Below are 57,671 nucleotides of genomic sequence, written 5' to 3'. Positions count from 1 at the left end.
TATTGGAAGAGGTCGAGTGGGACAACTACGGCACCCAAAGCGGCAACCCCAAGTGCGCCAACTGCATGGTCCATAGCGGTTACGAACCGAGCGCCGTCGATGCAACTTTCTCTTCACTGAGCGGACTGGTGAAAACGGCCAGGCTGACTCTGTTTGGGGCACCCAAGCAGAACCGCCCTCTCGGCGACTTGGATACAGATCAGCGTTTCGACGAAGCAGAGACGCCGCAGCGGCCTGAACGCAAACCCAACGAATTGCCGGTGCTGCAGTAAGGCTGCCTACGACGAGTACGCAAAGCCAAGCCCCGCAAGGCTCGCCCAGTTTTCAGTAACATCTTTCTGCCAAACTGCTATCACCATTTGACCTTTGCCCGCGTTCCGCTAGAAAGTAGGACTCTGTGGTAGTTTTCTTCGTAGGGCATTCCTAGTTGCGGCATCGGAACTCCCATTTTGTGAACCGGCATACGGCCCGTCCTTGGGGTCCAGGCACTTCTTGCGCAAGCAGTTCTGGAAATGCTCGCAAGATTCTTACCCGAGTTTACCGAAGAAAACGGCAACGACAGCCGAAAAAGGCCAAAGGTCCGGTTGTACGGAACCGTCGGATGCAGCGGTTAGAGACCATTTTGTTCCTTGCCAAACAACCGCTAACTTCCCGTAAATTGGCCCAGCTTGCCAACTTGGCGGATGGAACCGAAGCCCGTACACTAGTGCGTTCCCTGAATAAGCTTTACGACGCGGCTAACCGAGCGTTCCGCGTGGAAGAGCTGGCTGGCGGTTACCAACTGCTGACTCGGGGAAAATTTGCCGACTGGGTTCGGCGAGTCGTTGGCGGAGACGACCCCACGCGGTTATCGACGCCGGCCATGGAAACGCTAGCGATCATCGCTTACCGACAACCGGTCCTGCGGGCCGACGTCGAGGCGATTCGCGGAGTAAACTGCGGCGAAATAATTCGTCAGTTAATGGATCGGGATTTAGTCCAGATCAAAGGAAGAAGCGAGGAACTGGGACGACCTTTCCTGTATGCGACTTCGCCCGCCTTCCTGCGAACGTTCGGATTTCGGTCCCTGGAAGATTTGCCCCGAAAAGATGAGTTTCGACGATTCGAAGCCGAGACCGACACGTCTGCGGCCAGTCAGGTTGACGATCAAAAGGAGACATCGGTGACGATCACACTTGCCCCACAAAGCCCTGCCATCGATAACGACGACCTGGTCGCCGAGGGAGCCGCCACGGCCCTCTTGAGCCCGGCACAGCCGTCGGCCCAAGCCCCTCCGATCGAAGACGAAGAAGACGAACTCTACGAAGACGACGACGGCTACGACGACGAAGTCCCCGATGAAGATGAAGACGAGGATGACGACGAAGAAGACGATTACGATGAGGACTGGGACGAAGACTTCGAAGACGATGAAGAGTTCGAAGACGAAGACGACCTTGACGAGTCGGACGACGAAGAGAACGACTGGGAAGAAGTCGAAGACGACGACGATTGGGAAGACGAAGACGACGAAGAAGACGACTTCGACGACGACGATGAAGAAGACGACTGGGGCGACGACGAAGAGGAGTAATCTCCCGTTGTCCTGGGGGCTTCTTCCCCCTGACCAAAGCTTATAGGGGATTCGCACTGCGAGTCCCTTTTTTATGGTCAGCTGGCGGCGTTATTCTTCCAGGAATTGAAAATGGTAGAAGCCAACCATTTCAATCTTGTTTTCCTTGAGGACCTCACCAACTGCGGCCAGCAGGGCCTCTCGCAATTGGGCCAGGTCGGGATCGTTGAGTGTGGGACGATCGAACTTTCGTACCCGCAATAAAACGTCATGCCGAAAGCGACTCTGATGCGACTCTAGGAGTGGCTCGAGTTCCTGAGATTTATACCTCGGCATCTTGGCGAATGCGTGGAAGTCGATCTGGATGGTGCTGTTCGTCTTGTCATTGGGGATGGTGCACTCAAATTTCCCCAGGTCGACCTCAACGGGTACCAAAGCGTCGGGCATGTCCTTGGCGGCCCGTTCTTTCTGAGGATAAGGCGTGCCGCAGCCGACCAGGAAAACAAACGCTGCCAGCGCAGCAATTCGCACCCAGGTAGCCTTGAACCAAGGGGAGAGTCGCGCTGCGAGCGAATTGCGAATCTGAGACATAACGTGCGGCTCTTTTCGAATAAATCGACGTACACTCAAGTCTAGGTCGCAATTCCGGCCTCTCACGCTACCTCATAACTCCTTCACCCTAATAGACTTGCGACACAATCCGTACGAACCGCAAGGTAAGTCCTGCGGAAATGTGCGAATTCATGTGTTTCCGTTCGACGATTCGACGACATGGCCTATCTTTTCGAACGTGCACGAAACCTTTTTCCCGGTAACGAGTTACGCTTCGATGCAAGCCGCTTTCCACTGGACCAATTCGATCGACCAAAAAGCCTGGGCCCTGCTGCTGATCCTTTTGGGCAGCATTGCCATCTTCGGGTGCGAGAAGTCGGCGTCGGCCGACGAGGAACTGTTGCTCTCGCTGGAAAAGCGAGACTGGGTCGAAATCGATCTGGGGTATTTCACGATCACGGTTCTGATCGCCGACGATCCGAGCAGGCACCCAGACTTCGATACGTACCAGGAGAGCGTCGCGCTGCATTACCAGTTGCACTGCCTGGTGGCGAAGGAACATGAGCAGCGTGTCCGGACCTACCTGGAAGAGCGTAAAGGAGAACTCTCCGACGAGATCATCCGCACGTGTCGTCATGCAAACCTGATCGACTTGGCCGATCCAGAGCTTCAACTAATCCGTTCGCAACTGCGTGACTACACCGAAGAAACGATTGGCCGGGGCGCGATCAAGCGATTCGTATTCTCGGACGTCACCTTGGAGCGATTTTAATGGTACGCCTTGCCTTGGCCAGCTCGGTCGTTCTATTGCTGATTGCCGGTTGCAGCAGCTCCGAGATGGACGCGGCGGCTCAGAATGAAGAGAAACCGGCTCTTCCACCGCAAGAGATTGCGATCGGCGATTATGCGTTTCGCGCCTACGATCCCGCCGCGAACACGCAAACGCGTTTTGACTTCTCGTTGGCCGGCCTGGTCGAGCCAAACGACCTGGCAGGGCTTCAAGCGGAGTTGGAAAAGAAGAAGATCCGGATTCGCGATCGCGTGATGATCGTCTCCCGTGAATCGACCATCGAAGAACTCGAAGACCCCGACTTGATCATGTTCCGTCGACGCCTGCTCATGGAAATGAATCGCCTGATCGAGGATGGTCAATTGAGCGATATCTACGTGAGCCACTTCCGGGTCAAGACGCGGTAGCTCGAATGATGCCTCTTAGCGAATTTCACTACGCCGCGAAGCGAATCGGCCCCTTGGGACTTCGCAGGTCAAACAGCCCGAAGATTTCGTCTTTCGAGAAGCCCACTTTGGCAGGCTCACCCGTCTCGCTGAACAAGCTGTTGAACAGTTCTCTCTTTTCTTCCAGTACCTTGTTGATGCGATCTTCGATCGTTCCTACGGCCAGATAGCGGCTGATGGTGACGGCGCCGGCGGCTCCGATGCGATGAGCCCGATTAATGGCCTGATCTTCAATCGCCGGGTTCCACCAGCGATCGAACAGAAACACGTACTCGCAGAACTGCAGGTTCAAACCCACGCTGCCGGCCCCGTAGCTCATCAAGATGACGTGCTTGGAAGGATCGTGCTTGAACTGATCGATCACCCCTTCCCGCTGTTTGTGCGGGACCTTGCCGTGGTACTCGAGCGGGCCGAACGGCTCGACGTGCTTGCGGATCTCTTGGATCGTACGCGTCCACTGGCTGAACAGGATGGCCTTCTTACCGCTGGCGGCGACTTCCTCCAGATCTGCTTTCAATTGATCCATCTTAGCGCTTTCGCCCGTCAGCGGATCGAAATTGCAGATCTGCTTGAGCCGCAAAACTAATTCGAAGACGTGCTGCACGGTCAGTTCCTGCCCCATGTCTTCCAGACGAACGATGCCTTCCTTCTCGGCGATTTCGTACGCTTCCTGCTGAGCCGGCGAAAGATAGAGTTCCGCATCGCGATAGAGCCGCGGCGGCATGTCGGTCATTACCAGATCTTTGGTGCGGCGAATGATGTACTCGCCGGCCGTGGAACTCATGGCCTTGATGTTCATCCCCTTGGTCAGCAGCCCTGGGGCGAGGAACTCGAACACACCCACCAGGTCGTCCGTGCTGTTTTCGATCGGCGTCCCGGTCAGGGCCCAGCTTCGTGTGCGGGGAATCCCTTTGGCGATCTCGGCCGTCGTGCTGCTGGTGTTCTTGATGCGTTGGGCTTCGTCCAGCACGACCAGGTCGAAGTGGAGCCCCCCTTCTTCGCTGACCAGTTCCTGATCGCGCATCAGCAGCTCGTAGTTGGCGATCTTCACCGGGGTTTGATTGTCTCGCCAAAGCCAGCTTCGCTTGGCCGAGTCCCCTTCAATCACGCTGATCGGAATCTCAGGTGCCCACAGGTTGAACTCGCGTTTCCAGTTGGATACCAGCGGTTTGGGACAGACCAACAGCACACTGCGAATCTCTCCCGCGCGAAGCAGCATTCGCATCGTGCTGATCGATTGCATCGTCTTGCCGAGCCCCATCTCGTCGGCCATGACGGCCGCATGCCGCGGATAGAGAAACGCGATCCCCTCGAATTGGTACGGAAACGGCTCGAACGGAAACTCCATCGCGCCGCTTGATACCAACGATTCGAGCGACGGCTGAAGCAGATAGTACAGCCGGTCCTCAAGCTTGATGACATCCCCAGGCGGGCGAATATGAGTTACCCGCTTGGCCTTCGGCTTGCGTGGCGATTCCCCTTCGGCGGTTGACTCATTAGCGGCTTCCTTCTTGGGAGGCGACTTCTTCTCGAGTGCCTGGAGCCATGCCGGGGCCTCGGGAAAGACGAAGCTCTTCACGCCGATCCTAGGTCCGCCACACGTAAGCGAAACCACTTTGGGACGCTGCGACTTGAAGTTCTCGGACGTGATCGCGACTTGCGGGGCGCGAGAGAGCGCGGCTGTCCAGCCGAGCGGGATGACCTCGGTCTTGATGTTGAGATCGTGCGAGGTCGTTTCGAGGGAGTCCGTCAATTTCTTAGCCTCAGTTTGGTTCCATTTGCCTGGGGAGCGTCGCCGGTGCGTGTTACTTTCCCACTCCGTGCGCTTCTTCGATCGCTTCGCGGATACGCGTGAAAGGCTCGTTCAGATCCAGATCGATCGACTTCTCTTGCCACATGCTCTCCAGCGTAACGCGGTCCGCCTCGTGCTGGGCACGGACAGCGACTTCGTAGCTTCCCAGTTGAAAGGAGCGAATGTGGGGGGGAGCCACGGCCAGTTGAGCGGTCTCGTTTGGATATTCAGGGGAAGATTCCGTAGCTACCGCGTCTTCGACACAGCTTGGGGGAACCAAGGCAACCGGGATGTCGATGTGATCGCGAAGTGACAGAACATGCTCGCTGTCGGTGCAGACCGCCAGGGTCGGCGATTTGAGCTTCGCCAGCAGAGCACCACCAATCTGCTCGCCAAAGAGGTACGGCTTCAGCGTAGGACCATAAAGAATCTCCTGAGCACGGTTCGCCTTTACCGGTGCTGTGCAGTGGAATTCCAATGGACGTCCTGCCAAATTCAAGACTAAGAGTCCACCAAATAAACCACCAGTGGTATGCTCCACCACGGTAAGGAAACCTAAGGTGGGCACTGATTTTTCGTTCCGATTCGACATAGGCACTCCATCTCGCCCATTTGCATTTCATGACAGCATATCGTGTTGGGGCAGCTTGGGCGCGCGGCCCAATCTTGAGAATCGGTGTTTCAGAAAGGTGGACTTTAACAATCGTAACGGCGGATATCCCGCCGCTAGCGTAGCCAGCATTGAAACGAAATGCTCGACAGTCTATGGGGCCGGTGAGTATACTGAGAAACTTGACCCACCAGGAGAACCACAAACCTATGTCGCTCGACCCGAAAGATCTTTCTACCCTATTCACCCACGTCGACGTCTCCTCCAACCCATCTCCCATGCAGCAAACCATTCACACGGAAGAAACGAATGCCCTGCTCAAGCGGATGATTGAGCTTCAGGAACGTCAGACGCTGTTGATGGAAGAGATGCTCCAGCAGCAGGTCCATACGCAGAAACAGCGTACGGCAGAGCTCAATGCATGGCGTAAAGCCCATCCCGAGTTGGCCGAGAAGTGCCGTCTGGCGGCGGAAGCACTCAGTAAGGTTCACGCCGACTTCCTCGGTACGCTGGCCAACGAAGTTGACGACTCGGCCGACGACATGATCGATAGCGAATTCATGCTCAATGAGTTCGTCGATCGGTTCGGTCCCCGCATCGCCCACCTGAACGGCGTTCTCCAGATGCTCGCCCAACTGGGGGCTCCGGTTCAAGCGACCAAGACGAATACTTGATAAAACTTTGCACCCTAAACGCGTGCGAAGCTTCCTGATCCAGAAGAAAAAACCTGTCGATTTGCAGGTTTTTTTGTTGCGCGAAAATAATACTCGGGCAACCAAAGGTTGTCAGAACAAGTTTTTCTCGGTACCATCCGTAGAGTCACATCCCTCTGCTCGATCCGCCGGTCGAAGCGTCGTCCGCGGCGAGTCCCTTCTATCCTTCCCTTGTTGGCTTGAATTGGAATCATGGCAAGCGACACGCTAACCCCAGAAGTTGAAGCGGCGGTCAAGTCCGCCAAGGACAAGCTCGACGCTCACACCTACGAGATCGTCCAGTGGCATTTTCACGAGTCGACCGGTTGCCCGTTCTGGCTCGAAAAGAAGAAAGAGTTCAACTTCGATCCGCTGACCGAAGTGAAAGGTTACGACGACCTGAAGAAGTTCCCACTGTTCGAGGACGAATGGCTTCGCGGTGGTCCGGTTCGTCGCTGGGTTCCCCAGGCCTATGCCGACAAGCCGATCTACGTTTTCGAAACCGGCGGCACCACTGGCATCCCCAAGAGCCGGATCGCCATCGACGACTTCCGCACCGACTATTCCCTCTTCAGCGAAACGCTGCCAGACAAGTATTTTCCTAAAGGCTCGAACTGGTTGATGCTTGGCCCTTCCGGCCCGCGTCGCTTGCGTCTGGCGGTCGAACACCTAGCCCAGGTACGCGGCGGCATTAGCTTCTGCATCGACTTGGATCCACGCTGGGTGGTCAAGCTCATCAAGCGCGGCAAGATGGACGAACTGGAAGCGTACAAGAAACACTGCATCGATCAGGCGATCACGGTCCTCACCGCCGGTCACGACGTGAAGTGCATGTTTGGCACTCCCAAGCTGATCGAATCGCTGTGCCTGGGCCTCGAAGACAAAGGCACCACCCTGGCCGACGTCGGCATCACCGGCATCTTCAGCGGCGGTACCGAGTTTACGCCACAGTGGACCCGCTACTGCATCGAAGAACTCTTCGGTGGTGGTCCGGAAGAAAGCGGCATCTACATGACCCCCACCTACGGCAACACGCTGATGGGTCTGGCATGCAGCAAGCCGGTCACGCCCGAAGATGGCTATAAGATCTCGTACTACGCTCCGCAGCCGCGGGCCGTAACGGAAGTCGTTTCGTTCGACGACCCCTACCAGTCCGTTCCTTACGGCGAGACAGGTCGCGTCAAACTGACGACGCTGACCAAAGAGTTCTTCGTCCCCGGTTTCCTGGAACGAGACGAAGGGGAACGCGAGATGCCTTATCTCACCTACCCGTGGGAAGGCGTCAGCGGCGTACGACCATTCCACGGCTTCGCCAGCAGCACCACCGTTGGTGTGTACTAACGAATAGAAAAAGACACTAGCCACAGAGAACACAAAGGTCACAGAGAGAAGAGTTTTTTTTGACCACGGATTACACGGATGAGCATGGATAAGAAATAGAGATTTGCTTTCAGCAAATCGATCATTATCAGTGTCTATCCGTGAAATCCGTGGTCCCCCTTCTTTTTCTGCTCTGTGACCTCTGTGTTCTCTGTGGCAAAAAGACGAAAATAAAATCACACAACTGAATTAACGGACGCCAATCATGCTGAACATTCCTGCTATCCGTTGGGGCAAGCCCTACGACTCGCTCGAAAAAGAAGACGTCGTCCACTTCCGTACCGGCGAGCCCATCGCACAGCTGAGCCAGGTCGGTGGGGGCATCCTCAAGCGAGACATGCGTAAAGCCCAGTCCGCTCGCGATGCTCTTCTGCAATTCAGCCCGGAAGAGATTCTGGAGAAGCTGGCTGTCGCCGGCAAGCTTTACTTGGAAGCCGATCTGCCCATCGGTGATGGTTCGCAGACGCCTGAAGCATTTGTGCATGCTCAAAGCGCCACGACCGGCCTGCCAGAACACATGTGCCGCTCGAACATGCAGAAGAATGCCTTCGTGCTGCAGAACATGCCTAAAATTCTCGACTCGCTCACCCGCGGGCTCGATCTCAACATCCTGGCTCGTGGCTACGGGAAAGAACCCGGCCGCGACGTCATGCTCAGCTATCAAGTTCAAAGTCCGGTACTCGGCGCCGTGTTGCCTTCCAATTCACCCGGGGTGCATACCCTGTGGCTTCCGGCCGTCGCGCTTCAACTTGGTCTGGTACTCAAGCCAGGTGGAAAGGAGCCATGGACGCCGTACCGGATTTTCTCTGCCATGGTCGAAGCAGGCTTGCCTGCCGAAGCATTCAGCTTGTATCCCGGTGCCGGTGGCGACGTGGGTGCTTCGCTGCTCTCGTCAGTCGATCGAGCGATGGTCTTCGGCGGCCAGCAGACGATCGATCAGTACGCCGGTAACCCCAAGGTTCAGCCGCACGGCCCAGGCTTCAGCAAGATCCTGCTGGCCGATGACGTGGTTGACGATTGGCCGCAGTACTTGGACCTGATGGTACAAAGCGTTTTCGCCAACAGCGGACGAAGCTGCATCAATGCCTCAGGCATTTGGGCTTCGCGTCACACCAGGGAAATCGCTCAAGCGATTGCTGAGAAGATCGGCCCGACCGAGATTAAAGACCCAACCGACGACCAGGCCGCACTGGCAGCGTTCACCATGCCTGGCATGGCTCCGGCGGTATGGGGCATGATTGAGTCCGACCTGGCCGAAGATGGCGTAACCGACTACACCGCATCGTACGGCGATCGCCTGGTTCAGATGGAACGCTGCGACTATCTCAAGCCGATGGTCGTTCACGCGGAGAATCCAGAGAAACAAGTCGCCAGCAAAGAGTACATGTTCCCGTTCGTCTCCGTGGTCGAGTGCCCTCAGGAAGAGATGATCCAGAAGATCGGTTACTCACTGATTTGCACGGCCATCACTGGCAACGAGGAGTTTGCTCGCCAACTAGTTAACGCGACGCACATCGACCGCTTGAACATCGGTCCGATTCCGACGCACAAGGTTGATTGGCTGCAGCCGCACGAAGGGAACATCATCGAGTTCCTCTTCCGCAGCCGAGCCTATCAATCGGCTCCGGTTCAGGTCGCGGCTTCGTAGTATTCAACAGAGCTTGCCTCTTGCTCAAGTCCCCTCGCCCCTTTGGGGAGAGGGCTAGGGTGAGGGGCGATGCGGGTACACCGTTTGCCCCTCACCCCAACCCTTTCCCCGGCAGACGGTGGCAAGGGAACCGGAATGAAACAGGATCCCGAGGCATGATTCCATTCGACTTCCAGCCACGCACACGGATTGTGTTTGGTCCGGATAGCCTTCAGCGGCTCGGCGAACTAGCCTTAGAGCTCGGCGCGAAGCGAGCGCTGCTGGTCAGCGATCCTGGAGTTATTAAAGCTGGTCATACCCAGCGGGGAATCGATTGTCTGGAATCGGCCGGCGTCCAGGCTTTTCTGTTCGACGGCGTGCAAGAGAACCCCTCGACCGTCAACGTCGCCCATGGCGTTGAGTTCGCAAAGCAGCACGAGCCTGAGTTGATCGTCGGTCTGGGTGGCGGCAGCGCGATGGACTGTGCCAAGGGGATCAATTTCCTGCTAACCAACGGCGGTGAAATGAAGGACTATTGGGGCGTCGGCAAGGCAACCCAGGAGATGCTTCCGATGATCGCCGTTCCGACCACAGCCGGAACAGGAAGCGAAGCCCAATCGTTCGCCTTGATCACCGACGCCGAAACGCACGTCAAAATGGCCTGCGGTGATAAGAAAGCGGCCTGCCGTATTGCCCTGCTCGATCCCAAGCTAACCGTAACCCAGCCGCAAAAGGTTACGGCCCTGACCGGTATCGACGCGATCAGTCATGCGTTGGAAACGTTCGTCACGAAGAAGCGTAACGAAGTGAGCCTGAGCTTCAGCCGTGAAGCGTGGCGTCTGCTGGCAGGCAACTTCACCAAGGTGCTCGCCAGCCCGGAAGACGTCGAGGCCCGCGGAGCGATGCAATTGGGTGCCTGCTTCGCCGGATTAGCCATTGAGAATTCGATGCTCGGCGCCGCGCACGCGTTGGCCAATCCTTTGACGGCTCACTACGGCGTGGTGCATGGCCAGGCCGTAGGTGTGATGCTTCCGTCGGTGATTCGCTACAACGGCAAAGCATTTAACGAGCTTTACCAAGACTTGCTTATGATCCCGGTCGATTTGCCCAACTATCCCCAACCAGAACAAGGCGCCGAGGGATTAGCCAACCTGGTGCAAAGCTGGGTCGATACGGCGGGGCTTGCGACCAACTTGAATCAACTGTCGATCAACGGTGAAAAGCTCGAGACCCTTTCCGCCGACGCGGCCAAGCAATGGACCGGGAACTTTAATCCTCGAGATGTTGATGCCGGCGAATTCTCGAAGCTTTACCGATCGGCCATGCAGTAACTGCCTGCGATGTGCCTTGGCCCTGGCCTTGGAGTAAAATGAAGGGACTTCGTTCCAACGGCCCCTTTTTCAAGGATTCCGCCATGAAATCGAAACTGACGATCCCTCTGACCGCGATCCTTTTCGCAATCGCAGCCGTCGCTCAGCTGCGCGCGGACTGGCCCCTGTATCGTGGTAACGCCCTCGCTCAAGGTGTTTCCGACGAGACTCTTTCGGACAACCTGGACGTCCGATGGAAGCTTGAAATCGAGAACGGCGCCTTCGAGGCAACCCCGATCGTCGTGGATGGGATCGTCTACATCGGCGACCTCGACGGGCGCGTCTACGCCGTGAAGCTCGAAGATGGCTCGAAGGTTTGGACCTACGAAGGGAACGTCGATCAGCTTTCTGGGTTCATGGGTTCGCCTGCCTATCGCGAAGGGCGAATCTACGTCGGTGACATCGACGGCGTGCTGCACTGCCTGAATGCGGAAGACGGTAAGCTCATCTGGAAGTTTGAAGCCGGCCTGGAAATCAACGGCAGCGTCAACTTCTACCAAGATAAAATTTTGATCGGATCGCAAGACGCTCACCTCTATTGCCTGGACAAAGAGGATGGCAAGCTGGTCTGGAAAGTGGAGATCGACGATCAAATCCGCTGCATGCCGACGGTCGTTTCCAATCGTGGATTCGTCGCCGGTTGCGACAGCAAGCTGCACGTGATTGACCTGGACAAGGGGGAACCAATCGGCACGGTACCAATCGACGGCCCAACCGGTTCAGCCCCTGCGGTGCGTGACGATGTGGCGTACTTCGGTACGGAAGCCGGATCGTTTTTCGCCATCAACTGGAAAGACCTGAAGGTCGTCTGGCAGTATCAAGACGAGCGCAACCGACAGCAGATTCGCGCGAGTGCCGCGGTGCTTCCCGATCGGGTGTTGTTCGGTTCGTTCAGCAAGAACCTCGTTTCACTGGATCTTGCAACGGGAAAAGAACAATGGACCTTTAAAGCCCGAGGCAAAATCAATAGTTCACCGATCGTAGCTGGCACTCGCGTTTACTTTGGTTCCGCCGACAGTCGCGTTCGTGCTGTCGACCTGAGTACCGGCAAGGAAGTTTGGCAATTTGAGGCCAAGAGCGGTTTCCCCGCTGGCCCGGCCGTCTCGAACGGCTGCCTGCTGATTGCCACCGAGCGAGGCGTGTTGTACTGCTTCGCCGAGAAGAAATAACATCATGTCCCCTCTCCCTTTCCAAGGGAGAGGGCTAGGGTGAGGGTTGATGAAGCTGGTTTTCGCTTCGCCCCCTCACCCTAACCCTCTCCCCCGCAGACGGGGGCGAGGGGACAAGAGTTTGATAATTAACCAAAACACCCTTTCGCTAACGCCAGCTATTGGCAAGTTCACCTTAGCAGAAAGCAAGATTGATTCATGGCCACCGATTCCACCAAGACCGAAGTCGGTAGTTACTTCATTTCCAACTACCCGCCGTTCTCGCAGTGGAGCGAAGCGTACGCCGACGACCTCAACACGGCGATGCATTCCCCTCCGCGCGAAGGCGTGCCGCTGGGTTTGTATTTGCATGTCCCTTTTTGCCGCAAGCGCTGCAAGTTCTGTTACTTCCGCGTCTACACCGACAAGAACGCCCAGGAAGTCGAAACGTACGTTTCGGCCTTGGTAAAGGAAATCGAACTGGTCAGCCAGACCGAAGCAATGGGAGGGCGACCGTTCCGCTTTGTTTACTTTGGCGGTGGTACCCCGTCGTTCCTGAGCCCGAAACAACTAAAGCGCCTGGAAGACCGCCTGCGTACGAGCATCAGTTGGGATCAGGCCGAAGAAGTGACCTTCGAGTGCGAGCCTGGCACCCTTCGCGAATCGAAGGTGAAAGCCCTGCGTGACATGGGCGTTACCCGGCTGAGCCTGGGCGTCGAGAACTTCTTCGACCACATCCTGGAAGAGAACGGCCGGGCTCACCTTTCCAAGGAGGTTTACACCGCTTGGGAATGGATCGAGGCCGCCAAGTTTCCCAACGTGAATATCGACCTGATCGCCGGTATGGTCGGCGAGACGTGGGACACGTGGAAAGAGAACATCAGGAAGGTCCTCGAGTTCTCGCCTGAGAGCGTGACCATCTACCAGATGGAGTTGCCGTTTAATACGGTCTACTCGCAGGACATCCTGGGGAACAAGATCGAAACGCCGGTTGCCGACTGGCCTATGAAGCGAGCCTGGGTCAGCTATGCGTTCGATGAACTGGCCAAAGCGGGCTACAGCGTCAGCAGCGCCTACACGATGGTCAAAGACCCCAGCAAAGTGAATTTCAGTTACCGCGACAACCTGTTCGGCGGCAGTGATCTTCTGGCCACCGGCGTGGCGAGCTTTGGTCATATCAGCGGCATTCACTACCAGAACAAGACCGAGTGGGCCGACTACACCGGCACGCTGCTCGACAAGGGAGAACTCCCCCTCAAGCGAGCCTATCGTCCGACGCCGGAACAACTACTCATCCGGGAAACGATCTTGCTGCTCAAGCGGGGTTACCTCGATGCCGACTACTTCCGCCAGAAGTTTGGAGTCGAGATCCTCGAGAAATGGTCCGATATCTGGAAACAGTACCAAGAAGAAGGCTTCGTCACGATCAACGGAGATCGCATCGAACTGACTCGGGACGGTTTGCTGCGGGCCGATGGCCTGCTGCCGCCGTTCTTTGAACCGCAGTTCCAGGGAGTGCGGTACACCTAATGAGCGACGAGTTGGTCTTCATGATGGGGAAATTCGAGGCCCGCTTCCCCACCGACCGGCAATACGCCAAAAACCACTGCTGGGCGACCCGAAGCGGAGATGCCTACCGATTCGGGTTTTCTGCTTACGCGGTGCGTCTGCTCCAGGATGTCTATTTCCTGGAGTGGCAGGTTGACGAAGGTGCTAAAATTGTCGAAGGTCAAGAGATCGGCTTTATTGAAAGCAGCAAAGCTGAAAGCGAACTCTATCCCCCCATTCCCGGTGTTCTGGCGCGGTTGAACCCCGAGTTGATGAGCGACCCTTCGAGGATTAACGTCGATATGTACGGAGAAGGATGGCTCTACGAAATTAACGGCAGCGGCGAAACGCTGCTCGACCCGCACCAATATATCGAGCACCTTGCGTCGGTCTGGGAAATCACCCAGCGGACCATCAAGGGACAACTGAACGAGTAACTCCATGCCCAAACGTTTGACGGTCGTCGTCAGCCAAGGCCAAAGCAACAATCCAGCCAAACGCAAGCTGGAAGAAGATATCGTTGCGTCGCTGCTGTTCGAGCCTGGCATCGAGGTCACGATCGTTCCCCACTTATACGACCTGAAAGCCGACGGTCCTGGGATCATGGGCCTGCAAGCGATTACGACCGACTTCGTGGTTATCTCGTGGCTGTACGAACGAGCTACCCGCTGGACGCTCGACAGGAATAACATCCGCGGCCAGGAAGGAACGACCTTGCTGGTTCACGAAACGGATGAAGACGAAGACGATTTACTGGATGACGAACCGGCCGACGAAGACAAGCTGCGCGTCATCGAGAACCGCCCTCTTCCCAATCGCTTGATCTACTGCATCGACCTCCGCGTGTCGAACCAGGTCGCAGACTACGTGGACGAGGTCAAACGCATTCAGAAGGAGATCTCGACCCAGGTCGTTCAGTTGGGTGGACTCGGTGCGGCTCCTTCTCCTACGCCGCAACAACTGGAACGTGTTGCCAACCCGACAAACGACACTGCCTTGAAAGAAGGTGGCGAGCTTGAAAAGCCGGCGGTCATCGAGCCCTTCCGCATCGAAGAAGATGCCACGCGCCGCTGGTACCCAGTGATCGATTACAGCCGATGCACCAACTGCATGGAGTGCATCGACTTCTGCCTGTTCGGTGTGTACGGCGTCGACGGGGCCGAGACCATTCTGGTCGAAATGCCGGACAATTGCCGCAAGGGGTGCCCCGCTTGCAGCCGCGTCTGTCCGGAAAACGCGATCATCTTCCCACAGCACAAGACGCCCACGATCGCAGGCAGCGATGAGGTGGCCGGCGGCGGCTTGAAGATCGATCTCTCGCAGCTGTTCGGTAAGCCCAAGGAAGACGAAAAGTCGCTCGATACGGCGGTTCGGGAACGGGACGAACAGCTTCTATTGGCAGGCCGTGAAGCGGTCGGGGAAGCCGTCGGCGTACCCAAACGTCAAGCCCAGAAAGACGACCGCGCCAAAGACGAACTCGACGACCTGATCGATGCAGTCGACGATTTGGACATCTAAAGCAGACCAGTCCCGGCACTTAGCTCGGTTGGGGATCGCCGTATGTGCAAGCCCCCCAAATGAGTTTGCCTCACGAAAGTGGTTCGACTATACTCGCTCTGAAATTCCGTTCTTATTACTTCACTTTTCTATTCGTCGACCACAAATGACTCGGTCGAAGCCCATAAGGCAGGGAGAAGTCGTCATGCCGCTGAAAGCATCCATGTCGCTGACCGCCGTACTTCTATTGTTGGTCGCATCCATTGCCTCGGCACGCACCTGGAAAAGTGCGGACGGCGGTTACAGCGTCGAAGCCGAATTGGTCAAGGTCGACGGCGACAAAGTCGCACTCAAGCGAGCCGACGGCCAGGTCATCACGGTTCCCTTGAATCGACTCAGCACCGAAGATCAGCAGTTCATCAAATCGCAAGACATGCCAGAGGCCGAAGGCGCCATGGAAGGTGATCCCCGCAAGGCGCTCGAAGCGAAAGGCCTGCGTGCGCTGAGCCGCGGTTTGATCCTCGACGACGAAACAAAGTTCAGCAAGGACGAACGCGATTCGAGCAAGCTGAAGCGTGTCCTTTTCACCAAGGATAAAGAACTGGCCACGATCAAAAAGCAGGAAGAGATGATTCGGGCCCGCATGACGCAGATGACCCAGGCCAACGTCCAGTTCAACGCCCAATTGACTCAACTCGGTCCCAACGACATCACCTTGAACAACCGCCTGGTGGGTGCCATCAATGCCAACGTCGCTCAAATTCGTTTGATGGAGCAGCAGTTGGAAGGAATCGAAAAGGCGACCAAAGCCGCGCGGGCGGAAGCCAGCAAAGCGCGCGAGGACTACATCGAACACATCCTTGCTCTGAGAAAACAGGCCGATGCGATCAACAATCGCTACGCGGAACTCGCCGCTGACCCGGACGTCAAGAAAACCGTCAGCCAACTCAACAGCGACCCGGACAACTCGTACGAGCTAGGCGCATCGACCGCATTCAAGAGCGCGCTCATCCGGCTGAAGTCGATGGAAGATTCCATTCTCTCGGAAGAGATTCCGTTGCGGGACGATGGTGGGAACGCAATGATGGTCTCGGTGGTCCTCAACGGAGAACACAACGTCGAAATGCACGTCGACTCGGGTGCCAGCCTGATCAGCCTTCCCTATACCATGGCAGCCAAATGCGGAATTGAAGTGACCTCGGAAGATCCCGAGATCATTCTCGAATTGGCCGACGGCAGTCAGATCAAAGCCAACCTGAAAACCATTCCCATGGTTCGCGTGGGCAAGTTCACCGTGAAAGACGTCGAGTGCGCCGTGCTCAGTCCTACGGCCGTTAACGCCGCTCCCCTGCTGGGCATGAGCTTCCTGGGGCAGTTCAAGTTTGAACTCGACGCCCAGAAGGGTGTCCTGAACATGGTCAAAATCGAGACCGAAAGTTCCTCGAGCCGATCTCGCTAAACCAACCTTGTCCGCACAGCGGACCCTGCGTTAGTCGCGGTAATCGCTATGACAGGCCGAACAGGAAGCCTTGACCGCTTTAAGCGTCTTCGAGGCTTCTAACGTTTGCCCCTCTTCAATCTGTAGCTTCAGCTTCTTACTCAGCGTTTCGGTTTCGGTCAGCATCTGGCGGAACTTCGCGTCGTACTGATCATCCATCAATAAACGTCCCGTTTCATGCAGGCCTTCCTGCATCAGCAAGGCCTGCTGGGCTGGGTCGAGGTCGGCATGTTCAGGCGGGGCTTTCCAAGCGGCCTTTTCGCACAGCACGAGATGATCGTAGATGCGATCAATCTTCGCCATTGCCGCGGCAATCGATTCGACTTCGGCCACTTCAACCAGCATCGGAAGCTCGGTGGTGATCGGAATGGGTTTGAACTCGGTGATCTCTTTCCACAGTCCCGCGTAGTCAGAACTGGTGCCGGCGCTGCGCATGAAGTCGAGGGCCTGGTTCTCCGTCAGATCGCCGGATTCGTAACAAGCAACTGCAGCGGCAGCCGGACCGCGATGCTTGCCGTGATGGCAATGGAAGAAGATCTTATCCTGCTTGAAATCCTTCATGACGCGTTTAAGCGTGGCCTGGGCTTCGTCCGAGATGCCATCGTAGCCGATCGGCACGTGAACATAGCGCATGCCATACTTGCGGGCATTTTCGACGTCCGGCGTGGCCCCGTCGACCGAGACAATCACATCGATGCCCAACTCCTTAAGCGTCTTAAAACCCTCTTCGCTATGCGGCTGGCTCCCGCTGACGACATGCGGGGTTACCTTCAAAACGTTATCAACCCCTGGCAGATGCTCTCCGTGGGGAAGCTTCGATGGATCTTGCCCCAGGGAGGTTGATCCCAGGGAAAGAAGCAGTAGGCAGGCAACGATGCGCATGAAGATTTCCGAAGGCTGGAGAAGAGGTCGGGGCAATCGCTGAAAACAACTGGCTAAGCCTGCCGGCCAGACAACAGCTTTAGTTTAGTGAGAATCGAAACGGCGTTCAACGAATTCACGCCTTGCTGGACGAATCGACTTGCAGCTGAACCAGGTTATCAGGAGCTGCCGTCGAGGACGTTCCTCCTTGATGAATCGTCGGCTGCCAGTTCTCGATATTGAAGTTCTTCTTGTATGCCCCATAGTCATGGAACGCATACTTCTTCAACAACCAGTAGACCCAGCTTTTCTCCGGAATTTCATTCCCCGGATTGTATTGCGAGGGATTCGACTTGAGCACGTCGAGTTCCTGATACGCCTCGCCTCGCACGGTCGTGTCTTTCGCTTCATGCTCCCGGGCAAAGTCCCCCAGCAGATCCGGTCGTTCCAGGATGATGCAGCCGCGGGTGTTCTTCGCGGCCAGTTCGCGGAAGTCACGCAGGTACTCCGACTCATTGAATACCTGACGCAGCGGACGTTCGTCGTGAATCGATTCCTTCGCGAACTGAATCACCGGGCACGGCTCGATATCACCATAGGGGCTGATGTGATGCGTGAACCCGGTCGCCGCCGGGCAGAGTGCGTTACCGTCGGCATCGTGGTAGGCGTCGATGATGGCGATCGGCTTTTTCGTGCGCATCTCGACGACGAACTTCCGCACTGCCAGTTGCTGCTCTGGCGTGAGCGCGAGATCGGGATTCGGCACCGGCCCGACCACGCGGTAGCCGTGATACCAACAGTAGAACACCCCCATCTCAATCAGCCGATCGATCCACTCTTCTCGCAGCAGATCGTCATAGTTCGACTGACACAAACTGGTGCACACGCCGGTTAGCAGCTTGTTGTTGATGCAGTTGTGAATCCCTTCCATCGACTTGCTGTACACGCCGCCGCGACCGCGACGCACGTCACTGATGATCTCGGTCCCTTCGATGCTGATCAGTGGGGTAACGTTCCCCAGCTTGCGTAGTTCCTTGGCGACTTCGTCAGTAATGAAGTGCCCATTGGTGAAGACCTGGAAGTAAGCGTCTTGATGCCGGCGAAAGATCTCCAGGATGTCGGCGTGCATGAACGGTTCGCCGCCGAGGATTCCAAAAAAGGCGTTCCCCATCGCTTTGGCTTCGCCCAGCATCCGATCCATCGCATCGAGATCGAGCTTCGACTGCTTGGCCGAAACGTCGACCCAGCACCCCTGGCAACGCAGGTTGCAGCTGTTAATGACCGAGATGTACAGAAACGGCGGAAAGAACTCACCCCGTTTAAGACGAGCTTTGTGCTTCTGAACGCTGCGCAGCCCCTTATAGCCCATCAGCCACAGGAACTTGGCAACGAGACGTTTGTCCGTTTCCAGAAGAGCGCGTTTCGCCAGACGGAAATACATGCAGATACCTTGGAGGGATCGAGGGGGAGACGTGCAGCCACTTATTCTAACCCAATAGGCGGCAAAAGTCAGTGGAAACCACGCCGACGATGGACACGTTTTGCCAAGCCATTTACGATGCAAGGACCTTTGTCCGCTTGCCCATCTGCCTGTTTGTGCCTGCATGATCGACCCTGCCCGAGTTCGCTTCTGTTACGAAATCGCCAAACAAGATCTCCTCAACGAGCGAGACCCATCCGGGCACTGGATCGGCGAGCTTTCCACGTCGGCCTTATCGACCGCCACCGCCGTCAGCGCTTTGCAACTGTCTTTGCGAAATGGCTCACAATCCAGCGATGCCGATATGTCGCTCATACGTGGGGGTGTCCAGTATCTGCTCGATCATCAAAACGCCGACGGTGGGTGGGGCGATACCGAACTGAGTTACTCCAACATCGCAACCACCATGCTAGCCGTCGCGGCTTTGACACTCACGGGCGATGCCGAGAAAAACCCAAGTGTCCTGTCGGCGGCAAATGACTACATCAAAAAGAAAGGGGGAATCGACGGACTGCGTGCTCGTTACGGCAAGGACAAAACGTTTGCGGTTCCGATCCTCACGAACTACGCGCTCGCCGGACTAGTCTCTTGGAAAGAGGTCGCTCCCCTTCCCTTCGAGGCAGCTGTCCTGCCGCAGTCGTTTTACAAGTTCATTCAACTGCCGGTCGTCAGCTATGCGATCCCGGCACTTGTCGCGATTGGCCAGGCGAAGTACTACCACGACAAACCATGGAACCCGGTCATGCGAATGATCCGCGGTGCCACCTTCAATTCCGCGGCCAATGTCCTCACGAAGATGCAGCCGGAAAGTGGCGGCTACCTGGAAGCGATCCCTTTGACAAGCTTTGTCGTAATGAGCCTGGCGTCGACCGGCAGGGCCAACAGTCAGGTCGCCCAGAACGGCCTGCGGTTCATCCGCGAGAGCGTTCGCTCGGACGGCAGCTGGCCCATCGATACCAACCTGGCAACGTGGGTCACCACGCTTTCGATCAATGCGCTTTCGGTGCTTGAAGACGACAACTCGCACCTCACGCCGGAATGCCTGGAGTGGCTGTTGGACTGTCAAACCAAGGAGATTCATCCCTTTACCGGAGCAGCCCCTGGCGGTTGGGGATGGACGGACTTAAGTGGTAGTGTGCCGGATGCAGACGATACGCCGGGGGCACTTTTGGCCTTGCGATACTTCTACGATCGCGGCAACTTCGACCAGGCCACACAAGAGCGAATCCGAACCGCGGCCGATAACGGTTGCACCTGGTTAGTCGACCTGCAGAACCGAGATTATGGCTGGCCAACGTTCTGTCGAGGCTGGGGAACTCAACCCTTTGATCGGAGTGGATGCGACATAACGGCGCACGCATTGCGAGGATTATTTGCCTGGTTTTCCTGCGAATTGTGGGAACGGGGAAACGTCCGCTACGGGCCGCTCTATTTTCTGAGCCAACAGCAAAACGACCACTGGTTACCCCTTTGGTTTGGCAATCAAGATCGCCCCGAGGAAGACAATCCAATCTATGGAACCGTAAAGGTCTTGAACTATTACCGGGATGTCTACTTTCCCACCTCTGGGGAAGTCGCTCCAGAAGAACTCGGTTTCACCGATTTCGAGCCCGCCAAGTATCCCGCAAGAGCCCTCGCCTGGCTTGCGAATCAACAGAATGAAGACGGCGGTTTCGGCGGCGGTCAGGCCGTGAAAGATGCCACCAATGGACGATATGAAAGCAGCGTCGAGGAGACTTCGCTGGCCATTGAGGGGTTACTCTGCGACAATAAGGGCATAGAAAACTACCCAGGCCTGGACAAAGCCATCGATTGGTTATGCCGCCGGGTCGAAGAAAATTCTCATATCGAATGTTCGCCAATCGGTTTTTACTTCTCTAAGCTGTGGTATTATGAAAAGCTCTACCCGCGGATCATGACGGTCAGTGCGCTGGCCCATGTGTGCCGGGCGCTACAAGCCAATGAGCGCGGCGATGCCTTTAGCGGAAGTGGAACGAGAGAATCGAGTTAAGCAACCTTGCCTATGCCTTCCCCCTCCCAGCCTGAATCGAACGGTGGTGCCAAGAAGCGGGTTTCCCGCCGCCGCAAGACTGCCCACCTGAAGCAAGTCCCTGATCGCTTGGCCCTGCGCGAAGAGATTCGGGATCGTTGTTATCAGATCTGCGAGAAGCTCGACAAGTCGCGTCCTCTCTCCAAAGACGAAATGGAGAAAATCACCCGTGCTCTACTCGACGACATGAACCTGCCTGAGGCGTACGTCGGCTGGACCCTGGTGATGATGACCTCCGCTTTTTGGCGCGATCAGGTCTCGGCCATTCCACCCGAGCGACGCCTCTTCCTGTTGCCGCACTGCCTGAAGCATGCTGAAGGCTGCCCGGCCGACTACGATCAGTTCGGCCTCGACTGCAAAACCTGCGGAGCATGCAGCATCGCCGACTATCGCACCCAAGCCGAAGAACTCGGCTACCGGGTCCTGGTCGCTGAGGGGTCGCCGATCGTGATGAAGATTCTGGTGAGCGGATACGTCGATGCGGTCGTGGGCGTTGCCTGCTTGAACGTACTGGAAAAGGCGTTCGATAAGATCCTGCTCGCCGGCATTCCTTGCATGGCCGTGCCGCTGCATTCGAGCGACTGCCGAAACACGTCGGTCGACGAACAGTGGGTCTTCGACATGATCCACCTTCCTCATCGCGAACCGCAGCAGAAGACCGCAACCTACGTCCACCTGATGCGTGCCGCTCAGGAGATGTTCGATCGCCAAGAGCTGACCCGCCTGATCGCCCCGCAGCGACAAACGGCCGAGACACTCAGCGCCGAGCTGCGCGATCTACCCAACCTCGATCCCATCGCGGCAACCGAACGTCTGGCCATCGACTTCATCGGCCGTGGCGGAAAGTACTCGCGTCCGTTCACGACGCTCGCCGTTTACGATTCACTCACCGGTGGCCAGGGAACGCTCCCCGATGGTGCCGCCCACGTGGCCGGCTATAACGACGCGGTCAAGCGAAGTGCGCTCGCCATTGAAACGTTCCATAAAGCGTCACTCGTGCACGACGACATTGAAGACGACGACGAGTTCCGCTACGGCGAACCGACCGTCCATCGTCAGTTCGGCATTTCGACCGGGATCAACCTGGGCGACTACATGATCGGGCTCGGCTACCGATTGGTCAGCCGCGAGGTAAAGACGCTTGGTGCTGAAGTGGTCGCCAAGATTCTCGATCAATTGGCCGAAGCCCACATGCGTCTGTCGGAAGGTCAAGGGGCCGAGTTGATGTGGCGCGATTCGGCCAGCAAAGAGTTGACTCCGATCGACGCGTTGAAAATTTACGCGTTGAAAACCTCCCCAGCGTTCGAGGCTGCCCTGCACTGCGGGATTGCCTTGGCCAAAACGAGGGAAGACTATCGCGACCAAATGCGAAAGTTTGCCCGGCATGTCGGCGTCGCTTTCCAGATCTTGAACGACCTGAAGGACTGGCTCGGCGATTCGGATAACAAACTTTCCGCCGGAAACGACATCATCGGCGGTCGTCCGACGGTGCTGTGGGCGCTGGCCTTGCAAAACCTGAAGGAAGATCGCAAGAACGAACTCATCCGAATTGCGAATGATCCCGATTTGACCGCCGCAGCGAAGATTCAGCGCGTACGAAGCCTTTACCTCGAAGGAGGCGTTTTCGACGACGCACAGCAGCTGGTCGAAAAATATCGAGCAAAAGCGGAAGAAATCGCTGATGAAATCGACCCTGAACCCTTCCGACGATTGTTGTATTATCTAGTCGATTCGATTTTGGAAACGACGGAAGAACACAAACCGACGATCGTCATCCCAACCACCCAACTCGAATTCCCCTTGGCCGCGCCCACCTCATAGCCCCACCCTGATCGATCCCGTTGGCCAACTCAAGTTTCGTTTCCCTTTGCAGCAAAAGGAACCGACGTGAAACCGTCTCGCCATACGATGCCTGAGCTTAGCCAGCTGATCGCCCTCTTTTACGACAAGCCCGAGGAACTGGGACAGTTCGAAGAAGTCTCGGCCCAGCAAACTCCAGCGCCGTTCCATCAACTGCTCGCCCACAACGAGCACATGACCGTTACCGTCGAGAAGTTCCACGGCTGTAGCGTTGACGTGAAGGTTCTCCAGAAGCGAACCGAAGGGCAGTATTACTCGCGTAAGATCCTGTTGACTCGGCAAAGTGACGGGAAGGTCGTGCAGTACGGAATCGTCCGTTTGAATTGCGACTTCCTGGACGAAGAGCCGGCCAACGAAATCAAAAGCGAACGCATTCCGCTGGGCAGAGTCCTCATCGAGCACAACGTTCTGCGGGAAGTTCAACTGACGTGCTTGTGGCACATTCAACCGGCCCGCGAACTTCGCGAGCTGATGGGACTTGAGCCGAACGAAACGGTCTACGGACGTACGGCTCTCATCTATTGCAATGGCGAACCTGCCGTCGAACTGCTGGAAATCGTAACCCGCGATTAAGCCACCGGCTTACGCAATTCCGCCAACTGCTTGGAAATAGGTTTCCAAGCGACGTCCTGCGGCAAGCAGCCTTCTTTCGCCGCCAGCGCCGAAGTCACCCCGGCCGCCTCGCCCATTGCCACGGCATTGCCAGTCACGCGGTAGCTGGCATGGGCGAAGAAATCGCCGCTGATGCAGCGGCCTGCCATCATCAGACCGTCCACATCAGACGCGATCAGCGCCCGTAGCGGAATGTCGAACGGCTTGGCCTTAACGCCTTGGCCGCTGTAGGCTGCCTTCTTGTTTTCCTCTCGCGTCGCCGCGTGGATGTCGACGCTGAACTCGCTGCGACAGATGGCGTCTTCATGCCGGGCCCCTTCGCGGACGTCATCCACGGTGACGAAATAGCGTCCCTTGATGCGTCGTCCGTCGCGAACGCCGATTTGCTCGGCCGTCGTCACCAGGCGGCAGTCACTCCAAGCTCCGCCTAGCCCCTTCAATCCGCGGCAAATGTCGTACAACTCGCGGCGGGCACGAATGGTCGCCTCGGTCACGGCCCCCGCGTCGAACGGACGCACGCCGTACTCGTGATTCATCATCACCGCGGCAACACTGCCACCCATGTACCAGAGCGTTGGCTTGGCGTACGACGGATCGATACCTGCCGTCTGAATGAATGCTCGAAATTCGTCCTTCGTCTGGCCACCCTTCAACCGATCGAACTGCTGAAGCGCTTCCGGGCTCGCCGTGATGATTCCCATCAACGACATTGGCTGACAGGGGCAATCCTCTTCGCGGCCAAACTCCCACTTGCAGCCGGCCAATGCCCCCACGTCCCCATCGCCGGTCGTATCGACCACCGTGTTGGCTCGCCAGGCCTGGCGTCCCGACTTCGATTCTGTGATCACGCCACGCACGCGGTTGGCGGCATCTTTCTCGACGGCCACGATCCGCGTGTGGTACTGCACTTTGATGTCGTTCTCGTCACACAGCTCTTCCAATAGGACCTTCATGCTTTCGACGTCGTAGATGTAATTCTTCGGACCGCTGTGACGAACGGCGTCCATCTGCTCGAGTCGACGAGGTAGCTCGGCATTGAGCCCCGGCTTTTCGGCATCCATCACATACGAGAGCATGCCGCTGGTCCAAACGCCCCCTAAGCAGCCGTGAGCTTCCAGAATTCGCACCGAGGCCCCAGTTCGTGCGGCACTAATTGCCGTGGCAATGCCTGCCGGTCCACCGCCGCATACCAATACGTCGGTTGTATCGGCTACGGGAATGGTTCGTTGGGGCTCGGTTAGCTGGTTGGGCGAATCGCTGGCCGAATCGGCACCTTGCAAAGCGGCTGGCAGAAGAACACTGGAGACCGAAGCGGCAAGAATCTGACGACGAGAGAGGGAATGGGTCATGAAGAAATCTCACGCGAGAAGGTGGCAGGAAGCGTCATCCCAGGGCGGGAATCGGGCCGGATGACGCATTTCAGTCTACCAGCCTTCCCGGTAAATCTCCAATGCAAAACGATCTTCCCCAACCGCCTGAACTCCGAGGAAAAGTGACCAACTCGGTCTGGCATCGCGCTGCGGGGGCGTTTAGAATGTGCCGATAGTTGTTTAACCAACTGTCTTCTCAACGTGTTTTGCCCGCCCCACTCCACCATGAAGGCCGCATACCCATGAGATACGTGGTATGGCTACTGGTCGTAGCCCTCATCATCCTCCATCAAGATCTTTGGTACTGGGACGATCGTACCTTGGTTGGTGGCTTCATGCCGATCACGCTCCTGTGGCAAGCTGGTATCTCGGTCGGAGCAGGCCTCGTGTGGTTTCTCGCCACCATCTTTGCCTGGCCGTCCGATCTGATTGAAGAAGCCCAGCAAGAATCGGAAGGGGGCGAATAATGGTACCGTTGATTGTCATCTGCGTTTATCTCGTCTTGCTGTTGGCCTTGGGCATCTTCGCCAGCATGCTGTTTCGCGGCTCCAGCAAAGACTACATGTTGGCCAGCCATTCGATTGGTCCGTTCTTGCTTTTGATGAGCCTGTTCGGCACCACGATGACCGCGTTCGCGCTGGTCGGTTCGACCGGCGAAGCCTATGCCGAAGGGGTCGGCGTGTATGGTTTGCTGGCGTCCTCTAGCGGAATCATCCACTCGCTCTGCTTCTTCGTCCTGGGGATCAAGCTGTGGTCGCTGGGCAAGAAGTATGGCTACACGACGCAAATCCAGTTCTTCCGCGACCGCCTGCAAAGCGACAAGATCGGCATCTTGCTGTTCCCGATCCTGGTCGGGCTGGTCATTCCTTACCTGCTGATTGGCGTGATGGCCTCGGGAACCGTGGTGAGCGCGGTGAGCGAAGGTGCTTTCACGAACATGTTTGCCGAATACGACTACGGCGTTCCGAATTGGCTGGGCAGCCTGGTCATTTCGATCGTCGTGCTGATCTACGTGTTCTTCGGCGGCATGCGTGGTACGGCGTGGGCAAATGCCTTTCAGACGATCGTGTTCATGATCTTGGGGATCATCACCTTCTGGGTCATTTCCGATAACCTGGGAGGCGTCCAAGCAGCGTCCGAAGCCGTCGAAAAACGCAACCCATCCAAGCTGATGCGATCGGTCGCCGAGTCGGACGAACAGAAATACGAGAAAGCGTTCGCCACGTGGCAGTCGCTGGCCGAGTACAACTATGCCAACAAGAAGGCTAACGGCGAACTGCTGACGCCTGAACAAAAAGAAAAGGCGATCGCGGATTACAAAGGCCCGCCAATCGGCAACTGGAAAGCCCGAGCCGAAGCCAACTTTGCCGTGGCCAGCAACTTGATCGACCTTTCCATCGCCGAAAAAAACGATGCCTACATCGAGCAAGACGACCGCATCATGCCGAAAGAAAAACCCCAGTGGTGGGACAAGGAGGTCATGACAGGTCACGAACTGAACGAGTATCAACGTAACGAAGATGCCGTTCTGGCCGCCTACACCGATCCCATCTACAACAAAAACATGGGTCACCCCAACGACTTGATCAATCCCGACAAGCCAGAACTGGGAACCAAATGGACCCGTAAGCGAACCGCCGGCGTCTACCGGGCAACCAAGTGGTCGCCTGAAGAACCGCGTGCGATGTCGATGCTGGTGTTCATTACGTACATGTTCATTCCGCTCTCGGTCGGCATGTTTCCCCACTTGTTCCAGCACTGGCTAACGGCCAAGAACGCCCAGAGCTTTAAGCTCCCTGTGGTGGCTCACCCGCTGTTCATTGCCATCGTTTGGATTCCGTGTGTGCTGGTCGGCGTTTGGGCGACGTCCGCAGTCGTGCCTGGCACGGAGCGGGCATTGATTCCGCCCCACTTCAACCCCAACGCGGTGCTGCCGTTCATGGTGGCGAACATGAGCGGTCCGTTCCTGAGCGGTCTGCTCACCGCAGGCGTTCTGGCGGCGATCATGTCTTCGCTCGACAGCCAGTTCCTTTGCATCGGCACGATGTTCACCGAGGACATCGTCGTCCATTACGGCGGCAAGAAACGTTTCACCGACAAACAGGTTCTGATCATCGCACGCTGCTTCATCATCGCGATCGTGGCGGTCACCTACATCCTCAGCCTGTACGAACCGCGACGCGTGTTCACACTGGGCGTGTGGACCTTCAGCGGATTCTCAAGCTTGTTCCCGTTGGTCTTCGCCGCTCTGTACTGGAAGCGTCTCACCAAGGCGGGTGCTTATGCCTGCGTGATTACGGCGATCAGTCTGTGGTGTTTGTTCTTCTACATGAGCGACATGGCGTTGAATCCCCACTTCACCGTCTTCGGCATGATGCCGGTGGCGACGATGGTCCCGGCGGCGGCAGTCGCGATGATCGTCGTATCGCTGATGACGCAACCACCTAGCGAAGAACACTTGGAACGGTTTTTCCCGAAGAAGAGTTCTTCGTAGACGTCCGCCATGACGGACAACAGAATGGAAACCCAACATCATCGGGAGGTCATCGGCCTCCCGTTTTTTTTGACAACGCCACGACCCCAGCGCGATCACACGTCGATATTGACTTCCAGGTGGTACAGCGTCTGCTTCGATCCAATCTTCAAGTGGAACTGACGCAAATATCGAGCAAAGTTGATGTGGGACATCATGGTCATCTCCAGGACCGATTCCCCCATGAACGAATCGGTCGTTCCTTTCTCGGGAATCAGCGCCAACAAGTAAGGCAGCTTCTTCAGGTCTTCGTCGGTGTTGATCCGGTAGCCTCCTTCGAAGTCGCCGGTCAAGCTGACGGCCATGTCATTAAACAAGAGCCCCTCGGCGGCCAGGATGCGATTGATTTTCAAGATATTGTCGGCGATCAATTGCCCCGCTGCCGAACCGAGCCCTTGCAGCGGCTTCGAGACGATGTCGGCCACCGTCACCACGCTGCCCGCGCTGGCACTGACCAGCAGTTTGACCCCTTGCTTGGCGACTTGCTTAACCACCGCCTTCGCGGCGACTTCTTTGGCTTTACTCTCGAGTTTTGGATCTCCCTCGAACCAACCGCTGTAAGTCCGAGCATAATTCAGCTTTTGGCATCGGGCCGTTATTTCGTAACCAATCACGGTAAATCTTCCCCCGTTTATAAAGCGTGTGACAAGAGTGTTCCTTCATCGACAAGTAGATGGGATGAGGTCATCTCCAGGACGACCAGCGAGTCGCTCCGATTCTGGCGACCCATTGCTAAGAAATGACCATCGCCGTGATTCGAAATTCGCCTCGACAACTTGGTTGTCACGCATACCGAGCCAGCGTTGCCATTTATTTCGCAAATTGGCTCCAAATGCTCAGGATTAAACGATATCAGGCGTTGAATCCCCAGAAGACTGGTGATCTATTCAGACCCGGCTCACCGTCAGATTGTCGCGATGAATGATCTCATCGTACGGGTGATGCCCTAGAATCCCTTCGATCTGGTCGGTTCGCTTGCCCAGGATCTTGGCGATCTCTTCCGAGGTATAGTTCGTCAGGCCGCGGGCAATTTCCTGGTCTTGCCCATTGCAGACACGAACGACGTCCCCTTTCTGAAACGTTCCGCGAACTTCGGTAACACCAATCGGCAGAAGACTTTTCCCCTTCTCTCCCAGTGCTTTGACCGCCCCGTCATCGACCACCAGTTCGCCGCGTGGTTGCACCGAATACCCGATCCAGCGTTTGCGTGGCGTGACCGCTTTGCCTTGAGCGAGAAAGAGCGTGCCCAGATCTTCACCGGCCAGAAGGCGCGGCAGCACGTCAGGCTGGCGTCCCGAGGCGATGATCATGTTCTCGCCGGTCGAGGTCACCATTCGGGCAGCTTCCAGTTTGCTGGCCATGCCCCCTTTGGAATGCCCCGTCTTCTTATCACGGGCAAAGCCCATGACCTCTTCATCCAGCTTGGGCACGACCGACAACAGCTTCGACTCCGGCAGTTCCGGCGATCCGTTGTAGAGCCCCTGAACATCAGAAAGCAGGACCAACAGCGGGGCCCGCAGCAGATTGGTCACCCGAGCCGCCAGGCGATCGTTATCACCAAACGTGAGCATCAGCTCTTCGACCGCGACGGTATCGTTCTCGTTGATGATCGGGATCGCGCCGAAATCGAGCACGCTCAGCAGCGTGTTGCGGATGTTGAGGTAACGCGTCCGGTCGTCGAGATCTTCCGCCGTGAGTAGTACCTGGGCGGCATGGCAGCCGTTATCTCGCAGCACGCGGTCGTATAGCTCAATCAGCTTGGCCTGTCCCACGGCCGCCACGGCTTGCAGCTTAGCCAGGTCGGTCGGACGCTGCGTCAAACCGAGCTGACTCATTCCAGCTCCGACCGCACCACTGGACACCAACACCATGCGTCGCCCTGACGCGGCCAACTGAGCGAGCTGCCTCCCCAGTTGGGTGATCTGCTGCTCACTAAGTACACCTTGGTCGGTCGTAAGAACGCGCGTCCCTACTTTCACGACGATCGTGTGGGCCGAGGTAGCGATTTCCTGCCGCAGCAAGTCGGTCATGGTGGCAAGGTTTCAAGAAGGCACTAAGTAGGTTGGTAACGATATCTTAGAGCCTGACGAGCCACTTGCCATGGGGGTTCACGCTTTCAGGAACTGTCCCACCTTGGAATCGATCCCCCGAGTCGAATCCCCCATTGAATCGGCTTTATGCAAGGATAGTCCGCCCTGCCGGAAATGCTTCCCACCCAGTTGCCTAAAAGGATTGGGGGAATCCGAGAGTTCGTGTCGGCGACGGTTGAGGATTCGCATCTTCGCCCCTAGAATGATTGCGTGCTTGCTATTTCCGGCCCACGCCCCCATACACGGCGACCTAGCTACAGCGATTCTCGTAGTGATCCCGCTACGGTGATCTCTGTAAACTCGGCAGGATCGAACTGAAATTCTATGAGTGAACTCTTCCACGAATGTGGTATCGCGGCGATTTATCACCTCCCCAGCGACGAAGAAAGCCCTCTCTGTCCTGATCAAGGCCCCAATGAAGTCTCGCGGATCATGCCGCGAATGCTGCTCGATATCCAGAATCGAGGTCAACTGGCTGCTGGGTTCACCACCTTTCACCCTAACCGTAACCAACTGATCGATACGCACCGCGACATCGGGACCGTCCAGGAAGTCTTCCGCCTGTCGCACCGCGGCAAGAGCGAATCGCTCATGAAGGAATACGCCGGCCGCGCGGCGATCGGTCACGTTCGCTATGCAACCTGTGGGCAAGACGACCGCAGCTACGCCCAGCCGTTCGAGCGACACCACCTGGTGAAGCACAAGTGGTTCAGCTTTGCCTTCAATGGGCAGCTTTCTAATTACAGCGAACTCCGCGACCGACTGCTGGCCGACGACGATCACCATCTCAGCCGCGAGACCGACACCGAAATCATCATGCACGAGCTAAGCCGTGAGATGACCGGTGAAAAGCGGATCACCATGTTCGAAGCCCTCAAACGCGCGGCACCGCGTTTTGATGGGGCGTACAGCATGGTCATGCTCAATGCCTACGGCGAAATGCTCGTGGCCCGCGATCCTTACGGCATCAAGCCGCTTTGTTATGCAGTATCCGGACCTCTGTTCGCCGCGGCGAGCGAAAGTGTCGCGTTGATCAACATCGGCTTCGAAGAGGACGAAATCCGCAACGTCGAGCCAGGTCAGGCCGTCACGATCACCGATGGCAAGATCGAGGTCAAACAGTTCATCGAATCGAAGCGGACGGCACATTGCTTCTTCGAGTGGATCTATTTCGCGAACGTGGCCAGTACGCTGGACAATCAAAGCGTCTACGTCAGCCGCACGAACCTGGGGGAAGAACTCGCCGCCATCGAGCGCGAGCGAAACGACATCCCACTGGACGACGGCAACACGATCGTGGTTCCCGTGCCTGATACCAGCAAGGCCGCGGCCGACGCGATGGCCTTCAAGCTTGGCATTCCTTCCCGAGAGGGTCTGATCCGCAACCGGTATTCGGGTCGAACGTTCATTGAAAGTGGCAGCAAGCGTCGCCGCGCCGCGGAAATCAAATACACTCCACTGCGGGAAGTGCTCGAAGACAAGCGAATTTTCCTCGTCGAGGACTCGATCGTCCGCAGCACCACGATGAAGGTTTTGATCAACCGACTTCGTGAACGTGGCGGAGCGAAAGAGATCCACGTTCGCGTGGCTTGTCCTCCGATCATCGCCCCGTGCTTCTATGGCATCGACATGTCGACCATCAGCGAGCTGTTCGCGCCGAAGTTCATGGGAGACAGCTACCTGCTGACCGAAGAGATGCAGGAAGCGATGGCCCAGCAGCTTGGAGCGGACTCGCTTCGCTACTTGCCGGTCGACTCCATAGCCCGGGCCGTGAACTTTTCGAGCGATGACCTTTGCCAAGCATGCATCACCGGCCAGTACCCAACCGAAGGGGGCGAACGGCTCTATCAGATTGCCCTGGAAACGAAGGACCAGGAAGCCAACAACAGCCGTACGTACGAACGCCGAGCCGAAGAACAAGCCGCCCAATCCACCGGGGCCTAGCCAATTCCAGTCCCCTCTCCTTCGAGGGGAGAGGGATTTCTCTCAAGAGCGAGCAGCTCTGGCGTTAAGCTCCCGGCTTCAAGAACTGGCTGCGAAACACGTCCATATCATTCTTCCGCATCCGCCGCTCGAAGTGGGTGCGGTAATCGAGGTCGTGCTCGGCTGGCGATTCCTCGACGTCGATCGGCCCCTGAAGCGTAGTGGCCTGGTGCAGCGTTTCGACGGCCATCTCGAAGTAATCCAGCACGTCAGTCCAGAAGTGCAGCTTGCCGCCGGGACGCAAAACACGCTGAATCTGTTGGCAGAACTCTTCGTTCATCAGGCGGCGACGATGATGCTTGGTCTTCCACCACGGATCGGGAAAATAGACGTGCACGGCCTCCAGGCTGCCTGAGGGGATCGTCTCTCGAAAGATCTTCTGCCCGTCGCCATGCAGCATGATCGCGTTGGTGCGCCCTTCTTTGGCCAGTTTGTATCCGGCAAACCGAGCGTACTTGAATGCGATCTCGATCCCCAGGAAGTTATGCTCAGGGCATTGGCCCGAAGCATTCTTCATGAATAGCCCCTTGCCGGTCCCCACCTCGACCTCTAGCGGCTGCTGCGTGGGGAAGTAGGACTGCAGGTCCGGGCGCGTTTCGAGAATGTCCGACTCGAAAAAGTGCTGGGAGAAGTCGACGTCAGGTTTCAGCTTGGGAAGTGCTTTGCGGCCCATAATGGATTGGTAATCGATAAAACTAAAAACGGAATTCGTCGTGACGACGTGGATCAAACTGGAACGATCGTTCCTGTTTCAAAACGGCGGAGTAGGTCGTGTCGGGGATCATCCGCGACAGCAGCGGCATGATCGCCATGCCAAAGAGGAACCCGCCGATGTGTGCCCACCAGGCAACGCCTCCGTCGAGCCCCACATGCAAGGCGCCCAGTCCCTGTACCAGTTGAAACGCGATCCAGATACCCAGGACAACCAGCGCCGGCAGGTCGATCATGAAGAAGATGACGAACAGAAATAACGCGCAGCGAACCTGAGCTTTGGGGTAAGTCACCGCGTACGCGCCCAGGATGACGGCGACGGCTCCACTGGCCCCAACCGTCGGAATCAACGCTCCGGTCGAAGTGGCCGTGATCCAATGGGTCAGTGCCGCGAAAATGCCCCCCAGCAAATAGAACAACAAGTAAGGGACATGCCCTAGACGGTCTTCCACGTTGTTGCCGAAGATCCACAGGAACCACATGTTGCCTACCAGGTGCGCGATCCCTGCGTGCAGAAACATCGAGGAGAAGATCGTTCCCAACGCAGCCGACATCGTGCCAGGCAAGGTGACGATCGAGTTCTCTTGGCTCTTATCGAGCACCTCACGAGCCTCAGGCGAATCTTGCAACAGATCCTTCAGGTCGATCTGAACGGCCTCGCCCGAGTGCAACGCTTCGGTAAAACGCTGCGGAACGAAACCATACTCGAGGAACAAGCGGTTATGCTCTAAGGGGTCTAACCCGAGCATCCCCAGCAGCAGCAACGTATTGATCGCGATCAGTCCCACCGTCACGAACGGCCAACGGCGCGTTGGGTTTTCATCGATCAGTGGGAAAAGCATGGGGAGTTACCAGCAGAGAACAGGCACAAATGTCGCGGCCGCACCCCAGGACCGGCGTCAGATCTGGTCCGGCAACGGAATGCCTCGGATCGTGCCTTCGGCAACCATCGTGTTTCCAACGAAACTCTGGAAGGCACACACGAGCATCCGATTGGGGCGATAGCGAGTCTGCTTAAGCACGCACAGCAGTCGATCACCAGGGCGAACGATTCCACGAAACTTGACTTCATCCAAGCCACCGAAACCCATTCGCTTGCCGGGCATCAAGTCGTGCACCACGACATACCAGGTACTGACCTGGGCTGCCATTTCGCACATTAAAACGCCTGGCATGAGCGGCATACCAGGCATGTGTCCTCGAACCCAAAAAGCATCTTGCGCGATATCCATGTATCCCGCACAGATGCCTGCCTCGACATCGTCATAAACGATGCCGGAAAGCTGTTCCATCTCGTATCGCTGAGGATTAGTCTTCCGAACCGCCTCGAGATCGGCGATTACGTTGTCAAAGTCGATCGACGCAGGGTCGAGAATCAGGTCTTCTCGCGCCACCGTGAATCCTTCAGCTACCGAAAAGGAACAAAACAGGGTTATTTCAACAACGTCGGCCAGATCTTCTGCCGGAACGTCAAAACCAACAAGATCTGCTTAGGTCTTGATGTTCTTACGCTTCGACTTGCGAGCTTTCGCATTCGCAGGACGGGCACCGTGATTGGCTTTCTTCAACTTACGATGTGGCTTGGCCATGGTTCTTACCTTGTGGTGAAAATACGTGATATGGAGGGCAAACTAAAGAGTCTGCGCCAAATTCTGGTTCAGAATCTATTTAGTATAGCGATTTCAAGACGAACCGAAAGCCCTAATGGGGGTTCGGCGAGAGTTCCCCGGAACCGTTTGCTATCGCCACAAGGCCATGCCAGAAAAGCACTTAACGCTTCGGCCTCGGTTCATCCAGCGACTCCCGCGAATCGGCATCCTCGCGAGACGGTTCTTTGTGCGGGTGCGATTTCGGCTCGTCGGGAATGCTCGCCAGCTTGCGTCCCCGAGGCCGTTCCCGTGCCGGCGAGCTGGTCGAATCGATCTCCGGCACTTCACGGCGGAAGCCCGAAAGAATGGTCAACAGACACGGCAAAACGACCAGCGAAGTGAACAGACAGCACGCGACGCCAATCGTCAGGACGCGTCCGAGACTGGCCAGACCGCGGTGATCGGCCAGCATCAACGCTCCAAAACCAATCATCGTGGTGAGCGAGGTGATGATCACGCCGGTCGCCGTGGAAGCCCCCAGCGAGTACCCGCGGCTTTGTCGCCGGTAATCGTGCACCACGTGAACGCCATCGTCGATGCCTATACCGAGGATCAGCGGCAGCACAATCATATTGGCCGGGTTCAGAGGAATGTCGGCAAATCCCTGAATGCCAAACAGCATCAGCATCCCCAGCCCCACCGGCGTGAGTGCCAAGATCGTGTTGGTCATGCTGCGGAAGTCGATCAACAGAATGATCATCACCGCAATCAGCGAGTAAATCGCCGCGTGGATGTAGCTCCGCTGCATTTGCCGCGAAGCGTAAAAAGTTTGCAGCGGTTGACCGGTCACTTTGGAATCGACCGAAGTGACTTGCTTGACGAAACCTTCGAGCGCGTCCATATCCCAGATGCTCGCGTTGGGATAGATCCGCAGCAGCAGTTGATTGTTCTTGCCCACAAATCGAGAAACCAAGGCTTCCGGCAGGTCGCCGATGGTGGGAGGTTCCGGGTTTGAGATCACCGCCAGCGAGTGCAGCCACTGAAGGAGCTCGCCTGCGTTTCGTTGTTGGAACTGAGAGATGATCGCGTTGTACTTCGGCTCAGGCATTCCGCGCAACAGTTCGCGGATTTGTGCCAGGCGGCGATAGGTATGTTGTGCGGCAGGATCTTCGGGTGAAAGAAGCCGCTGCGAGTCGGCCAGCACCTGACCCAGATGCGCGGCCTGCGGAACGGAAATGGTCGGTACGTTCTCCGGCAGTTTCTTCAGCCGTCGATTGAGATCCTCGATCATGACCAGTTTCTCCGGCGAGCTATCGGGCATGAGCGAGGCAATTTCTTCGACACGATTCACGGTCGACAACGCTTCGAACTTCTCTTTACGCTTCAGCAGCGTCTCGCGGTCCTCGGCAATCGACAAGGCAAACCAGACGCTGCGATCGGTGTCGCTGATCAGCTTCTCTTCCCACTGAACGCTCTCCAGGCCCTTGGGTTGCAGGTTCAGCAGGTTGTGATCGTAGCGAAGCTTCGGCACGCCGATCGCCAAAAGGGCCACCACCACCAGCGTAGCTAAAAGGGTAATCTTGGGGGTCTTGAGCAGCGGCAATACCCACCAATCAAGATGCAGCGGCTTCGGCAGTTGATATCGATTGCGATGCCGATCGGCCAGGTGAATCGAGGCCGGCAACACGGTCATCGACGCAATCAAACAAACCAGCAAGCCCCCCCCAGCGATGATGCCCAGTTCGGCCACGCCCGTGAAATCGGTAAGGGACGCCGTAAAGAACGCGACCGCCGTCGTCAAACCGCCGGTAACGATCCCAGGGCCAATGTCGCGAGCCGTCTGTACCAAGGCATCGCCTGTCTTCTTTTCTTCCGCTTCCTTGAGATATCGCGCCACGTAGTGCACGCCAAAGTCGATGCCCAGCCCGATCAGAATTACGCCGAAAGAAACGCTCAAGATATTCAGATGGCCGACAAATGCCGTCGCGAAGCCGACCGACATCGCGATACTTACCAGCAGGGCCACGACGGCTAACAACGGATGCCGCAATCCACCAAACGAGGCCATGAACAAAAAGGCCACGCCGACCAGGCTGATGGCGCTGGCCTTGGTCATATCGACCTGGCTGCGTTCCATCTCGTCGTTTTCCATCACCGGAAGCCCGGTCAGCCCAAACTTGAGCCCGGGGTACTTCACCTGGAACCGATCGAGAATGCTCCGCAGCTGCGCGATCGCTTCCTTCCCTTGGGCGAGTTCCGACTTGTCTTTCACCAATCGCAGCAAGATCAGCCCGAGCTGTCCTTCATTGGCCAAAAAATAATCGGAGTCGATCTGGCTCAACGCATTGAGCGAATCGTTAGGCGGCACGAGGACCGAGCCTTGCGATTCCCCCTGCCCCATCGCCGCCAGAAGATTGCTCGCCAAACGGTCTAGTTGCTGGCGACTTTGCTCGGCCATCATCTGGGCCTGGGACGATTCCGGCTGACGCTGGGCGAAGAGCAGTTGCTGATTCAAGTTGTAGGCCAACTGGCCGACCCCCATCGAATCCCATTGCCCTTGCATCACGGGACGCAGACGCTGCAGTTGTTGATCGATCTTCGTCAGGTCGGTCTCTGGCAGAAAGTGCAGCCCCTTTTCGCGTACCTTGCTCAGACCGCGTTCGTGCAGCACGGCGTAGAAGGATTGATCTTGGGCCATCAGTTGGGTGTAAAGGTCTTCCAGCGCCGGGACGATTTCTTCCCGGCCAGGTCCTTCAATGATGACGACCACATCGTCATCGGCACCGAACTGGTCGAGGTACTCGAGCCACAGCTGGTTGAAACCGCTTCGCTGGTTGATCAAATCCAAGCGACTCGTTTTGAACCCCAGGTGATTGGTCGCGTAGAAGACACAGAGCCCCGCCACCAGGAAGGCCGCCAACAGCACGACGATCGGAAAGCGCACTACCAAACGCGTTCCCCAGGCCAAGGGCCTCGCGAGAAGCGATTTCTCTTCTGACGTTTCAGTATGCTTAGGCATGTGCCCTGATAGCTGCACAGTACGCTTGGCGCACAGGCAACTCGACGCTTTCTAAACGGATGGTGTCCAAGTTCGCAGAATCTTACGCAAACGCTTACGCGGCGCTAAGAGCGAACTGGCAGTCCAGCAATGCTAGCAAAAGCATTCAACTTTCGAAGGGTGGAAATAGATTCCCCCCACGCAGCCTTGCCGGATGCAAACTACGGCAAGACAAACAAACTGGATCGACTTGAAGATTGCCGTAGTTAGCTCAGCCCGAACCACTTGCCGATCGAGGGCCCACTGAACGCAGCGATGGCGGATTTCTCGTCCTTTTGGATGTCGATCACTTTGCCAATCTTCATAATCTGGAAGACTTCCAGAATATTGCCGGTCACATTGCAAACTTTGAACTTGATCTTCGCATTTTTGCAATTCTTATTCAGCAAAATCAGCTTACCGATCATGGCCGACGACATGTATTCGATGGCACGAAAGTTAAGCAGCAGCTTCTTGGCCGTGGCGGCTTCCAAAATTAGTTGCTCGAATTCCTTCCCAACGCGATCGATCGCAGTTTCGTCCAAGATTGAAGACTGGATGAATTCGGCAACAACGACGTCTTGCACGTCTTTGACTCGTAAGTAATGGTATTTGATCGCCATGGAGTCGGCTTTCTAGAAATCGCAAGATGATACGAATGAAAAAGTTGGAACCCCTAGAAGGTTAGATAAGGACCACTAGGGAGGTCAATGGAGCCAGCCTTCCTCAGATTCCCCGATTATCCTTACCCGGACCGGGAAAGCAAAGGATAATCTTTGTTCTCACGAGTTTTCTGGCCCGATCGGAGGGTTTCTGGTCGCGCGAACCCATAAAATCAGCCCGGCTAATGCCGCCAGCGACGCGCATCCAGCCAATCCCAGGTAAGCGGACTGCAAATGGGTGTTCTCCCCGACCAGGCCGGCCGCGATAGCTCCGATCCCATTGCCGACGGCGAATGAGACCCCATAACAGAGACTCCGTCGCGAACGGGGCGTGTACTTGGCGATCAAACTATTGAACACCGGTTGGTGCATGAAGAAGATCATCCCCCAGGCAGCCACGCAGTACCACTTCCACTGCACGGGGGCAAAGCTCATTCCAATCAAAAACGGAACGGTCCCGGCACAAATCAACATCAATTGAAATTCCAGCCGCTTCGGACGAGCCATTTGGCCAGCCGCGTATTGGCCAATGCAACCTAGGATGAGCGAACTGGCTGCCAGGATGTTCCCGCCAATCTCCCCGTTGGTTTGAAACCCGAGGACCTTGGCGTCGGACAAGAAGCGAGGCAAAAAGCTCATCACGCCGTGATACGACAATCCGATCAAGCTCGACATGACCAACAACACGCCAAAGCTGGCCCAGTTACCGTGATCGTCGGCGGCTGCCTGATCGACTTTCGAGAAGACCCGCTCTGGTGACTGGAGTGTCAGGTAGACGAACACCATGCCGATCGCAATCGACATCACCCCCAGCACCGCATAAAAAGCGTGCCACGAATGGGTCATCGAAAGGACGCCGGCGGCGATCAGCGGTACGCCGCCAATCCCCAGCGAGCCGAATACGCCGTGCCATCCGAGCGTTTTGGGCAGCGTATCCGGCGTCGTCTCATGCGAAAGGAGCGCCAGTCCAGCCGGATGATAGATGCTGGCCATCACCCCCATCAGAAACATCGAAGCGAACAGAAGCGGAAGCCCCGGCAAAAGGATCGACGTGAAACAGGTCACGCCTCCGCCAATCAAGTAAAGTGCCAGCATCCGTTTGGCCCCGTAGCGATCGACCAGCCAACCGGCCGCCAACGCCCCGACGCCCCACGGAAATCGCCACACGGTTTGCAGCCAGCCGGTGGTTGCCGAGCTGACATCGTACTGCGTGGCAATCGACTGCTCGACACACGGCAGCGAACCTTCCAGCACATGCACCATGGCATGGGCCGCGCAGACCGCCAGAATCAGAATGACTAAGGTCTTACCTGCTGCTGACTTCACCCGCAGCTGACCTCCGCCAGCTTGGCCAGCGTCTTCTCGGCCGCTCCACTATCGATGGCGATTTCCGCGAGTCGTGCACATTCGCTGAGCGAGTCATTCTTGCCAATGGTCCACAGCGCAGCGGCGGCGTTGATCACGACAATGTCGCGTGCTCCCCCCTTCGCTCCGGAAAGGACACGACGAATCATGGCCGCGCTTTCCTCTGGCCCATCAACCAGCATGTCCTGTTTGCCTTGCCGTTGGATGCCGAATTCTTCCGGCTGCCAGACAATCGGTACCAACCCGCCTGGCGTAGCGATCGTGACGTCGGTGACGTCGCTGATCGTGACTTCGTCCATGCCATCGCGTCCGGTCACAAACACCGCCTTGGTCGTCCCCAGCTTCTGCAGAGCACTGGCCAGCAGCTCTCGATAATCCGGCCGGCCGACACCCAGTAGCTGATACGGCGCGTTCGCTGGATTGCATAGGGGACCCAGCAGATTGAAGATCGTCGGGACGCCCAGCTTCTTTCGCACTGGGGCCACATGCTTCATCGAGCCATGCATCAGAGGCGCGAAGCAGAAACAGATGCCGACTTCGTTCAGGCACTTTTCGATCGTCGGAACGTCCGCCTCGATGTTGACCCCCAGGCGGGAAAGCACATCCGCGCTGCCTGATTTGCTGGTTACGCTACGATTGCCATGCTTGGCGACCGTTACCCCGGCGGCGGCAATAACCAAGGCGGTTGCCGTGCTGATATTGAACGTTCCGCTGCGATCCCCCCCGGTGCCGCAGGTATCGATGAAATCTTCGCTGGGGGACTTAATGGTGACCATATGACTGCGCATGGCGGTCGCGGCACCGGCGATTTCGTCGACGCATGGCCCCTTGTCGTTCAAGGCCAAGAGCAACGAGCCGATGTCGTCGTCGCTCCATGCCCCTTCCATCATTTGACCGATGGCGGCGGCCATTTCTTCGAGAGAAAGGTCTGTCCCGGACCGTACCTTGGCGATTACTTCTGAGTGTGACAACCGATCAACTCCCCGGGTTTAGCCTGGTGCGCATGCGAAATTTGTCATTTTAGTCCCCACGGTACCCCTGTCCTAGCCGCGATGTCTCTGCCAGCGTGAGGTCAAAACTGTTATAACATGACGTTGTCGACGAAGGTGGCCCGTCCGATTAGCTGCTGATTCGGCACGCGTTGAACCGGACTTGGACGATTCATGCCCTGCCGCAAATGGGCACGACACCCCCAAAGTCGGCATCCACACGAACACGCACCAGGAAGGCAGGAGGTTCCGTCCACTATGTCCAGGAAGGTCATTATCGACTGTGATCCCGGCATCGATGACGCCATCGCGCTCATGATCGCCCTCTTTGATCCGCGTCTGGACGTCCTGGCGATCACCTCCACCGCCGGAAACGTCAACGCCGACCAAGCGTATACTAACCTGCAAGCCCTCATCGAGTGTCTCGACCCGCCGCGGCGTCCTCGCATTGCCATGGGGCCTGGGCCAAGGCTTGCCCCGCCGGTCGATTCGACCTTCTTGCATGGGAGCGACGGTCTGGCGGAAATCCATCTGGACGTCGCCAAGCTGCATCAAACGCATTCGGCCGACAAACTGATCAGCGACGAAGTCCGAGCGTTTTCCGACGAAGTCACCATTCTTTGCCTCGGGCCCATGACCAATGTCGCCAACTGCCTGCAGCGCGACCCCACGTTCGCCTCGCAGGTCGGACAAATCATCATCACGGGAGGTTCGGTCAATGGAATCGGCAACGTAACTCCCTGTGCCGAATTCAACTGCCATTTCGATGCCGAAAGTGCGCGTCGCGTGCTGCACTCGAAGACGACCAAAACCCTGGTTCCACTCGATATCACCAGCCAGGTCACCTTCGGGATCGACCTGCTGGATCATATTCCCAAGAAAGAATCACGGGTCACGGACCTGCTGAATCAGATTCTGCCCTTCTACTTCCGTTCTCACAGGCGTCACCTGGCCCAGGAAGGGATCTGCCTGGACGACGCGGTCGCGCTGGTTGCCTTGCTGCAGCCGGAACTCTTTGAATCGGTTCCGATGGCCGGCGACGTCGAAACGCAGGGAGACCTGACGCTCGGCGCGACCATCTTCGATCAGCGAACCGTGCGTACCTGGACGCCGAACATGGAAGTGATGACCAGCGTGGATGCCGCCGGAGTGAAGGACTGCATCATTCGAGGGATTATCGAAGCCGTGAAAGAAACGGCGGGATAGTCGCCTCGCTCGCGTTAGCTTTCAAACCGGTTACGAGCCGCCAGGCGTACCGTCTTTTCGATGAACTTACCGTCGCGGTAGATCTCGAAACGAATGTCTTCGTCCAGCGGACACAGGCTGACGATATTGATCAACTGCAGGTCGTCTTCCACTTCCTGGCCGTAGAACTTGGTAATGACGTCGCCGACCTGGATCATCGCGGCCTCCGCAGGTGAGCCTGGCGTGACACCGCTGACCTTTGCGCCGCGAGCCCGGAACAGGCCAACCTCTTTGGCAGCTGCCGCATCGAAGTCGGCATCCATACGCACACCAAAAAAAGCCCTGGCAACCTGACCCTTTTCGATCAGTTGTTCGGCCACGCCTAGGGCCGCATGAATGGGAATCGCAAAGCCAATTCCATCATTCCCGCCTGAGTTACTGGCGATCGCCGTATTCAACCCGATTACTTCCCCGCGAAGATTGATCAGTGGGCCACCGCTGTTACCCGGATTGATCGCGGCGTCGGTCTGAAAAAAGTTCTGGAGCTTCAAACCTTGTCGACCGAGCTGAAGGTTACGCCTTCCGACGGCGCTGATGATTCCGTAGGTGACCGTCTGGCTGAGACCAAACGGACTGCCGACCGCAAAGACTTTCTCACCGACTTCCACCTGGGAACTGTCACCCACCTCGGCAGGTATCAGACGATCGGCGTCGACTTCCACGACGGCCACATCGGTATCTCGATCAGTCAGCACGCGCTTGGCGCGAATATGCCGACCATCTTCCAGATAGATCCGAATCCGTTCCAGTGGTGCCTGGTTGATCACATGGCGATTGGTCAGAACGAAGAAGCTCTTGTCGTGCTTGAAGATGATTCCGGCACCTGCCTCATCGACTTCGCTCGACTTCGAGAACCCGTTGCCGGCCATCGTCGTTTCGATATGCACGATCGAGGGGCGTACGTATCTAACGACCCGCTTGAGGTGGTTGAGCTGACGCTCGAGCAGATCGGCTTCGGCTAGAATCTCTTCCCGCATGGCCGCGCGATCAGCGGAAATGAAATTGACGTCCTGTCCGGCCGAAATACCAGCAGCCAGGAAGACAAGCGAAAGAGCAAGGAAATATCTCATAACATCGCTACCAAACCGGGGGAGTCGTCGGGACGCAACCCATCATGAATCGCACCACACAAGTTAGATCGTGCTAGCAGTGGAACCAGGAAAAGAAAAACGGGATGAGTTTTGGTCTCATCCCGTAGAAAGTTTTCCGATTGTAGTGGCCGTGCGTTAGTTGACGGCTTGGGTGTCGTCGGTCTGAGCCCAACTGACGCCATCGGGGCCGAGTTCTTCCAGTTCGCGTTGGCACTTGATGCACAAAGTGGCGTAGGGAAGCGCCTGCAGGCGAGCGATCGGAATGGTAGCGCTGCAGCCTTCGCATTCCCCGTACTTGCCGGCTTTGATTTGTTCCAGTGCGGTGTCGATGCTCGCCAACTCACGGCTTTCAACTTCGGCCAACTGCGAACTGAGTTCGTCCTGGACCGAATCGAGTGCGAAGTCGACGACGTCGCCCGATGTCTGCTCAAGTTCTTTCAGCAGACTCAAGTCCCCGGCGAGCGCCTTACGCAGGGCGTCGCGACGGCGAAGGAGAATCTCCTTCATCTTGCTGATAAATTCGTCTCTTGACCGTGCCATGGTGTCACCTTACGAGCAGGAAAGTCGTATTTTTAGCGATTCGTTTCGCCCCTGCCTAGTATTTGAATGGGCCGCTTTTTTCGCGATTCTGTTCGCGGTTTTCGGCCCCCCTATTTGGCGGGCAAATCTTTCATTGATTTGTCGTCACGCAACTATAGTACGCCTGTGGGACAGTAACCGAGAAAAATTTCCCTTGTTTCTCGTTCCCTGGCAAAATCCTGCAAATTGATCTAATTGCTTTCTATAAAATACTTTACGCCGTACTTAACTTTCTCAGGTACCACCCGGTAACCCCAAAGAAGTCAATCCGATTTCACGTTTAAGACACTTTCCTCTTGTGAAAAGCGGGTCGAAATCCTTGCAAAGCGATCGGTAGACGCAATCCGATCATCGTCATTTTGCCGTCGGAAACCTATCAAAATTCACCGGGTGAACCCTTTTTGACCGCCCCATTCTCTCGGGGTACTGCTTTGACCTTACCGTCTGCGTGACCTATATGCCTTAGCGAAATAGGCGCTAACCGCCAGGCAGTAGTAGCACTGCCGCGTCAGCGACAATCCCGGATTCGCCAGCGGATCCCTACCTTTTTCAAGCAATATCATGGTCCAAAACAACGTCGCCCCCCGATCGAAACACGATTCTCGACTTCTCGGAAAGTCGACCTCGGCGCTGGTCTTAAAGATTGAAGGGACCGAGCGTGATGGTCAGATCATTCGTGTCCATGCGCCCAAATGCCTGATCGGATCGTCCGCAGATTGCCAGTTGCGCCTGATTGCCGCCGACGTTCAGCCCAAGCACTGCGTGATCTATCGCGGCTCAAGTGGCATGATCGTGAAGTCGTGGACCCGCGACACGCGCGTGAATGGAGATACGATCAGCGAGGCCTGGCTACGCATCGGTGATCGCTTGAGCCTGGGAAGCTTGAGCTTCGAGGTCTTGGAAGACCAACAATCCGAAACGACTGCCGCCTCCCCAACGCCCCCCAACCAATCGAAGTCGCAACGAAAGCTGCGGAAGCGATCCAATCGTCGGATTCGCAGTCTATTGGACGTGGTCCGCAAGCAGAAGGACTCCTTCAGCGAGCTGCAGGCGAAGTTCGATAAGACGCAGCAGATGGTCGATTCGCTGTTGACCCGCGAAGCCGACGCCGGCGATGCCGCCCAAGCCGTGGAAGCAGAAACCGCGCAGGTACGTGCCGAGCGCCGCAAGCGGCACAACCAGCGCGCTCGCCTACTGCTCCATCATGTTCGCAACCTGATCACCAGCAATAACGCGATTCAGGAAGAGCTGCGCGAACAGTTGGAGATCAAGCAGAATCAAGTCAACGAGATTCGCCGCGAGCTGACGGCCAACGCCGATGCCACGGAAGAAGAGCGGGCACGGCACCGTCGTCTCGAGGCCGACCTGCAAGAGTCGGAAGCGTTGATCGCACATCTAAAAGAACAGACCAGCGAACTTCAATCGCGTGAAGAACGTCTGCGCGAGCGTTGGATTTCCGCACGCAAGATCGGCAAGAACCGCGTGAAGTCGATTCTTTCCCACCTGCGCGGCGTTCGCAAGCAGCTTTCGCAGCTTGACGGCCAGTCGAACGAAGAAGACGAACTAGGTGCATCGCGACTGACCAAGTTGCGGCTTGCTTACGATGACGCCTCGCGTGAATTGAACGAAAGCCGTGACTCGCTCAAAGACGCCGAGAGTGAACTGGCTTGGACGCAACAGGAACTCGAACAGCGGCAGCAGCACTCGGAAGACCTCAGCCGCAAAATCGCGGAACTGGAACAACAGCTGGTCGATGGTCAAAACGCTCAACCAAGCGGTATGCCCCCAGAAGAAGCTGCCCAGTACGAGTCGCAACTGAAAACACTGCGGAGCCAACTCGAGGACGCGACACTGCGTGGCGACGATCTGAAGCTTCAACTCGAGGAACTGCGTCAGCAAAACCTCGAGCTGCATCAGACCATCAACCAGCAAAAAGAGATCGAGGAAAATTGGAAGAACCAGTTGGAAGATGCCCGGCAACAGTGCCTGGATATCCGTCGCCAGCTGGAAGACGAACGTCGCCTGGCCGACCTGCAGAGCAGCCACGAAGAACCAGAACCGACCGAGGAAGAGCAGTCGGCGATGAATCACCTGCGTTCGATGGGCATTCTCCGGGATACGCCGTCGCCGACGATGCCCGAGGAGTCTTCGTACGACGAGTCGGAAGACGAGATTCCAGAACAGTCGCCTGCAGAAGACGAAGCACCGTCCGCGAATCCAATGACTGGCCTGACCAGCTTCCCCGACTTCCAGTTCCCGGAAGAAGAAACTCCCCAGGAACCAGAAACGGAATGGGAGTCGCATGAGCCGGTTGCGGATACTCCGGCTGACGAGCCGAAGCCTTCGACCGGCAGCGACGACGACATCTCGATCGACGATTACATGCAAAGCCTTCTGGCCCGCATGCGAGCCAAGACGGGCGAGCCGGAACCGCCACCCAAACCAAAGCCAACCGCGGCGGAGCCCGTCGTCCAGTCAGAACCGGCGAAAGAATCGGAGCCTGTCCGCCCAATCACGCGGGAAGAATTCGTCCCGTCTCGCTATGCTCCGGAACAAACGTCCGACATTCGTAAGCTGCGCGAACTGGCCAACGAAACGGCCAAAGCGGCAATCGATTCGGCGACGATCAATCGCTGGGAGTCGCTCTGCAAATCGAAGCTAGTCGTTTCGATGCTGGCCCTGGGCACTGGCTTCTTCCTGCACTATCTCTCGCCAAGCTACCTCAGCATTTCGTTTGCTGGGGCGTGCCTGGCGTATGTGGTGACCGTCTTCTGGTGGCTGCAATCAGCCGTGATTTACCAGCACGTGAAGAACCATCGCCGCGAACGCCTGGAAAAGCGTTTCAACGATGAAATCATCAATCCGCACGGGCTGTCGCACGCCGTCGAACACGACGAAGAAGACTAAGTCCCGCGAGCAAATCCGAACCATTCGATTTGCTTGCGGTGGCAAAGCTGCAGGCCGTGCTCCTGGGACCACGGCTTGAGCCACTCGGTAGTCGCTTCCAACTGGGTCTGTTCGGTTCCTTGCGGCATCACGTAGACCCGGTCGCGAAGAATGCCGGGGAACCTCCCCAGGTAGGTCAGCACCTCGTCGCAGTCTTCCCGCTTATCGATCACGAACTTGAATTGATACGGGAACTCATCGATCAGCCGCTGAATCACCTCGGGTTGATCGCGCGTCTGATCGTGCCGTTTGTACCACCGCGGAAAGTCCTGGGCATCCGGTATTGAGTTGGAAAGCTTGGGACTGATCGACATCAAATCGCATGGCAAGGGAAGATGCAGCGTCCCGGCCGTTTCAATCGTGATATGGCGGCCCGAACGCCGGATTCCCTCGCACAGCGGAATCATCTCGGCAAAAAGCATCGGCTCGCCGCCGGTAAGCACCACCTTTTCGACTTCCAACAGTTCGATGCGGCCCAAGATCTCGGCCACCGAGAGATCTTCCCCTTCGGGGTTCCACGAGGCATGCGGCGTATCGCAGAACCAGCAGCGCAAATTGCAACCGCTGGCCCGGACGAACGTGCTGGGTTCGCCGGTCAGTAGGCCTTCGCCCTGGATCGATGGATAAATTTCAGCTATTCGCACGCAGACAGGTCCGCTTGTTGAATGATTCGTCGCTCTTGAGTGCGCGAGAAACCGTCCCGGGAAGCAACATTCGAGTGTTCCGTCCTTCACGCTGGTCAGAAGCGTGCTTGGTGGAATCCTTCAAGATACCCGCCAAGACCGACTTCGTGTGGAGCAAGTTCGGCAGACCGCAAGGGAAAATATCGAATTCTCCGCCCAAAGCCGGGTCTAGCCAGGAGACTTGTTTGCCTCCAAAATAGCAGTTTACCCATCAATGAGGAGAATCGGACCGTGTCAGAAGAGAATCGCGGACTTCTCGAAACCTTCGAGAACCAGCATCCCAACCGAGATTACGAGATCGAAATCAGTGTGCCTGAGTTCACTTCGGTCTGCCCCAAAACCGGTCAGCCTGATTTCGGCACGATTCATATCACGTACATTCCCGAAGCCCTGTGCGTGGAACTGAAGAGCCTGAAGATGTACATGCAGGCCTACCGCAATCAGGGGATCTTCTACGAAAACGTGACCAACGTCATCCTCAACGACCTGGTCGAGTGCCTACAGCCCCGCTGGATGCAAGTCCGAGCCGAATTCACCCCCCGCGGCGGCATCAGTTCGACCATCACCGTCGAACACTACAACGAAACGCCCCCGGATGAATTGACGGTGATTTAAGGACAGGCATGGGAAAAATCAGGTCGCGACGACTTCGCTAAGCGGCCTGACTCCGCGGCTCGCCGGGCGGTAAGCCCAGATCTTGCTGAATCTCTTGCAGCAATGTATCCAAACATCGCTGGCTCATTCCCCAGTCGAATGCCTGGCCAGGGATATCGGTGGCGACCGTGACGACGCAGCCGTCGTCTTGCCGGGCGAGCTTGACGGTCAAGATTCCTTGCATCGCCCAGATGCTCGACGGCAACTCGGCCTGGATGGTGCATCCGTCCGCCTCTTGCTCGACCCGCTGCACCGCCTGTTGATTCTTGGCCAGGCTGCACAGCACGCGGGCCATGACTCGTCCGATCGGCAACGCCAGAACGGCCGAGCGCTGCTTGCCGGTTCGCACGCCCAACGAGGCCCACATCGGCTGGGCGATCGATGCCACGGCGGAGTAAGAGATGCCGATGGGAACCACCTTGTCGGCGATCTCCATCAATGCTTCCGCCGAGAGCCCTGGCCGTGCTTGCGCTGCATGGCTGGCAATGGCAGTACGTACGTCGGGATGCCGGGCAATGCGTTCGTAGTCGGCGTCCTCGTCCCAAGACTCAATCGTCGGTATCAAGTCTTCTGAGACGACGTCTTCCGTGTACTGAAGTCGACTTCCGCATTGAAAACAAAAGTTGCCGCCTGCTTTGACGCCACAGTTCGAGCAATACACCGCTGACTCCCTTTTCTCGTTGGTACTGGCTCGCCTCTTTTCTTCATCGGAAAGAACGCGTGCGGGTCACGAGAAAAGTTTGCCTGCATTTGCCCTGGGCACTTTGTGATCACTTCGCGGTGAACGTTTCCTCATACAGTGGTTTCCCTGCCACGTCGTAATAGCGAAAGGTCAACGTCGGCTTGCCATCCTGATGTTCCACAAAGCCGCCTAAGAAGCCTCCGGTGACATTCAGATAATGATGTTCGGCCCGAACCATATCGTTGGTCCACCCGCCGGCGTGCTCATCGGAAGCAGGGCCGCACGAGAACTCACGGATGCCGGTCTCCAGATCTTCCGAAGCAAATTGCCAGTGTCGATCACCACACACCACGAACATATTTTTCTGCTGGGCGATGAACTGGCGGACGATATCCCCTTCGTGCTTCCAGTTGACGTTGGAGTGGTTATCGAACTTGTTCTCGCGGTCAGGCCCCACAATCGGCGTCGGCGACATCAGGATCTTGAAGGTCGCGTCCGACTCGGTCACTGACTGCTTGAACCATGCCATCTGCTCGGCCCCCCAGATCGTCTTGTGGGGACCGTCAGGGTCTTTATTGTTTGAGCGAAACTCTCGCCCTTCCACCAGCCAGATCTGCAGATCCTTCCCCCAGCGAAACGTCCGATAGGGAAGCTCGCTCATCGGCAATTGTTCCCGAAACAACTGTTTCCCTTGCTCGAAGGTAAACGTCCCCATGAAGACCGATTCCATCTGCGGATAGCAATCGTCCATCCACGTATCGTGATCGTCCTTCATGTAGTAGCACGGCACCACCTGGTGAAACTGACGGAGAAACGGCAGGCTGAACATGCGATGAAAATGCCACCGCGCCAGGTCTAGATTCTTCGCCATGCGATCGAAGTAAACGAAGTCACCACACTGGACGAAAAAGTCAGGATGCAGCTTCTCCATTTCGCGATAGATTTTGAAGCCCCCTTCGCGATCGTCCTGGTGGATATAGGCCTGACACGTGGAAACCACAAACGAAACGGCCCTTTCCTCCGAAGCCGCCGGTGCCGTTCCGAACTCACCAGTGAGCGTCGCTCCGCTATGCCCCTCTTCCAGACGAGACTGGACGATCACCTGGTAGCGTGTTCCCGGTTTCAGATCCTTGAGCCGAAACGAATGGGTATAATCCTGTTCCGCACCGACGGTGACCCACTGGGTCTCTTGCCACGGCTGGCTACCGTGCGCCCGGTACCGCACGCGAACCTGGCCTGGGGCACCTGGTACCGCTCCGTCGACGGTCTCAAGCGACTCTCCTTCGGGATACTTCGGCACTGGCGTGTACACGGTGTCCTTATTGGCCACGCTGTTGTCGACGTTCTCGACGATCCAGTCCTCCCGACCGTCATCCGGTTTGAGCAGCAGCTTCCCTGTTTTTGAATTGCGGTAATAGATGATCGGCTGTACTTCGGGGCGATCGATGCGATCCTGATTCTTGGTCAAGCGCGTCCAGACGACCGCCGTGGTGGCCGAGACTTCCCCCACTTTGAACCCGTTGGCCTGCCACGGCCCGGCCGTGGCGATGGTGGCATTAGCCCAGAGGATGCACGCAGCAATCGCAACAATTCGGAGGCTTCCCACTTTGTTCTCCACTCACCAGAAGAGGCTAGATTTGGCATGATGAAAGCGACGAGGATCCTTGGCCGCTCATTCGGTAGATCCCTCAAAGTACTTGACGGATCGTGCCTGATCAACGCTAACGGCAGGTTCTCAATCGTGTTTCCCGAGCCCGGTATCCTTCTCTCTATATCCGTGTTCATCCGTGTAATCCGTGGTTACTCTTCTCTCTTCCACGGTCTTAGCCCTCCACAGCATCCCCCTCTTTTCGCGGGGCACTTGCGACGGCGTGTCCTGGCATTCACAATACCACTTCCCGTGCATGAACCTTAATGCACTAGAGAATTGTTACGCGACACGAGCTGGAATGACGACATGACCACGTCCCAAGTGATTTTGACCGGTTTTGCTGACGAATCTGCCAACCAGAAGACGGCCGAACAACAGTTCAGCGCCTTCGCTGCTTTGGGGCTGGAATACTACAGCATTCGCTTCATCGACGTCGGCAACGGCATCAAGAATGTCATGGAGCTGACCAAGGCCGAGATCGCCAAGCTACGAACGCTGGAAGGCGAGTACGGCCTGAACGTTTCGTCCCTGGGCTCCCCCATCGGCAAGGTCAAGCTGCTCGATCAGGAAGACGGCACCAAGAACCGCTTCGTTCCCTTCAAGAAGTACCTGGAGAAGGACGTCAGCAAGGCGTGCGAACTGGCTCATGCGTTCGAGACCAAACTGATCCGCGGCTTCTCGTTCTATCACCCCAAGGGAACCGATCCGAAAGACCACATCGCCCAGGCCGTCGACCAACTCGGTCAAATCGCCGAGGCTTGCCACCGTAGCGATCTGACCTTCGGCTTGGAAGTCGAAGCCAACCTGATCGGCCAGAACGGCGACATCCTCGCCGAGATTCATAAGAAGGTGAATCACCCGGCCATGATGCTGATCTTCGACGCCGGCAACCTCGTCTGCCAAGGCTACACGCCTGACGAAGTATACGACCAGTACGTCGTCATGAAGCCAGGCATGGGCTGGATGCACGTTAAAGACTACAAAATCACCAAGCCCGTGGGCGAAAAGGGGCACATCGACGAAGACGCTTTGAAGAACTTCGTCCCGTCCGATCTGGGTGATAGCGCCTACGAACGCATCATGCGGGACTTTGCCTTGTCGATTCCGAAGCTGGAAAAGAAGTTGAAGAAGCGCGGCATCCCCGGCGTCTTCTGCGACCTGGAACCCCACGTCAAAGGTGGCGGTCAGTTCGGCGGCTTCAGCGGTCCCGACGGGTTCGGCGTGGCCCTGCGTGGTTTCTGCCGCGTCCTCGACTTCGCCGGCGTCGGCTACCACCTCCGCGACTTCGAAGACGTCATCGCCGCTCGCGGCTTTTGATGCGCGATGACTCGCGAAGTGAAATGGTTCATACTATTAGCAGGTTCTTTAGGGGCCTGCTTTTTTTGTCCTTGGAAGTAAGAGCTTATGTCTCGCGAGCGTATCACCATTGGCGGTTGCCCCAAGTGCGGCTCGGAACTTTTGACGTGCCAGCAGAATCACTTTCAAAACGATGAACTCGAGATCATCTCGTGGGAACACAAGTGCCCTGACTGCGGATTCCGCCAGACCGAAGCGTTCCGGAGCGATGACGAGGACGAAGAGTTCGATCCGGCCGCTGCCGCGGCATGCCCTTTCTGTGGAAGAACGGCCGAACTAAGCGACTAGCGGACTTTCAGAGTTGAGCAGAAGAGTGTCCCAGAGAGATTTCTCTCTGGGTCGGCGTAGCCGACAAGCGGCTAATGAATGGACGTTCTTAAAATAGAGACGTTCTACTTCACTCAGACCTGACGTATGAGCCGCTTGTGCCTGCGGCACCCAGAGAGGAATCTCTCTGGGTCACCGAAATTCGCTTTTCGGGCTTGAAAACCTCCAACTGTCAGTTCTTCATCGTGCGGTGCAAGAGCCATCCACCGACGGCGATCACCACCACGTTCCCCAGCCAGACCATCGCCGCCGGCCAGTCCCCATCCTTCGCTCGATCGACTCCCAATGCCATCAACGGGTAATATAGCAGCAGCACCGGCAAAAAGGCCGTGAAGAAGCTGGTGATGAAATCGTTACTACGCTGACGAATCGCCAGCGGAATGCCCAAAAGCGTGAAGCACAGGCAACTGAACCCATTCGCCCAGCGGCGATGAGGCTCCGTTTTCAACCGGCTTATCTGAACTTTCGACCACTGCTGTTCGTTGGTCCAATACAGCCACGAAGGATCATCGATCGAGGGGGATTGCCCCGTAACCAGGCAGGCGGCACCTTTGGCGGCCAGAACCTGCGATACCTGGTGATGGTAGCTTTTCATCTTCGCCTGCCAGACAGGAATCCGCCGCATCGGTTGATGCGAAGCGTCACGAATCCCTTCGACGGCGGTAGGATCTTCCAGCGGAATCGAGGTGACGAAGCTACCGGGATGCTCAAACAACTGCCCTTCAGGGCCGGTTGAATGGATGCGACTGTCGGTCAGCGTGACCATCACGCGCTTGTGCAGCGGATCGGATTCAAGTTTAGCGGTGGCTGCCGAAATGGTCACCATTCCCTGGTCGCCTGACTTGGTCATGGTGATCTCAGGGCGAATCAGCAGATCTCCTTCCACATCTTTGACGAGGATCGAAAACTTATCGCTGTAGAACGACTTCTTCGTCCGCAGCACGCTGTAGGCGATGTCATCGATCGACTGCATCACCACGTGCCGTAGTCCCATATGCCCCCACGACACGGCCACGTCGTTCAGCCAGACGCAGACTAGCGAAAGGATCAGCGCCAGAATCAGCCCAGGTGCAATCAGCGAGATCGGCGAGATGCCAGCCGCTTTGATCGCGGTCAGTTCGTTGCTAGCACTGACGCGTCCATACACATTGCAGACGGCGAAGAGGATCGTACCGGGAATGGCAAACCGCAAGGCATTGGGAAGCAGGTACGGAATCGCCTTCAACAGCGGGACGAATCCCAGGCCTTCTCGGATCGCTTGCTGCCCGAGCCCGATGAAAAGCAGGAGGGCCGTCAACGAGACCAGCGCGAGAAAGAAGACCTTTAGCAGCTCTTCGATGATATAGCGTTGTAATATGCCCATCGCGATCGAAATCCATTTCGATCCGGTCCTAGCACCGTGCCAAGAAAAGAATCGGCACGTACTGTAGCAACTATGGGAAACGGGGAAAACGACAATCAGGCCAGATCGACCCGAGAATCATCTTCCAAGGGGTTTTTCGCCCCTTTCTGACCGCGGATCTGCGACATGAGCGAGCCAATTCCCAACAGAAAGTGCCTGGCTGCCCCATAATACTGCCCCTTCTTCATCTCGCCGTCGGCTCGTTCCCCCATCTGTCGGACGCTCTCCCATTCGATCGTCCAGTTGTTGGACTCCGCCGCGTCCGAGAGTTCGTCGTACAAAATCTTGAGGTTCAAAGCCGTATTGGAATCGGCGTGACAGGGAATATCCGAGTAAGGTCCCTTGCCGAAGCGAAACTTCTTTTTCACCGGCACCGGAACCAGTTCGCCGTTGAACTTATAGACAAACGCCATGATCGTCGCGACGAAGGCCACCAATACGCCAGCCAGGGCGTAAGGAATTTGTTCTAAGTAGTACGCCATCCCGGCGGCGACCAGCAGCAAACCGATCCCCATCCAAAGCGTCAGGGGAATTCGTCGTTTCTGCCGCTCGACCGTCGGCGGAGGAAGGTCCTCTTCTTCGATCAACGGATCCGTTTTGCACGGGTCATTGGTCATCTTCTCATCGGTAACCTTGGCGACGATCACGGTGATGTTGTCCGGGCCACCACGCAGGTTGGCCAGGTCAATCATGAGTTGAGCCGCTTTCGCGGGATCGAGCGAATGCAGGATCAGGGCAATCTCTTCGTCGGTCACAGGACCGGACGCTCCGTCGCTACACATCATGAACGTATCGCCGACTTCCAGCGGAAAAGCCCCTTCCAGGTCGACTTCAACCTCGGCCGAAGGACCTAGCGAGCGGGTAATCACGTTCTTGGGAATCGCCGCGTAAACATCCGACGAGTAGTCCTTTCCGGCGGTGGCGGCCTTGATTTCCCAGGCCATGCTGTGGTCGAACGTCATCTGTTCGAGCTTGTCGCCGCGCAGCCGATAAATGCGGCTATCGCCGACGTGTCCCATCACCGCGCCTTGCGGCAGCAGCAGCAGACAACTGCACGTCGTCCCCATTTTGTGGAACGCGGCGTTCGATTCCCCCCGGCGATTGATGATGGTGTTGGCTTCCTCGATGGCCGAGGTAAGCGCCATCGCTGGCCGCTTGCCGATGTATTTTTTGTAGAGATGCCGTACCTGTTCGACGGCAATTTCGCTGGCCAGTTCCCCCGCGGCGTGGGCTCCCATACCGTCGGCGACGATGAACAAATGCCCCCGGGCCTGCCAGTCTTCCCAGGTCTGCGCGATCGCCACGCCAAAGTGGTCTTGATTGTTGGAACGTCGCATCCCGACGTCGCTCATTGCGGCGACTTGGAGACATCCGGCCCAATCATGCTTTTCGGTCTGGGGCATACCAGCGGAAACCTACGCGATCCTCGTCCAGCAGGGTCACTCCAATCGGTACGCTAGATCGCGATATCGATCTGCGTCGCACCCTGCATCCTTAATTCAATGGCGGGCTCGATCGAGCCCTAGTGCTATATCAACAAAGTTTATTGGAAGCCTTCGATAATAAACGCCCCCGCTAGCAAGAGCAACTCGCCCGAGCCGAGCTGGCTACGAAATATTCTCTTCCCAGAACACCGAAAACCAACCTCGCTGGTGCACCATAAAAACCCGAGAAGTTGGCTTTCCATGGCGATTGTCTCAAGTTTTCCGAGGGTGCCAGCACGGCTCGGAAAACTATCTAGCCACAGCCTGGCGAGATCGCTATACTCCCGCCCCACGTCTCCCCAGATTTCAGGATAGCTCATGGGGCCTTTTTTCACACAAAAATCGACCGTTTTTCATCACATTAGCGTGCTGGCACTGTTGGGCACCCTTTTGATGAGCCAGGGTTGCGTGCGCCGGCGTTTCACCGTGCGGACCAATCCGCCAGGTGCCGTGCTGTATGTCGATAATCAGGAAATCGGCGTCACGCCGGTCGCCACCGGCTACACCTATTACGGCACCCGTGAAATTCGCTTGGAAAAAGACGGATATGAACCCGTCGTCAAACTGCACACGTTTCGGACACCTTGGTATCAGTACCCAGGTCTCGACTTCGTGAGCGAGAACGTCATTCCATGGGAAATCCGAGACGAGCGGGAACTCGATTTCGAGATGGTTCCGTTGCGGATCGTTCCGCCGGAAGAACTGCGTGCCAGGGCCGAACAACTGCGTGCCAATGCCCACGCCGGCTTCATGACGCCGATCGTTCCCCCTCAGCAGCAAATCGTCCCATCGACGGTGGTGCCTCCATCGGCCAACCAGCGCGTACCATATTGGGACCCGGCAACGCTTCCTCCCCCGGCCGAACAAGTCCCGATGCCTGCCCCCGGCATGAACAGCTTGCCCTCGGGCGGCTACGAACTACCACCCCTTCCGTCGAGTGGTTAACTTTTTTCGCTCCCCCTCGCAGGAGAGGGGAGATGAGATGCGAAGCTCGCCAGGTGCGAGTTCACCAAACATTGCTTGTCTGCTTACTTGATCCCGGACTGGTTCCGGTTCAAGACCCCCTTCACGCCGATGCGGCCTGGGTCGCGGGCGATCTTGTCGGCGAAGACCCGGGCATCTTCCACGATGGGACGCAGACGAAGGGTCAGCTCGCGGATGTTCGCGGCGGCGTCGTTCAGATTCTGATACAGATGCGGGTCGTTGATCAATTGTCCCAGCGTTCCGTCCGACTCGTTCACCTTGCGGCCGAACTGAGCCAGCTGCGCTACCAGGATGTTCAAGTTCTCGGTACTGTTTTCCAGGTTCGCGACCAATTGCTCGCCACGTTCACCCAGTGGTTCGGTGAAGCCTTCCAGGTTTTCCAGATTGCGATCCGCTCGACCAGCCACGATTCGCAGTTCGTCGATCAACTTGCGCGATTCGGTTAGCGTTTCCGGCAAACCTTCCAGGGCCTGCTTCAATTGGTCGTTCAGCTGCTGATCGCCGACCAGGTTCTGCACCGATGCGAGTGCGGAATCAAATCGATCGAGCGCCGTTTCCGTCTTTTGCATGATGCGTCCGACGTCGTCCCCATTTTCTTCGAGCAGCTTGTTGGCATTGGCAGCGAACTGGCTGACGTTGCCGCCAGCTTGCTCGATGGTCGATAAGGCCGAGACCAACGATCCTTCCAGCTTCACCAGCACATCAAGCGGATTGGTTTGCACCAGGCCGTTGATCTTCGCGCCATCGGGCAGTGGCTCATTGGGCAGCCCGGGCCGGTCGGTGGGTACAAATTCGAGCGCGGCATCTCCCAGCAGCGATTCCGAGACGATCCGCACCACTTCGTTCTGATGCGGCATGTTCTCCTTCTCGACCTTCAGCGTCACCAACACCTTTCGATCGTCCTGCAACTTCACGTTGCTCACGCGGCCAATCAAGATGCCGCTGGTACGCACCGGCGTGTCGATGGTGACGCCAGGAGCGGTCTCGAAGACGACGTAAACGGTTTCCTTGCGCGAGAGAAACTGCGGCTGCTCGCCCAACAGGAAAAACAGGATGCCTGTTAGCAGCACGGCCACTAACATGACGAATCCAACTCGGAATTGTAATACGCGGTCGTCCATGGACCTTGCTCCTTCGGGCTAATCGCCGGTGAAGGCTCCCATTTCCTCGATGCGTTGACCTGCCTCGCCGCGGACGAACTGCGTCACGCGTTCGTCCGGGCAGTCTTCGACCTCTTCCGGTCGCCCGTCGTATAAGATTTGCGGCTCCGCATCCTTCAGCCGAGGAGCCGGGTACATCATGATCATTCGATCGGCCACCTTCTGGGCCGTCCGCATGTCGTGCGTGACCACAATGCTGGTCACCGGGTATTTACTGCGGGTCCGCAGAATAAGTTCATTGATCACGTCGCTCATGATCGGATCAAGACCTGTGGTCGGCTCGTCGTACAAGACGACGTCCGGCTTCAAGACCAGGGCCCGAGCCAGTCCGACTCGCTTCCGCATCCCGCCGGAAAGTTCGGCCGGCTTCTTCCATACCACCGACTCTGGCAGACCCACTTCCTTCAAGTGCTGAAAGACGATGTCACGGATCTCGGACAACGGTTTATTGGTATGCTGCTTCAGCGGAAATGCGACGTTCTGCCCGATGGTCATGCTGTCGAACAAAGCCGCATTTTGAAAAACGAATCCAAAGCGAATCCGCTGCTTGGTCAGTTGCCGGTCGTTCAAACGGTGGATGTTTTGCCCGTCGAAGATAACGTCGCCATGGGTAGGATTGACCAGGCCAATCAGCGACTTGAGTAGAACCGTCTTGCCGCAACCACTTTCGCCAATCAGGGCCAGCGTCTCGCCGCAGGGAATGCTCAGCCCGATATCGCGCAGAATGGTCTGGCCGTCGAACTGGACGAGCAAGTTATCGACTTCGATCAACGGCTGGGCATCGTCGGCTTCCAAGCGGGCATGCATCATCTAGCCACCTCCGATCGAAACCATGGCATCCGGCCAAAGCGCCATGTAAACGCGTTCGAGACCGATGTTCAGGATTAGGTCGATGACGAGAATCATCACGAACGAGTACACGAACGCAGCCGTCGCCGCCTTACCGACCCCTTCGGCTCCGGCCGTGCAGTAGAAGCCTTGATGGCAACTGACCAGGGCAATCACGCCTCCGAAGAAGATGCTTTTGAACAGCCCGCAGAAGATATCCCACGAGCCAACAAAGACCTGCGAGTTGTATAAGTAAAAATGCTTGTCGATGCCGATGATGATCACGCTATAGAAGTAGCCCCCCACAAACCCCATGAAGTCGGCCATCACGGTCAGCGCGGGAATGAGCAGCAACATGGCTAGCACGCGGGGCACCACCAGGTAATGAATGGGGTTGGCCCCCATCGAGGTCAGCGCGTCGATCTGTTCGGTGACGCGCATCGTACCCAGTTCGGCCGCCATGGCACTGCCGACCCGGCCTGCCAGCATCGTGGCGGCCAGCACCGGTCCTAGCTCGCGCACCAGCGACATATTAATGACAGCTCCGAGCCGTGTTTCCAGACCTAACTCGCGAAACTGATAGTAGCTTTGAACGGCCAGCACCATCCCGATGAACGTTCCCGTTAGCGCAACCACCGGCAGGCTCATCACCCCAACCTGGTAGAAGCTGGGCAGCAGCGTTTCTCGCTTGGGAAGCCGGCCAAACGTCCAGACGATCGTCCGCCAGGCAAAGAGGGTCAACTCGCCCACGGCCACCACGCAGTCGATTGCCACGGCACCCCAATCGGCCAGCCAGTTGAACAGGGCCAATTGGATGGAGGCCAGCGTCGAGTCAGGCTCGTGCTGCTGATCGCCGTTCGAGTTTTCTGCCGTCCCTGTGGCCAACGTGCTTCTCTTTCCGTGCT

The 57,671-nt window shown here is 56.9% G+C and carries 52 protein-coding genes (1 of these 52 only partly in view); 25 read left to right on the top strand and 27 right to left on the bottom strand.

Translation table 11 applies throughout. The annotated features are described in order from the left end of the window. Together hpnH and scpB are read left to right on the top strand one after the other, a co-directional pair. Nucleotides 1-272 carry the end of an adenosyl-hopene transferase HpnH gene (hpnH, locus tag Pan97_RS04550; RefSeq protein WP_144970952.1) on the top strand. Its footprint begins 850 nt before the window's first position, so 272 of the gene's 1,122 nt are visible here — the last part of the coding sequence; the start codon falls outside the window, past its left edge; it ends in the stop codon at nucleotides 270-272. A gap of 329 nt (nucleotides 273-601) precedes the next feature. After that, nucleotides 602-1,573, top strand: a complete 972-nt coding sequence (gene scpB / locus Pan97_RS26470) for an SMC-Scp complex subunit ScpB (protein WP_196782282.1) — start codon at nucleotides 602-604, stop codon at nucleotides 1,571-1,573. 90 nt (nucleotides 1,574-1,663) lie between these two features. Here the strand turns inward: scpB and Pan97_RS04540 are convergent, their stop codons facing one another. Continuing rightward, nucleotides 1,664-2,143 (bottom strand): hypothetical protein, encoded by a 480-nt coding sequence (locus tag Pan97_RS04540; RefSeq protein ID WP_144970951.1) that lies wholly within the window; start codon nucleotides 2,141-2,143, stop codon nucleotides 1,664-1,666. Between the two features lie 238 nt (nucleotides 2,144-2,381). Between Pan97_RS04540 and Pan97_RS04535 the strand changes: the two genes are divergently transcribed. Further along, on the top strand, nucleotides 2,382-2,876 hold the full coding sequence (locus tag Pan97_RS04535) for a hypothetical protein (RefSeq protein ID WP_144970950.1): 495 nt from the start codon (nucleotides 2,382-2,384) through the stop codon (nucleotides 2,874-2,876). After that, complete coding sequence (locus tag Pan97_RS04530; RefSeq protein WP_144970949.1) at nucleotides 2,876-3,301, top strand: flagellar basal body-associated FliL family protein; 426 nt, start codon at nucleotides 2,876-2,878, stop codon at nucleotides 3,299-3,301. Before Pan97_RS04535 ends, Pan97_RS04530 begins: the two co-directional genes overlap by 1 nt. 28 nt (nucleotides 3,302-3,329) lie before the next feature. Here the strand turns inward: Pan97_RS04530 and Pan97_RS04525 are convergent, their stop codons facing one another. Continuing rightward, entirely contained in the window at nucleotides 3,330-4,991 is a 1,662-nt protein-coding gene (locus Pan97_RS04525) for a DEAD/DEAH box helicase (RefSeq protein WP_449240268.1), read from the bottom strand. A gap of 154 nt (nucleotides 4,992-5,145) precedes the next feature. Further along, entirely contained in the window at nucleotides 5,146-5,724 is a 579-nt protein-coding gene (locus Pan97_RS04520; RefSeq protein WP_144970947.1) for a hypothetical protein, read from the bottom strand. Nucleotides 5,725-5,951: 227 nt separating this feature from the next. On the opposite strand from Pan97_RS04520, the gene Pan97_RS04515 reads away from it, so the two are divergent. From Pan97_RS04515 to Pan97_RS04475, 9 genes are all read left to right on the top strand, one after another. Continuing rightward, nucleotides 5,952-6,416 (top strand): hypothetical protein, encoded by a 465-nt coding sequence (locus Pan97_RS04515; protein WP_196782281.1) that lies wholly within the window; start codon nucleotides 5,952-5,954, stop codon nucleotides 6,414-6,416. Nucleotides 6,417-6,647: 231 nt separating this feature from the next. Beyond that, complete coding sequence (locus Pan97_RS04510; RefSeq protein ID WP_144970946.1) at nucleotides 6,648-7,775, top strand: hypothetical protein; 1,128 nt, start codon at nucleotides 6,648-6,650, stop codon at nucleotides 7,773-7,775. 244 nt (nucleotides 7,776-8,019) lie between these two features. Next, nucleotides 8,020-9,462, top strand: a complete 1,443-nt coding sequence (locus tag Pan97_RS04505) for an aldehyde dehydrogenase family protein (protein WP_144970945.1) — start codon at nucleotides 8,020-8,022, stop codon at nucleotides 9,460-9,462. 155 nt (nucleotides 9,463-9,617) lie between these two features. Then, the gene (locus Pan97_RS04500; RefSeq protein ID WP_144970944.1) at nucleotides 9,618-10,772 is read left to right on the top strand and encodes an iron-containing alcohol dehydrogenase; all 1,155 of its coding nucleotides are present in this window, start codon (nucleotides 9,618-9,620) and stop codon (nucleotides 10,770-10,772) included. Nucleotides 10,773-10,855: 83 nt separating this feature from the next. Beyond that, complete coding sequence (locus tag Pan97_RS04495) at nucleotides 10,856-11,980, top strand: outer membrane protein assembly factor BamB family protein (protein ID WP_144970943.1); 1,125 nt, start codon at nucleotides 10,856-10,858, stop codon at nucleotides 11,978-11,980. 198 nt (nucleotides 11,981-12,178) lie between these two features. After that, on the top strand, nucleotides 12,179-13,489 hold the full coding sequence (locus tag Pan97_RS04490; RefSeq protein WP_144970942.1) for a coproporphyrinogen-III oxidase family protein: 1,311 nt from the start codon (nucleotides 12,179-12,181) through the stop codon (nucleotides 13,487-13,489). After that, nucleotides 13,489-13,944, top strand: coding sequence for a glycine cleavage system protein H (locus Pan97_RS04485; RefSeq protein ID WP_144970941.1), 456 nt, complete (start codon nucleotides 13,489-13,491; stop codon nucleotides 13,942-13,944). Before Pan97_RS04490 ends, Pan97_RS04485 begins: the two co-directional genes overlap by 1 nt. A gap of 4 nt (nucleotides 13,945-13,948) precedes the next feature. Then, a complete protein-coding gene (locus Pan97_RS04480; protein ID WP_144970940.1) occupies nucleotides 13,949-15,025 on the top strand; it encodes an ATP-binding protein in 1,077 nt (358 codons plus the stop codon). A 184-nt stretch (nucleotides 15,026-15,209) separates the two neighbouring features. Further along, nucleotides 15,210-16,463 carry a TIGR02281 family clan AA aspartic protease gene (locus Pan97_RS04475; protein ID WP_165698607.1) on the top strand — a complete coding sequence of 418 codons (1,254 nt, stop codon included), beginning with the start codon at nucleotides 15,210-15,212 and terminating at the stop codon, nucleotides 16,461-16,463. Nucleotides 16,464-16,493: 30 nt separating this feature from the next. On the opposite strand, the gene Pan97_RS04470 is transcribed toward Pan97_RS04475, so the two are convergent. Then, the gene (locus Pan97_RS04470) at nucleotides 16,494-17,384 is read right to left on the bottom strand and encodes a protein-tyrosine phosphatase family protein (RefSeq protein WP_144970938.1); all 891 of its coding nucleotides are present in this window, start codon (nucleotides 17,382-17,384) and stop codon (nucleotides 16,494-16,496) included. Nucleotides 17,385-17,499: 115 nt separating this feature from the next. Further along, on the bottom strand, nucleotides 17,500-18,804 hold the full coding sequence (locus tag Pan97_RS04465) for a radical SAM protein (RefSeq protein WP_174819537.1): 1,305 nt from the start codon (nucleotides 18,802-18,804) through the stop codon (nucleotides 17,500-17,502). Nucleotides 18,805-18,967: 163 nt separating this feature from the next. Here Pan97_RS04465 and Pan97_RS04460 point away from each other — a divergent pair, with 163 nt between their 5' ends. The 3 genes from Pan97_RS04460 (at nucleotide 18,968) to Pan97_RS04450 (ending at nucleotide 23,326) form a co-directional block, all read left to right on the top strand. Next, nucleotides 18,968-20,854, top strand: coding sequence for a prenyltransferase/squalene oxidase repeat-containing protein (locus Pan97_RS04460; protein ID WP_144970937.1), 1,887 nt, complete (start codon nucleotides 18,968-18,970; stop codon nucleotides 20,852-20,854). A 12-nt stretch (nucleotides 20,855-20,866) separates the two neighbouring features. Beyond that, nucleotides 20,867-22,714, top strand: coding sequence for a polyprenyl synthetase family protein (locus tag Pan97_RS04455; RefSeq protein WP_144970936.1), 1,848 nt, complete (start codon nucleotides 20,867-20,869; stop codon nucleotides 22,712-22,714). 66 nt (nucleotides 22,715-22,780) lie between these two features. Continuing rightward, nucleotides 22,781-23,326 carry a hypothetical protein gene (locus tag Pan97_RS04450; RefSeq protein ID WP_196782280.1) on the top strand — a complete coding sequence of 182 codons (546 nt, stop codon included), beginning with the start codon at nucleotides 22,781-22,783 and terminating at the stop codon, nucleotides 23,324-23,326. Here the strand turns inward: Pan97_RS04450 and Pan97_RS04445 are convergent. Further along, the gene (locus tag Pan97_RS04445) at nucleotides 23,323-24,714 is read right to left on the bottom strand and encodes an FAD-dependent oxidoreductase (protein WP_144970935.1); all 1,392 of its coding nucleotides are present in this window, start codon (nucleotides 24,712-24,714) and stop codon (nucleotides 23,323-23,325) included. The genes Pan97_RS04450 and Pan97_RS04445 overlap by 4 nt on opposite strands. Nucleotides 24,715-24,977: 263 nt before the next feature. Here Pan97_RS04445 and Pan97_RS04440 point away from each other — a divergent pair, with 263 nt between their 5' ends. Then, nucleotides 24,978-25,202: a DUF3311 domain-containing protein gene (locus tag Pan97_RS04440; protein ID WP_144970934.1), complete on the top strand. Its 225-nt coding sequence runs from the start codon at nucleotides 24,978-24,980 to the stop codon at nucleotides 25,200-25,202. Next, nucleotides 25,202-27,229 (top strand): sodium:solute symporter family protein, encoded by a 2,028-nt coding sequence (locus Pan97_RS04435; RefSeq protein WP_144970933.1) that lies wholly within the window; start codon nucleotides 25,202-25,204, stop codon nucleotides 27,227-27,229. Before Pan97_RS04440 ends, Pan97_RS04435 begins: the two co-directional genes overlap by 1 nt. Nucleotides 27,230-27,324: 95 nt before the next feature. On the opposite strand, the gene Pan97_RS04430 is transcribed toward Pan97_RS04435, so the two are convergent. Together Pan97_RS04430 and proB are read right to left on the bottom strand one after the other, a co-directional pair. After that, nucleotides 27,325-27,882 (bottom strand): hypothetical protein, encoded by a 558-nt coding sequence (locus tag Pan97_RS04430; RefSeq protein WP_144970932.1) that lies wholly within the window; start codon nucleotides 27,880-27,882, stop codon nucleotides 27,325-27,327. 273 nt (nucleotides 27,883-28,155) lie between these two features. Beyond that, on the bottom strand, nucleotides 28,156-29,298 hold the full coding sequence (gene proB / locus Pan97_RS04425; protein WP_144970931.1) for a glutamate 5-kinase: 1,143 nt from the start codon (nucleotides 29,296-29,298) through the stop codon (nucleotides 28,156-28,158). Nucleotides 29,299-29,682: 384 nt separating this feature from the next. Here proB and Pan97_RS04420 point away from each other — a divergent pair, with 384 nt between their 5' ends. Beyond that, entirely contained in the window at nucleotides 29,683-31,302 is a 1,620-nt protein-coding gene (locus tag Pan97_RS04420; protein ID WP_144970930.1) for an amidophosphoribosyltransferase, read from the top strand. Between the two features lie 64 nt (nucleotides 31,303-31,366). Here Pan97_RS04420 and trmB read toward each other — a convergent pair whose 3' ends face one another. From trmB to trpD, 8 genes are all read right to left on the bottom strand, one after another. Continuing rightward, a complete protein-coding gene (gene trmB / locus Pan97_RS04415) occupies nucleotides 31,367-32,014 on the bottom strand; it encodes a tRNA (guanosine(46)-N7)-methyltransferase TrmB (RefSeq protein ID WP_144970929.1) in 648 nt (215 codons plus the stop codon). A gap of 22 nt (nucleotides 32,015-32,036) precedes the next feature. After that, the gene (locus Pan97_RS04410; RefSeq protein ID WP_144970928.1) at nucleotides 32,037-32,894 is read right to left on the bottom strand and encodes a rhomboid family intramembrane serine protease; all 858 of its coding nucleotides are present in this window, start codon (nucleotides 32,892-32,894) and stop codon (nucleotides 32,037-32,039) included. Between the two features lie 57 nt (nucleotides 32,895-32,951). Beyond that, nucleotides 32,952-33,446 carry a 3-hydroxyacyl-ACP dehydratase FabZ family protein gene (locus Pan97_RS04405; RefSeq protein ID WP_144970927.1) on the bottom strand — a complete coding sequence of 165 codons (495 nt, stop codon included), beginning with the start codon at nucleotides 33,444-33,446 and terminating at the stop codon, nucleotides 32,952-32,954. A 96-nt stretch (nucleotides 33,447-33,542) separates the two neighbouring features. Then, the gene (locus Pan97_RS27120) at nucleotides 33,543-33,641 is read right to left on the bottom strand and encodes a 50S ribosomal protein bL37 (protein WP_369299121.1); all 99 of its coding nucleotides are present in this window, start codon (nucleotides 33,639-33,641) and stop codon (nucleotides 33,543-33,545) included. A gap of 181 nt (nucleotides 33,642-33,822) precedes the next feature. Next, complete coding sequence (locus Pan97_RS04400) at nucleotides 33,823-36,660, bottom strand: MMPL family transporter (RefSeq protein WP_144970926.1); 2,838 nt, start codon at nucleotides 36,658-36,660, stop codon at nucleotides 33,823-33,825. A 245-nt stretch (nucleotides 36,661-36,905) separates the two neighbouring features. Beyond that, nucleotides 36,906-37,301, bottom strand: coding sequence for an STAS domain-containing protein (locus tag Pan97_RS04395; RefSeq protein WP_144970925.1), 396 nt, complete (start codon nucleotides 37,299-37,301; stop codon nucleotides 36,906-36,908). A gap of 159 nt (nucleotides 37,302-37,460) precedes the next feature. After that, nucleotides 37,461-38,666, bottom strand: a complete 1,206-nt coding sequence (locus Pan97_RS04390; protein WP_144970924.1) for an MFS transporter — start codon at nucleotides 38,664-38,666, stop codon at nucleotides 37,461-37,463. Then, nucleotides 38,663-39,676, bottom strand: a complete 1,014-nt coding sequence (gene trpD / locus Pan97_RS04385) for an anthranilate phosphoribosyltransferase (protein WP_196782279.1) — start codon at nucleotides 39,674-39,676, stop codon at nucleotides 38,663-38,665. The genes Pan97_RS04390 and trpD overlap by 4 nt, the downstream gene beginning before the upstream one ends. 276 nt (nucleotides 39,677-39,952) lie before the next feature. Between trpD and Pan97_RS04380 the strand changes: the two genes are divergently transcribed. Beyond that, on the top strand, nucleotides 39,953-40,900 hold the full coding sequence (locus tag Pan97_RS04380; RefSeq protein ID WP_144970923.1) for a nucleoside hydrolase: 948 nt from the start codon (nucleotides 39,953-39,955) through the stop codon (nucleotides 40,898-40,900). A gap of 14 nt (nucleotides 40,901-40,914) precedes the next feature. Here the strand turns inward: Pan97_RS04380 and Pan97_RS04375 are convergent, their stop codons facing one another. Continuing rightward, nucleotides 40,915-42,009 (bottom strand): S1C family serine protease, encoded by a 1,095-nt coding sequence (locus Pan97_RS04375; RefSeq protein ID WP_144970922.1) that lies wholly within the window; start codon nucleotides 42,007-42,009, stop codon nucleotides 40,915-40,917. A 156-nt stretch (nucleotides 42,010-42,165) separates the two neighbouring features. Then, complete coding sequence (locus Pan97_RS04370) at nucleotides 42,166-42,570, bottom strand: TraR/DksA family transcriptional regulator (protein WP_105350224.1); 405 nt, start codon at nucleotides 42,568-42,570, stop codon at nucleotides 42,166-42,168. A 600-nt stretch (nucleotides 42,571-43,170) separates the two neighbouring features. Between Pan97_RS04370 and Pan97_RS04365 the strand changes: the two genes are divergently transcribed. Further along, a complete protein-coding gene (locus Pan97_RS04365; protein WP_144970921.1) occupies nucleotides 43,171-45,516 on the top strand; it encodes an FHA domain-containing protein in 2,346 nt (781 codons plus the stop codon). Here the strand turns inward: Pan97_RS04365 and Pan97_RS04360 are convergent. After that, nucleotides 45,513-46,199: a 7-carboxy-7-deazaguanine synthase QueE gene (locus Pan97_RS04360; RefSeq protein ID WP_144970920.1), complete on the bottom strand. Its 687-nt coding sequence runs from the start codon at nucleotides 46,197-46,199 to the stop codon at nucleotides 45,513-45,515. The two genes, Pan97_RS04365 and Pan97_RS04360, sit on opposite strands and share 4 nt — an antisense overlap. A 270-nt stretch (nucleotides 46,200-46,469) precedes the next feature. Here Pan97_RS04360 and queF point away from each other — a divergent pair, with 270 nt between their 5' ends. Continuing rightward, the gene (gene queF / locus Pan97_RS04355) at nucleotides 46,470-46,853 is read left to right on the top strand and encodes a preQ(1) synthase (RefSeq protein WP_144970919.1); all 384 of its coding nucleotides are present in this window, start codon (nucleotides 46,470-46,472) and stop codon (nucleotides 46,851-46,853) included. Nucleotides 46,854-46,890: 37 nt separating this feature from the next. Here queF and Pan97_RS04350 read toward each other — a convergent pair whose 3' ends face one another. Together Pan97_RS04350 and Pan97_RS04345 are read right to left on the bottom strand one after the other, a co-directional pair. Next, nucleotides 46,891-47,553 carry a hypothetical protein gene (locus Pan97_RS04350; RefSeq protein WP_144970918.1) on the bottom strand — a complete coding sequence of 221 codons (663 nt, stop codon included), beginning with the start codon at nucleotides 47,551-47,553 and terminating at the stop codon, nucleotides 46,891-46,893. A gap of 109 nt (nucleotides 47,554-47,662) precedes the next feature. Continuing rightward, the gene (locus Pan97_RS04345) at nucleotides 47,663-49,180 is read right to left on the bottom strand and encodes an alkaline phosphatase D family protein (RefSeq protein ID WP_196782278.1); all 1,518 of its coding nucleotides are present in this window, start codon (nucleotides 49,178-49,180) and stop codon (nucleotides 47,663-47,665) included. Between the two features lie 351 nt (nucleotides 49,181-49,531). Between Pan97_RS04345 and Pan97_RS04340 the strand changes: the two genes are divergently transcribed. Together Pan97_RS04340 and Pan97_RS04335 are read left to right on the top strand one after the other, a co-directional pair. Then, nucleotides 49,532-50,542 carry a sugar phosphate isomerase/epimerase family protein gene (locus Pan97_RS04340; RefSeq protein WP_144970917.1) on the top strand — a complete coding sequence of 337 codons (1,011 nt, stop codon included), beginning with the start codon at nucleotides 49,532-49,534 and terminating at the stop codon, nucleotides 50,540-50,542. Between the two features lie 87 nt (nucleotides 50,543-50,629). Further along, nucleotides 50,630-50,869 (top strand): hypothetical protein, encoded by a 240-nt coding sequence (locus Pan97_RS04335; protein ID WP_144970916.1) that lies wholly within the window; start codon nucleotides 50,630-50,632, stop codon nucleotides 50,867-50,869. 211 nt (nucleotides 50,870-51,080) lie between these two features. Here the strand turns inward: Pan97_RS04335 and Pan97_RS04330 are convergent, their stop codons facing one another. The 3 genes from Pan97_RS04330 to Pan97_RS04320 all read right to left on the bottom strand — a co-directional run bounded on the left by Pan97_RS04330 (nucleotide 51,081) and on the right by Pan97_RS04320 (nucleotide 54,114). Next, nucleotides 51,081-52,271 (bottom strand): LptF/LptG family permease, encoded by a 1,191-nt coding sequence (locus tag Pan97_RS04330; protein WP_144970915.1) that lies wholly within the window; start codon nucleotides 52,269-52,271, stop codon nucleotides 51,081-51,083. Between the two features lie 95 nt (nucleotides 52,272-52,366). Continuing rightward, a complete protein-coding gene (locus Pan97_RS04325) occupies nucleotides 52,367-53,713 on the bottom strand; it encodes a PP2C family protein-serine/threonine phosphatase (protein ID WP_144970914.1) in 1,347 nt (448 codons plus the stop codon). A gap of 140 nt (nucleotides 53,714-53,853) precedes the next feature. Next, a complete protein-coding gene (locus tag Pan97_RS04320) occupies nucleotides 53,854-54,114 on the bottom strand; it encodes a hypothetical protein (protein WP_144970913.1) in 261 nt (86 codons plus the stop codon). Between Pan97_RS04320 and Pan97_RS04315 the strand changes: the two genes are divergently transcribed. Next, complete coding sequence (locus tag Pan97_RS04315; RefSeq protein ID WP_144970912.1) at nucleotides 54,113-54,739, top strand: PEGA domain-containing protein; 627 nt, start codon at nucleotides 54,113-54,115, stop codon at nucleotides 54,737-54,739. The genes Pan97_RS04320 and Pan97_RS04315 overlap by 2 nt on opposite strands. An 83-nt stretch (nucleotides 54,740-54,822) precedes the next feature. Here the strand turns inward: Pan97_RS04315 and Pan97_RS04310 are convergent, their stop codons facing one another. The 3 genes from Pan97_RS04310 to Pan97_RS04300 are packed head-to-tail and all read right to left on the bottom strand — an operon-like array spanning nucleotide 54,823 to nucleotide 57,591. Further along, complete coding sequence (locus Pan97_RS04310; protein ID WP_144970911.1) at nucleotides 54,823-55,899, bottom strand: MlaD family protein; 1,077 nt, start codon at nucleotides 55,897-55,899, stop codon at nucleotides 54,823-54,825. Nucleotides 55,900-55,917: 18 nt separating this feature from the next. Continuing rightward, complete coding sequence (locus tag Pan97_RS04305; protein WP_144978131.1) at nucleotides 55,918-56,745, bottom strand: ABC transporter ATP-binding protein; 828 nt, start codon at nucleotides 56,743-56,745, stop codon at nucleotides 55,918-55,920. Between the two features lie 3 nt (nucleotides 56,746-56,748). Further along, nucleotides 56,749-57,591 carry an MlaE family ABC transporter permease gene (locus Pan97_RS04300; RefSeq protein ID WP_144978129.1) on the bottom strand — a complete coding sequence of 281 codons (843 nt, stop codon included), beginning with the start codon at nucleotides 57,589-57,591 and terminating at the stop codon, nucleotides 56,749-56,751. Nucleotides 57,592-57,671: the final 80 nt, after the last annotated feature.

This window comes from Bremerella volcania (assembly GCF_007748115.1).
Taxonomy (GTDB): Bacteria; Planctomycetota; Planctomycetia; order Pirellulales; family Pirellulaceae; genus Bremerella; species Bremerella volcania.
The sequence above is the reverse complement of the archived record's forward strand: the minus strand, read 5'-3'. Positions and strand labels throughout refer to the sequence as shown.

Bases quoted from the DNA above. Each gene is read 5' to 3' on its own strand.
- Pan97_RS04315 (WP_144970912.1), top strand. From the start codon at position 54,113: ATGGGGCCTTTTTTCACACAAAAATCGACCGTTTTTCATCACATTAGC.
- Pan97_RS04335 (WP_144970916.1), top strand. From the start codon at position 50,630: ATGTCTCGCGAGCGTATCACCATTGGCGGTTGCCCCAAGTGCGGCTCG.
- Pan97_RS04340 (WP_144970917.1), top strand. From the start codon at position 49,532: ATGACCACGTCCCAAGTGATTTTGACCGGTTTTGCTGACGAATCTGCC.
- Pan97_RS04520 (WP_144970947.1), bottom strand. From the start codon at position 5,724: ATGTCGAATCGGAACGAAAAATCAGTGCCCACCTTAGGTTTCCTTACC.
- Pan97_RS04380 (WP_144970923.1), top strand. From the start codon at position 39,953: ATGTCCAGGAAGGTCATTATCGACTGTGATCCCGGCATCGATGACGCC.
- Pan97_RS04410 (WP_144970928.1), bottom strand. From the start codon at position 32,894: ATGCTTTTCCCACTGATCGATGAAAACCCAACGCGCCGTTGGCCGTTC.
- Pan97_RS04320 (WP_144970913.1), bottom strand. From the start codon at position 54,114: ATGAGCTATCCTGAAATCTGGGGAGACGTGGGGCGGGAGTATAGCGAT.
- Pan97_RS04365 (WP_144970921.1), top strand. From the start codon at position 43,171: ATGGTCCAAAACAACGTCGCCCCCCGATCGAAACACGATTCTCGACTT.
- Pan97_RS04440 (WP_144970934.1), top strand. From the start codon at position 24,978: ATGAGATACGTGGTATGGCTACTGGTCGTAGCCCTCATCATCCTCCAT.
- Pan97_RS04470 (WP_144970938.1), bottom strand. From the start codon at position 17,384: ATGCGCATCGTTGCCTGCCTACTGCTTCTTTCCCTGGGATCAACCTCC.
- Pan97_RS04535 (WP_144970950.1), top strand. From the start codon at position 2,382: ATGCAAGCCGCTTTCCACTGGACCAATTCGATCGACCAAAAAGCCTGG.
- Pan97_RS04395 (WP_144970925.1), bottom strand. From the start codon at position 37,301: ATGGCGATCAAATACCATTACTTACGAGTCAAAGACGTGCAAGACGTC.
- Pan97_RS04510 (WP_144970946.1), top strand. From the start codon at position 6,648: ATGGCAAGCGACACGCTAACCCCAGAAGTTGAAGCGGCGGTCAAGTCC.
- Pan97_RS04505 (WP_144970945.1), top strand. From the start codon at position 8,020: ATGCTGAACATTCCTGCTATCCGTTGGGGCAAGCCCTACGACTCGCTC.
- Pan97_RS04500 (WP_144970944.1), top strand. From the start codon at position 9,618: ATGATTCCATTCGACTTCCAGCCACGCACACGGATTGTGTTTGGTCCG.
- Pan97_RS04540 (WP_144970951.1), bottom strand. From the start codon at position 2,143: ATGTCTCAGATTCGCAATTCGCTCGCAGCGCGACTCTCCCCTTGGTTC.
- trmB (WP_144970929.1), bottom strand. From the start codon at position 32,014: ATGGGCCGCAAAGCACTTCCCAAGCTGAAACCTGACGTCGACTTCTCC.
- Pan97_RS04455 (WP_144970936.1), top strand. From the start codon at position 20,867: ATGCCTTCCCCCTCCCAGCCTGAATCGAACGGTGGTGCCAAGAAGCGG.
- Pan97_RS04480 (WP_144970940.1), top strand. From the start codon at position 13,949: ATGCCCAAACGTTTGACGGTCGTCGTCAGCCAAGGCCAAAGCAACAAT.
- Pan97_RS04420 (WP_144970930.1), top strand. From the start codon at position 29,683: ATGAGTGAACTCTTCCACGAATGTGGTATCGCGGCGATTTATCACCTC.
- Pan97_RS04305 (WP_144978131.1), bottom strand. From the start codon at position 56,745: ATGCATGCCCGCTTGGAAGCCGACGATGCCCAGCCGTTGATCGAAGTC.
- Pan97_RS04375 (WP_144970922.1), bottom strand. From the start codon at position 42,009: ATGAGATATTTCCTTGCTCTTTCGCTTGTCTTCCTGGCTGCTGGTATT.
- Pan97_RS04515 (WP_196782281.1), top strand. From the start codon at position 5,952: ATGTCGCTCGACCCGAAAGATCTTTCTACCCTATTCACCCACGTCGAC.
- Pan97_RS04310 (WP_144970911.1), bottom strand. From the start codon at position 55,899: ATGGACGACCGCGTATTACAATTCCGAGTTGGATTCGTCATGTTAGTG.
- Pan97_RS04325 (WP_144970914.1), bottom strand. From the start codon at position 53,713: ATGCCCCAGACCGAAAAGCATGATTGGGCCGGATGTCTCCAAGTCGCC.
- Pan97_RS04445 (WP_144970935.1), bottom strand. From the start codon at position 24,714: ATGACCCATTCCCTCTCTCGTCGTCAGATTCTTGCCGCTTCGGTCTCC.
- Pan97_RS04435 (WP_144970933.1), top strand. From the start codon at position 25,202: ATGGTACCGTTGATTGTCATCTGCGTTTATCTCGTCTTGCTGTTGGCC.
- Pan97_RS27120 (WP_369299121.1), bottom strand. From the start codon at position 33,641: ATGGCCAAGCCACATCGTAAGTTGAAGAAAGCCAATCACGGTGCCCGT.
- Pan97_RS04490 (WP_144970942.1), top strand. From the start codon at position 12,179: ATGGCCACCGATTCCACCAAGACCGAAGTCGGTAGTTACTTCATTTCC.
- Pan97_RS04370 (WP_105350224.1), bottom strand. From the start codon at position 42,570: ATGGCACGGTCAAGAGACGAATTTATCAGCAAGATGAAGGAGATTCTC.
- Pan97_RS04485 (WP_144970941.1), top strand. From the start codon at position 13,489: ATGAGCGACGAGTTGGTCTTCATGATGGGGAAATTCGAGGCCCGCTTC.
- scpB (WP_196782282.1), top strand. From the start codon at position 602: ATGCAGCGGTTAGAGACCATTTTGTTCCTTGCCAAACAACCGCTAACT.
- Pan97_RS04400 (WP_144970926.1), bottom strand. From the start codon at position 36,660: ATGCCTAAGCATACTGAAACGTCAGAAGAGAAATCGCTTCTCGCGAGG.
- Pan97_RS04460 (WP_144970937.1), top strand. From the start codon at position 18,968: ATGATCGACCCTGCCCGAGTTCGCTTCTGTTACGAAATCGCCAAACAA.
- Pan97_RS04330 (WP_144970915.1), bottom strand. From the start codon at position 52,271: ATGGGCATATTACAACGCTATATCATCGAAGAGCTGCTAAAGGTCTTC.
- Pan97_RS04475 (WP_165698607.1), top strand. From the start codon at position 15,210: ATGCCGCTGAAAGCATCCATGTCGCTGACCGCCGTACTTCTATTGTTG.
- proB (WP_144970931.1), bottom strand. From the start codon at position 29,298: ATGACCGACTTGCTGCGGCAGGAAATCGCTACCTCGGCCCACACGATC.
- Pan97_RS04465 (WP_174819537.1), bottom strand. From the start codon at position 18,804: ATGTATTTCCGTCTGGCGAAACGCGCTCTTCTGGAAACGGACAAACGT.
- Pan97_RS04495 (WP_144970943.1), top strand. From the start codon at position 10,856: ATGAAATCGAAACTGACGATCCCTCTGACCGCGATCCTTTTCGCAATC.
- Pan97_RS04530 (WP_144970949.1), top strand. From the start codon at position 2,876: ATGGTACGCCTTGCCTTGGCCAGCTCGGTCGTTCTATTGCTGATTGCC.